42 protein-coding genes (1 of these 42 cut by a window edge) are annotated in these 57,671 nt (G+C 64.1%); 19 read left to right on the forward strand and 23 right to left on the reverse strand.

Annotation, left to right across the window (positions count from 1 at the left end):
* The 5 genes from IE125_RS14170 to IE125_RS14190 form a co-directional block, all read right to left on the reverse strand.
* The coding region (locus IE125_RS14170) for a hypothetical protein (protein WP_189445326.1) at positions 1-1,130 on the reverse strand (1,130 nt) is incomplete at its 3' end.
* Between the two features lie 123 nt (positions 1,131-1,253).
* Positions 1,254-6,089 carry an NAD-glutamate dehydrogenase gene (locus IE125_RS14175; RefSeq protein WP_189445327.1) on the reverse strand — a complete coding sequence of 1,612 codons (4,836 nt, stop codon included), beginning with the start codon at positions 6,087-6,089 and terminating at the stop codon, positions 1,254-1,256.
* A 171-nt stretch (positions 6,090-6,260) separates the two neighbouring features.
* Positions 6,261-7,373, reverse strand: coding sequence for a tRNA (uridine(54)-C5)-methyltransferase TrmA (trmA, locus tag IE125_RS14180; protein WP_189445328.1), 1,113 nt, complete (start codon positions 7,371-7,373; stop codon positions 6,261-6,263).
* Between the two features lie 84 nt (positions 7,374-7,457).
* Complete coding sequence (gene murI, locus IE125_RS14185; protein ID WP_189445329.1) at positions 7,458-8,273, reverse strand: glutamate racemase; 816 nt, start codon at positions 8,271-8,273, stop codon at positions 7,458-7,460.
* A gap of 227 nt (positions 8,274-8,500) precedes the next feature.
* Positions 8,501-9,049: a hemerythrin domain-containing protein gene (locus IE125_RS14190; protein ID WP_229809143.1), complete on the reverse strand. Its 549-nt coding sequence runs from the start codon at positions 9,047-9,049 to the stop codon at positions 8,501-8,503.
* Between the two features lie 352 nt (positions 9,050-9,401).
* Here IE125_RS14190 and IE125_RS14195 point away from each other — a divergent pair, with 352 nt between their 5' ends.
* Positions 9,402-10,739 (forward strand): replication-associated recombination protein A, encoded by a 1,338-nt coding sequence (locus IE125_RS14195; protein WP_189445331.1) that lies wholly within the window; start codon positions 9,402-9,404, stop codon positions 10,737-10,739.
* Between the two features lie 157 nt (positions 10,740-10,896).
* Here IE125_RS14195 and lolA read toward each other — a convergent pair whose 3' ends face one another.
* The 3 genes from lolA to IE125_RS14210 all read right to left on the reverse strand — a co-directional run bounded on the left by lolA (position 10,897) and on the right by IE125_RS14210 (position 17,631).
* Positions 10,897-11,550 (reverse strand): outer membrane lipoprotein periplasmic chaperone LolA, encoded by a 654-nt coding sequence (lolA, locus tag IE125_RS14200; RefSeq protein ID WP_189445332.1) that lies wholly within the window; start codon positions 11,548-11,550, stop codon positions 10,897-10,899.
* Between the two features lie 207 nt (positions 11,551-11,757).
* Complete coding sequence (locus IE125_RS14205) at positions 11,758-15,309, reverse strand: DNA translocase FtsK (RefSeq protein ID WP_229809144.1); 3,552 nt, start codon at positions 15,307-15,309, stop codon at positions 11,758-11,760.
* 297 nt (positions 15,310-15,606) lie between these two features.
* Positions 15,607-17,631 (reverse strand): methyl-accepting chemotaxis protein, encoded by a 2,025-nt coding sequence (locus IE125_RS14210; protein ID WP_189445333.1) that lies wholly within the window; start codon positions 17,629-17,631, stop codon positions 15,607-15,609.
* A gap of 161 nt (positions 17,632-17,792) precedes the next feature.
* Between IE125_RS14210 and aat the strand changes: the two genes are divergently transcribed.
* The 3 genes from aat (at position 17,793) to infA (ending at position 19,811) form a co-directional block, all read left to right on the forward strand.
* Positions 17,793-18,485 carry a leucyl/phenylalanyl-tRNA--protein transferase gene (gene aat / locus IE125_RS14215; protein WP_189445334.1) on the forward strand — a complete coding sequence of 231 codons (693 nt, stop codon included), beginning with the start codon at positions 17,793-17,795 and terminating at the stop codon, positions 18,483-18,485.
* A complete protein-coding gene (locus IE125_RS14220; RefSeq protein ID WP_189445335.1) occupies positions 18,482-19,240 on the forward strand; it encodes an arginyltransferase in 759 nt (252 codons plus the stop codon). The genes aat and IE125_RS14220 overlap by 4 nt, the downstream gene beginning before the upstream one ends.
* A gap of 352 nt (positions 19,241-19,592) precedes the next feature.
* The gene (gene infA / locus IE125_RS14225; RefSeq protein WP_013332816.1) at positions 19,593-19,811 is read left to right on the forward strand and encodes a translation initiation factor IF-1; all 219 of its coding nucleotides are present in this window, start codon (positions 19,593-19,595) and stop codon (positions 19,809-19,811) included.
* A 174-nt stretch (positions 19,812-19,985) separates the two neighbouring features.
* On the opposite strand, the gene clpA is transcribed toward infA, so the two are convergent.
* Positions 19,986-22,250 (reverse strand): ATP-dependent Clp protease ATP-binding subunit ClpA, encoded by a 2,265-nt coding sequence (gene clpA, locus IE125_RS14230; RefSeq protein WP_189445336.1) that lies wholly within the window; start codon positions 22,248-22,250, stop codon positions 19,986-19,988.
* A 197-nt stretch (positions 22,251-22,447) separates the two neighbouring features.
* Positions 22,448-22,816 carry an ATP-dependent Clp protease adapter ClpS gene (gene clpS / locus IE125_RS14235; protein ID WP_189445337.1) on the reverse strand — a complete coding sequence of 123 codons (369 nt, stop codon included), beginning with the start codon at positions 22,814-22,816 and terminating at the stop codon, positions 22,448-22,450.
* Positions 22,817-23,102: 286 nt separating this feature from the next.
* Here clpS and IE125_RS14240 point away from each other — a divergent pair, with 286 nt between their 5' ends.
* From IE125_RS14240 to IE125_RS14275, 8 genes are all read left to right on the forward strand, one after another.
* The gene (locus IE125_RS14240; RefSeq protein ID WP_189445338.1) at positions 23,103-23,717 is read left to right on the forward strand and encodes a pseudouridine synthase; all 615 of its coding nucleotides are present in this window, start codon (positions 23,103-23,105) and stop codon (positions 23,715-23,717) included.
* 147 nt (positions 23,718-23,864) lie between these two features.
* Positions 23,865-24,314 carry an NUDIX domain-containing protein gene (locus IE125_RS14245; RefSeq protein WP_189445339.1) on the forward strand — a complete coding sequence of 150 codons (450 nt, stop codon included), beginning with the start codon at positions 23,865-23,867 and terminating at the stop codon, positions 24,312-24,314.
* A 143-nt stretch (positions 24,315-24,457) separates the two neighbouring features.
* Positions 24,458-25,660, forward strand: coding sequence for a tRNA 2-thiouridine(34) synthase MnmA (gene mnmA, locus IE125_RS14250; protein WP_189445340.1), 1,203 nt, complete (start codon positions 24,458-24,460; stop codon positions 25,658-25,660).
* On the forward strand, positions 25,657-26,301 hold the full coding sequence (gene hflD, locus IE125_RS14255) for a high frequency lysogenization protein HflD (protein ID WP_189445341.1): 645 nt from the start codon (positions 25,657-25,659) through the stop codon (positions 26,299-26,301). Before mnmA ends, hflD begins: the two co-directional genes overlap by 4 nt.
* Positions 26,302-26,364: 63 nt before the next feature.
* On the forward strand, positions 26,365-27,735 hold the full coding sequence (purB, locus tag IE125_RS14260) for an adenylosuccinate lyase (RefSeq protein ID WP_189445342.1): 1,371 nt from the start codon (positions 26,365-26,367) through the stop codon (positions 27,733-27,735).
* 29 nt (positions 27,736-27,764) lie between these two features.
* Positions 27,765-28,940 (forward strand): cupin domain-containing protein, encoded by a 1,176-nt coding sequence (locus IE125_RS14265; protein ID WP_189445343.1) that lies wholly within the window; start codon positions 27,765-27,767, stop codon positions 28,938-28,940.
* A gap of 168 nt (positions 28,941-29,108) precedes the next feature.
* Positions 29,109-29,576, forward strand: coding sequence for an outer membrane lipoprotein (locus IE125_RS14270; protein ID WP_308430149.1), 468 nt, complete (start codon positions 29,109-29,111; stop codon positions 29,574-29,576).
* A 442-nt stretch (positions 29,577-30,018) separates the two neighbouring features.
* Positions 30,019-31,005 (forward strand): lipid A deacylase LpxR family protein, encoded by a 987-nt coding sequence (locus tag IE125_RS14275; protein WP_229809125.1) that lies wholly within the window; start codon positions 30,019-30,021, stop codon positions 31,003-31,005.
* Positions 31,006-31,122: 117 nt separating this feature from the next.
* On the opposite strand, the gene IE125_RS14280 is transcribed toward IE125_RS14275, so the two are convergent.
* Positions 31,123-31,410, reverse strand: coding sequence for a hypothetical protein (locus tag IE125_RS14280; RefSeq protein WP_189445344.1), 288 nt, complete (start codon positions 31,408-31,410; stop codon positions 31,123-31,125).
* 201 nt (positions 31,411-31,611) lie between these two features.
* Between IE125_RS14280 and slyD the strand changes: the two genes are divergently transcribed.
* On the forward strand, positions 31,612-32,094 hold the full coding sequence (gene slyD, locus IE125_RS14285) for a peptidylprolyl isomerase (RefSeq protein WP_189445512.1): 483 nt from the start codon (positions 31,612-31,614) through the stop codon (positions 32,092-32,094).
* A gap of 337 nt (positions 32,095-32,431) precedes the next feature.
* Here the strand turns inward: slyD and IE125_RS14290 are convergent, their stop codons facing one another.
* The 6 genes from IE125_RS14290 to IE125_RS14315 form a co-directional block, all read right to left on the reverse strand.
* A complete protein-coding gene (locus IE125_RS14290) occupies positions 32,432-33,040 on the reverse strand; it encodes a C40 family peptidase (RefSeq protein WP_189445345.1) in 609 nt (202 codons plus the stop codon).
* Positions 33,041-33,380: 340 nt separating this feature from the next.
* The gene (locus tag IE125_RS14295; protein ID WP_189445346.1) at positions 33,381-35,777 is read right to left on the reverse strand and encodes a DUF1266 domain-containing protein; all 2,397 of its coding nucleotides are present in this window, start codon (positions 35,775-35,777) and stop codon (positions 33,381-33,383) included.
* A gap of 143 nt (positions 35,778-35,920) precedes the next feature.
* Positions 35,921-37,219, reverse strand: a complete 1,299-nt coding sequence (locus tag IE125_RS14300; protein ID WP_189445347.1) for an acyltransferase family protein — start codon at positions 37,217-37,219, stop codon at positions 35,921-35,923.
* A gap of 126 nt (positions 37,220-37,345) precedes the next feature.
* Positions 37,346-37,588 carry a GlsB/YeaQ/YmgE family stress response membrane protein gene (locus IE125_RS14305; RefSeq protein ID WP_189445348.1) on the reverse strand — a complete coding sequence of 81 codons (243 nt, stop codon included), beginning with the start codon at positions 37,586-37,588 and terminating at the stop codon, positions 37,346-37,348.
* A gap of 152 nt (positions 37,589-37,740) precedes the next feature.
* Entirely contained in the window at positions 37,741-40,230 is a 2,490-nt protein-coding gene (mdoH, locus tag IE125_RS14310) for a glucans biosynthesis glucosyltransferase MdoH (RefSeq protein ID WP_229809126.1), read from the reverse strand.
* 4 nt (positions 40,231-40,234) lie between these two features.
* Positions 40,235-41,767: a glucan biosynthesis protein G gene (locus IE125_RS14315; protein ID WP_229809127.1), complete on the reverse strand. Its 1,533-nt coding sequence runs from the start codon at positions 41,765-41,767 to the stop codon at positions 40,235-40,237.
* 333 nt (positions 41,768-42,100) lie between these two features.
* Between IE125_RS14315 and IE125_RS14320 the strand changes: the two genes are divergently transcribed.
* The 4 genes from IE125_RS14320 (at position 42,101) to IE125_RS14335 (ending at position 48,046) form a co-directional block, all read left to right on the forward strand.
* Positions 42,101-43,711, forward strand: a complete 1,611-nt coding sequence (locus IE125_RS14320) for a glucosyltransferase domain-containing protein (protein WP_189445351.1) — start codon at positions 42,101-42,103, stop codon at positions 43,709-43,711.
* 167 nt (positions 43,712-43,878) lie between these two features.
* Positions 43,879-45,474 carry a solute:sodium symporter family transporter gene (locus IE125_RS14325; RefSeq protein WP_189445352.1) on the forward strand — a complete coding sequence of 532 codons (1,596 nt, stop codon included), beginning with the start codon at positions 43,879-43,881 and terminating at the stop codon, positions 45,472-45,474.
* A gap of 143 nt (positions 45,475-45,617) precedes the next feature.
* Positions 45,618-47,009 (forward strand): YcjX family GTP-binding protein, encoded by a 1,392-nt coding sequence (locus tag IE125_RS14330; RefSeq protein ID WP_189445353.1) that lies wholly within the window; start codon positions 45,618-45,620, stop codon positions 47,007-47,009.
* Positions 47,006-48,046 (forward strand): YcjF family protein, encoded by a 1,041-nt coding sequence (locus IE125_RS14335; RefSeq protein ID WP_189445354.1) that lies wholly within the window; start codon positions 47,006-47,008, stop codon positions 48,044-48,046. Before IE125_RS14330 ends, IE125_RS14335 begins: the two co-directional genes overlap by 4 nt.
* Positions 48,047-48,095: 49 nt before the next feature.
* Here IE125_RS14335 and IE125_RS14340 read toward each other — a convergent pair whose 3' ends face one another.
* From IE125_RS14340 to IE125_RS14365, 6 genes are all read right to left on the reverse strand, one after another.
* Positions 48,096-48,896: a Cof-type HAD-IIB family hydrolase gene (locus tag IE125_RS14340; protein WP_189445355.1), complete on the reverse strand. Its 801-nt coding sequence runs from the start codon at positions 48,894-48,896 to the stop codon at positions 48,096-48,098.
* A 155-nt stretch (positions 48,897-49,051) separates the two neighbouring features.
* The gene (gene nagE / locus IE125_RS14345; protein WP_189445356.1) at positions 49,052-50,743 is read right to left on the reverse strand and encodes an N-acetylglucosamine-specific PTS transporter subunit IIBC; all 1,692 of its coding nucleotides are present in this window, start codon (positions 50,741-50,743) and stop codon (positions 49,052-49,054) included.
* Between the two features lie 11 nt (positions 50,744-50,754).
* Positions 50,755-53,385, reverse strand: coding sequence for a phosphoenolpyruvate--protein phosphotransferase (gene ptsP, locus IE125_RS14350; RefSeq protein WP_189445357.1), 2,631 nt, complete (start codon positions 53,383-53,385; stop codon positions 50,755-50,757).
* 134 nt (positions 53,386-53,519) lie between these two features.
* Positions 53,520-54,539 (reverse strand): SIS domain-containing protein, encoded by a 1,020-nt coding sequence (locus IE125_RS14355; RefSeq protein ID WP_189445358.1) that lies wholly within the window; start codon positions 54,537-54,539, stop codon positions 53,520-53,522.
* Between the two features lie 41 nt (positions 54,540-54,580).
* Positions 54,581-55,759 carry an N-acetylglucosamine-6-phosphate deacetylase gene (gene nagA / locus IE125_RS14360; protein ID WP_229809128.1) on the reverse strand — a complete coding sequence of 393 codons (1,179 nt, stop codon included), beginning with the start codon at positions 55,757-55,759 and terminating at the stop codon, positions 54,581-54,583.
* Complete coding sequence (locus IE125_RS14365; protein WP_189445359.1) at positions 55,756-56,490, reverse strand: GntR family transcriptional regulator; 735 nt, start codon at positions 56,488-56,490, stop codon at positions 55,756-55,758. Before IE125_RS14365 ends, nagA begins: the two co-directional genes overlap by 4 nt.
* Positions 56,491-56,750: 260 nt before the next feature.
* Here IE125_RS14365 and IE125_RS14370 point away from each other — a divergent pair, with 260 nt between their 5' ends.
* Positions 56,751-57,392, forward strand: a complete 642-nt coding sequence (locus tag IE125_RS14370) for an NAD(P)H-binding protein (protein ID WP_189445360.1) — start codon at positions 56,751-56,753, stop codon at positions 57,390-57,392.
* Positions 57,393-57,531: 139 nt separating this feature from the next.
* Positions 57,532-57,671, forward strand: the 5' end (the start) of a protein-coding gene (locus tag IE125_RS14375) for an exoribonuclease II (protein WP_189445514.1). The gene runs 1,801 nt beyond the window's last position; 140 of the gene's 1,941 nt are visible here — the first part of the coding sequence; its start codon is at positions 57,532-57,534; its stop codon lies beyond the right edge, outside the window.

Below are 57,671 nucleotides of genomic sequence, written 5' to 3' on the forward strand. Positions count from 1 at the left end.
TGAACTCGGAGGGTGTAACGGTTCGCGGCGTTCATGGCCGACCCGAACCGCTGACCCTTGACCCATACCGAGTACTGACCCGGCTGCAGCACGGTCTCGATGTCGAAATCGCCCACCGCCAACGAACCCTCGTCGCTGGCCACGGCGTTGCCGTTCTCGTCGAGAATCTTCGCCTGCAGGCGATACGTCCCTTCGTTGCCGGGGAACGTCGAGCTCTTGACCGAGACGGTCCCGGCATCGGCTACCTTGAAGGTCAACACCTTGCCTTCCTGCAGAACGCGGATATCGGCAACGATCTCGTCGAAGCCATCCGGCATCTGCGGCTCCGGCGGGCGGCCCATGCGTGGCGAATCGCCGGTGGCATCGTCGACGGCGGCGGCAGCCGAGGCCACGCCGTTATCGGGTGAACCTTGAGCGCCATTTGGCGTGGCCGGCGGCGTGGAGGCACTGCCTGTATTACCGCTACCGAAATCCGGCCCCTGGTCTGGCGCGCGGGTCGTGCCCGCGGCGGCGACCTCGCTGGCCGACTCGCGACCCGGCGCGCTCAGCGTCGCCACTTCGTCGCTCTCGTCGACGAACGCCGTCGTGCGACCATTGGTGCCCGGACCACCGAACATGATACCGCCACCGTTGTCGACGCCCCCCTCGTCGCTGTCGACCACGTTGCCGCTGGCGTCGAGTTCCGCCACCGTAACGTTGAAGCTGTTGCCGCCGGTCTTGGTGCTGCCGAACTTCTGTCCGGAGACCTGCAGGACATAATCGCCCGGCTCGAGCTTTCGCTCCATCTCCAGCCCACCGGTATTGCCGAGGCCGGAATCCCGTGCCAGCACGTTGCCGTTGGCATCGATCAGCTTGGCGGTGATCTTGTAATCTTCGGATTCACCGGGAAGCGTGGAGCTCGCGAAGCGGTAGCGTCCTGCCCGGTCGACCGTGAATGGATGCTGGTCGACGCCGCCAAAAAAGAAGCTCTGGCTGCGCGCGTCCGAGCTGGATTTGAAGAAGCGGGTCAGATCGACCTTGCTCGCCGCTTCCTGAGCGTCCTTGAGCGCCTCGCTCTGCGCCAGCGCCTGACTGGAGGCACCTGCCAGGCTCAACGCGACGAATAGAGTGGAAAACACACGATACTTCATGGAGCCTCTCTGCGTTAGCTGCGACCGGAATCGGGCCACAGCATAACAGAGACGCCCACCGGGATACCTTATTCGTGCCCGATGAGCGTCATGTCCGATTGACAGGCCGTTAGCGCGCGGTACTCAGCCCTCGTTATCGCTTTCGGCCAGATCGACCAGTTCGCGGATGGCCACCGCGACCAGCGGGAAGCTGACCTGGGTCCCGGCGTCGATCTCGGCGCGCAAGGCATTCCAGCGCTCGAATAGTGGCGCGTGATCCTCCTGCCAGCTCGTCACTCTCGCCTCGACTTCCCGCGGCGCGTCGGCCATGCCGAGCACCTTGACCGTGAGCGCCAGCTGCTGGCGGTCGAGGTCGTCGCGGAACGTCTCTCTCGCCTGCGCTTGCCAACCGTCGCGCACCTCCAGCGTGTTGATCTGCTGCATCATCCACGGCAGGTCGAGACTCTCGCCGATCGCATAATAGACCTCGGCGACGCGCTGAATCTTCTCGCCACTGGTGCGCGCGGCCTGAATGATGCCAAGCCCTGCGTAGAGACTCGGTGCCGCCGCGACGATCGACGCCAGAGCCTCCGGCACACCCGCACCGATGAGTTCATCGCGCCGCTGCGCCCAGGCTTCTCGCTCGTCGCCCTGCAGGCGCCCGCCGATGTCCTCCTGAAGCTGGGCGAGCTGCGGGCCGTACTGCTCGACACACTCCTTGACGCTGAGCGAGCCGCGCTGGCGCAGGAACCAGCGCGTCGCGCGGCGCAGCAGGCGCATCAGATCGAGCATCATGGTGTACTGCATCTGACTGTCGACGCGATAGTCGAGTGCCTCGATCTGCTCCCACAGGCGTTGAAAGCCGAAGCTGTCACGGGCAATGACGTAGGCCTGGGCGATCTCGATGCGCGAAGCGCCGGTCGAATCGCGCAACTGACGCACGAAGGGAATTCCCATGTGATCGACCAGATCGTTGGCGAGCTGCGTCGCCACGATCTCGCGCTTGAGCCGATGGTGATTCATGTCGTCCGGATAGCGCTCGGCGAGCGTGGCCGGAAAGGCCTTCGTCACGTGGCTCTGAAGCTGCGGATCGGCAGGCAGCTCGGCGGCGATCAGGTCGCTCTTGAGCGTGCTCTTGGCGTAGGAGATCAGCACGCAGAGCTCAGGCAGCGTCATCCCGCCACCGGCGTTGTTGCGTTCGCTCAACGCCTCGTCGCTGGGCAGAAACTCCAGCTCGCGATCCAGACTACCGGCAGCCTCCAGCTCGTTGATGAAGCGACGATACGGCCCCAGCCCCTCCTTGGCCTGCAGCTCGGAGAGCGACAGCGCCTGGGTCTGACGGTAGTTGTCGCGCACCACCAGCTCGCCGACCTCTTCGGTCATCTCGACCATCAGCGCGTTACGCTGTTTCTCGGTCATGTCGCCACGCTGAACGATGCCGTCGAGCAGAATCTTGATGTTCACTTCATGATCGGAGCAGTTCACGCCCCCGGCGTTATCGATGAAGTCGGTATTGACGCGGACGCCCTTCTCCGCCGCTTCCATGCGACCGCGCTGCGTCAGCCCCAGATTGCCGCCTTCACCCACCACGCGGCAGTTGAGTTCCGCGCCGTCGATGCGCAGACCGTCATTGGCCTTGTCGCCGACATCGGCGTGGCTCTCGCTCGCCGCCTTGACGTAGGTACCGATACCGCCGTTCCAGATCAGATCGACCGTCGACTTCAGCATGGCGTTGATCAGATCATTGGGCGAGAGCTTGTCCGCCCGGATACCGAACGCCTTCTTCATCGGGTCGGAAACGGAAATCGACTTCGCATCGCGGGAAAAGACGCCACCGCCTTCGGAAATACACGTCTCGTCGTAGTCGGACCAGCTGGAGCGCGGCTGCTCGAACAGGCGCTTGCGCTCGGCGAACGCACTGGCGGCATCGGGGGTCGGATCGACGAAGATATGGCGGTGGTTGAAGGCACCGACCAGCAGAATCTTGTCGGAGAGCAGCATGCCGTTGCCGAAGACATCGCCGGCCATGTCGCCGATTCCGAGAACCGTGAACTCGTCCTTCTGCGTATTGAGCCCCATCTCGCGGAAGTGGCGCTTGACCGATTCCCAGGCGCCGCGAGCGGTGATCGCCATGCCCTTGTGGTCGTAGCCCTGGGCGCCACCGGAGGCGAAGGCGTCGCGCAGCCAGAAGTCGTACTCCAGCGAGATGGCGTTGGCGTAATCGGAAAAGGTCGCCGTGCCCTTGTCGGCGGCGACGACCAGATAGGGGTCGTCCGGGTCGTGGCGGACGACATCCCGCGGCGCCACGATGGTGGTCCCGTCGAGGTTGTCGGTCACGTCGAGCAGACCGCGGATCAGAATGCGATAGCACTCGACGCCCTCGGCGTGGATGGCATCACGGTCGGCGTTTTCCGGCATCCGCTTGCAGATGAAACCGCCCTTCGCGCCCACCGGCACGATGACCGAGTTCTTGACCTGCTGCGCTTTCATCAACCCGAGAATCTCGGTGCGGAAATCTTCGTTGCGATCGGACCAGCGCAGTCCCCCGCGCGCCACCTTGCCGCCGCGCAGGTGCACCCCCTCCATTCGCGGCGAATAGACGAAGATCTCGAACAACGGCTTGGGCTTGGGCATGCCCGGCACCTTGCTCGGCTCGAGCTTGAACGAGATGTAGGACTTGTCGCTGCCGTCGGCCATCGGCTGGAAGAAATTGGTTCGCACCGTCGCCTGAATCAGGTCGACATAGCGCCGCAGCAGCAGATCGTCGTTGAGGCTCGCCACCTGATCGAGCCGGCCGTTGAGGGCTTCGATGCACGCCTTGCAGTCACTGTCCCGGCGCTTGTCGGCATCCGAGGCCGGCGAGAAACGCAGCTCGAACAGCTGCGCCAGACCCCGCGTGATCTCGGCATGTGCGGCGAGCGTGTTGGCAATATAGGCCTGAGACAGCCCGATGCGCAGCTGCTTCATGTAGCGTGCATAGGCGCGCAGCACCGCGACCTGGCGCCAGTTCAGCGCCGCACCGATGATCAAGCGATTGTAGGCGTCGTTTTCCGCGTCACCGACCCAGATACGCGTGAACGCGTCGATGAAGTTCTCGCGCATGTCGCGCAGGTCGACCTCGCCCACCAGGCCGCGATATTCGAACGTGAAGTCATGAATCCAGTAGGTCTGCTGCGCCGTCGCGATACGGTAGGGCCGCTCGCTGATGACACGCAGGCCGAGGTTTTCGAGCACCGGCAGCATGTCGGAGAGCGGAATCGGCGTTTCGCGGTGGTAGAGCTTGATGTTGACGCTCTCGGCCGCACTCTCCGCCAGGTGATAGAGGCTGACCCCGATCGGCGCGCCCTGATCGAGTGACTCGAGATGACGAATATCGTTGGCCGCCGTGCGCGCCGAGAAGTCGTCGCGATAGCTGCTGGGGAAGGCATCACGGAAGGTCTGCGCCTGTCGATTGCCGGCTTCCTCGCCCAGCGCCTCGATCAGCGCCCCGTGCAGGTCTTCCCGCCAGTTGCGCGCCAGCTTGATGACACGTTTCTCCAGCGCACGCGGGTCGAAATCGACCGGCTCCTGCCCATTGAAGCGCAGGGTGAACTGGATACGCGCCAGCGTCGACTCCGACAGGTAGGGGTTGAAGTCGGCGAAGGTGGCACCGAGCTCCTCGCAGAGCAGATCCTGGATTCGCAGCCGCAGATCGGTAGAGAAGATGTCGCGCGGCACGAAGACCAGGCAGGAGTAGAACTGACCGGCCCGATCGACGCGGATGAACAGGCGCACCCGGCGACGCTCGCGAATGTTGAGAATCCCGAATGCGGTTTGCGCCAGTTCGTCCGTCGTGCTCTGGAACAGGTCGTCGCGCGGATGCACCTCGAGAATCTGCAGCAGCAGCTTGCCGTTGTGGCCTTTCGGGTTGACGCCGGCCGCGTCGATCACCGCCTGCACCTTGCGCCGCAGAACCGGCACCGTGCGCGGTGACTCGTTGTAGACCAGTGAGGTGAAAAGTCCAAAGAAGCGCCACTCGCCGATCAGCTTGCCCTTGGCATCGAACCGCGAGACCGCGATGTGATCCGGATAGGTCGGCCGATGTACCCGCGCGTGAAAAGCGCTCTTGGCAAACCGCAGTGGCGTCGGAGTCGGACCGTCCTCGACGCCAAAACGCACGGTTTCCTGATAGCGCGGCTGGTCGAGCTTGAGTACGCCGAGCTCGCTGCCTGCCACCCGCTCCTCGTGCGCCTTCTTGCCGCTGCCGGTGCGCCGCGTCTCCGCGAAACCGAGGAAGGTGAAATGTTCGTCAAGCAGCCACTTCAGAAACGCGATCGTCTCCTTCTGATCGGCCGCCGTGACTGCTTCTGGCCGACTGGCTTCGAGCTCGCCGATGACCTCTCGCAACTTGTCGCACATCGGGTCAAAGTCGGCAACGGCCATGCGCACGTCGAGCAGCACCTCCTGAAGGCTCTGCTCGAGATCCTTGAGCGTCTCGGCGTCGGTGTGGCGATCGACTTCGATCAGAATGATCGACTCGCGCGCCGCGGGCGCCTGTTTGGCCCGGGTGCCGGTAATCCGCAGCGCGTGATGGCGCGCGTCGCGCTCGACCGCCAGAACCGCGTTGTGGATGGCGTGCAGCGTCAAGCCACGGCGATTGAGCTCCATGCGCACCGAGTCGACCAGAAACGGCATGTCCCGATGCAGCACAGCCACGACGGTGTGCGGTGACTGCCAGCCGTGCTCCTCGAAGTTGGGATTGAATATCCGGACCTTGGCCTCGTCGGGATCGAAGGTGCGCATGAAGTGCCACGCCGCCAGCGTGGCGCCGTAAACGTCTTCCAGCTGGCGATCCGCCGCCTCCTCGAACGGCGCCGTGGCGTAGAGATCCTCGGCGAATGCCGTGATCCGCTTCACCTTCTCCTCCGGCAGGCGCTGGGAAAGCTTGTCTCTCAGCTGTTCCAGAAATTCCGTTTTTCCCTCGATCGCGACGTGTTGCATTCACTCACCTCGACTGACAGCGGCCACCGATATGGCGGCGACGTAACATGGCGCGAAGCTTACGCCAGCGTTAGCGGACGCCCCACTCAATTGAAGCTTCGTCATGGCGCATGTCGGTTGCGCATCATGGCGGATGTCTGACTCACCGGCCGGCGATTGACAGCGGCTCGCTCAATCCACTCGCCGTTCGAGTAGCACCCCGCACTCACAGTGGTCGGTCCAGGGGAATTGGTCAAACAGCGCCATACGCGTGACCCGGTGGGTACGGGTCAACTGCTCGAGGTTGCCCGCCAGCGTATCCGGATTGCAGGAAATATAGACAATCCGTTCGTAGCGCATCAGCGGCTCGCAACTATCGGCATCCAGTCCGGCGCGGGGCGGGTCGACCAGCACGGTCGAGAAATCGCACGCTTCGAGCGCCATCGCGCTGACCCGTCTGCCCTGCTTCTCGCCGGCGAGGACCTGCGCGAACTCCTCGGCCGACATCCGCGCCACATGAACGTTGTCGATGCCATTGGCCTCGATGTTGGCCTGCGCCGACGCCACCGAGGTGCGCGAGATTTCGGTCGCCACGACGCGCCGGAAGTTTTCGGCAAGCGCGATCGTGAAGTTGCCGTTGCCGCAGTAGAGCTCGACGAGGTCCCGTCGTCGCTCGGTATCACGGGTCACATCACGTGCCCAGGCCAGCATCGCGCGGCAGATCTCGGCGTTGGGCTGGGTGAAGCTATTCTCCACCTGCTGGTAATGCAGTTCGCGCCCTTCCACCTCGAGCCGCTCCCAGACGTGATCGCGATCCAGCACGATCCTCTGCTTGCGTGAACGGCCGATGAGTGAAACGCCAAGCAAGGTCTGTAGCTCGCGCGCCCGTGATTCCCAGTTATCGTCGAGCGCCTTGTGATAGATCAGGGTGACGAGCGCCTCGCCGTCGAGCGTGGTCAGAAATTCGACCTGGAAGAGCTTGCGTCGCATCAGTTCGTCGTCGCGGATGGCGTCGAGAAGTGCCGGCATCAGCGCGTTGATGCGCCGACTCGCGACAGGAAATTGATCGATACGCACCACGCGTTTGCCCTTGGGCGCCTCGGGGTCCGATTCGAACATGGCGTAATAGAGATCATCACCCTCGTGCCAGAGGCGGAACTCGGCGCGCATCCGATAGTGCGTGGGCGGCGAGGCGAAAACCTCGAGCGGGGGCGGCGAGAAGCTGGCGAACTGCTGTTCGATCCTCTCGCGCTTGGCGTCGAGCTGGGCGTCATAGCGGGCGGGATCGATATCGGTGATGACCAAGCGGCACTCCTCAAAGTACGAAATAATCAGCAAGCGGCGTCAATCAGAGGACGAAGTCGCGGCCAGGGCGACATCGAGAGAGCATCAGGTCGGCGTCTGCGCGACCCGTGGCAAGTCGACCGCCGAGACGAGCCCTCGCGGCGCTGGCAGGCCGAAACGCGCGAGTGCGTGGCCGAGCCCTGGCGCATCCGGCCGCGTCGCCCAGCAGCGAGGGGCTATCGGCCCATCTGCCGATAAGCCGTCACCCAGGAGCGTCTCGACGCGGCGGGCTATCGCCTCGCCGGAGTCGATCCACGCAACCGGACGCGGTGCCAGCGCAGCAAAATTCGCCTTCAGCAACGGGAAGTGGGTACATCCGAGAACCACGGTGTCGAGCTCGGCCACGGCCCACAGCGGCGCCAGCACGGCGCGAATGCGTCGCACATCGAGCTGACCATCGGCGATGAAAGTCTCGGCGACTCTGACCAGCGGATCGGCGGCGACCCGGGTCACACGACAGCCGTCAGCGAACTCGGCGACGAGCCGGTCGAGATAGGGTCGATTGACCGTCGCGCTGGTCGCCAGCAGGCCGACGCTGCGAGTACGGCTCTGCGCGACCGCCGGCTTGATCGCCGGCACCGTGCCGACAACCGGAACGGCCAGACGCTCGCGCAGTGCTTCCAGGGCCAGCGTACTGGCGGTGTTGCAGGCCACGACCAGGACCCGCGGCGCACTCAGGCGACAGGCCCGCATGCAGACATCGACGATGCGCGCCACCAGCCACCGATCGGGCTTGGTGCCGTAAGGCAGCGCAGCGTTGTCGCAGACATAGTCGAGCGACGCACCAGGCAGACGACGGGCAATGTCGGTGCGCACCGAGAGCCCGCCGACGCCGGAATCGAACACCAGCACATCGCTCATGAGGGCGCACCCGAAACGCACCCGTGTCGTCGAGCTCCGAGCGGTGCTTCGCACCCCTGCCTGACCTGCAGCCGATCCATCCCGCGCTCTCCGCCTCCAAAGCGATCATTCTACGCGAGCGCGCGGGTTCCCACGACCGCGAAGCCGCCGGATCGCACCAGCGCCGACGAGAATCGGCCCGATGACGTGCCGGCTTACCCGGCCGGCATTCCCGCGGGTGGCGAAGCTCAGGAAGCCAACGGCGAAGGTGCCTCGCGAAACTCGGTGTAGAGCTCCGGGTAAGCCTCCTGCAGTCGCGCCAGTTCGGCCTCGGCTCGCGCCGGCAACTCGCTGGCCAGCCGCGCCAGGTCGGCCTCGTCGAAGTGCTCGCGGATCAGAGGGAACAGCTCTTCGCGTTCCGCCCGCAGGTATGCCCGGTGAGCGTCGAGATAGCGCCTGAGATCTTCCGCGAACTTGTCCATTGGCATGACACCGTCCATCAGAATCATGTCGATATCCTGGGACAGCCGCATCAACTGCTCGTGGAGATGCTGATAGTCATCCGCCAGCCGATTGCTGAGTTCATCGATGTGGGACTGGCGCGCCACCAGCTGTTCGCTGCAGATGCGCTCCAGAGGAATCGTGAAACCGCTCATATAGTCGAGGATGTAATCCACGACCTCCCGGATCAGGCGGAAATTGGGGCGTTCGCCGTCAGCCAGCGTCTTGTGTTTGAGTTGCAACACATGCAGCAGGCGCGCCATGTTGGCATGGTCCTGACGTAACTGGGTCAGCATGGGCATGGTGAGTCTCCTGTCCGTGAAGCGCCGGCGTCGCGGATGCCGCGCGTCGGCCTGGGGGTAGCGTCTGTCGCCAACGACGCAGCGACAGACACGGCAACGGGCACTGCCTGACCAGATCTCCAGCGCTTTCGCCTTTGCGTCGTCACCGACGCCGAGCCGGCACCGAACCGAGACAACGAATTGGGTCGAAGACGAACGACGCGCTAGAATTTCCTACCCTAGCGCCTTTTTCGATAAACGCTCTACGCCTAACGTCTCAATCGGTGTAGCGAAATGTACTTCTGTCGTCGTCGAGACCGGCTCACCCGCCGCGAACCGCAGGACGACCGCCAGCCTGGAACCGGTCATGGATCTTTTCGCCGATAGCGCTTCTCAGGACAATGCGCCTCTTGCCTACCGCATGCGCCCGCGGGCGCTGGACGACTACATCGGGCAGCAGGCGCTGGTCGGCCCCGGCAAGCCACTCAGGCGCATGGCGGAGAGCGCCAGCGTGCGCTCGATGATCCTGTGGGGCCCGCCGGGAGTGGGCAAGACGACACTGGCCGAGATCCTGGCCAACGCCTCCGGCGCGCGCCTGGAGCAGCTCTCTGCGGTCATGGCCGGCGTGAAGGAGATCCGCGCAGCGGTGGAGCGCGCCCAGGAAGCCCGCTCCAGAGAGCGTCAGACGCTGCTGTTTCTCGACGAGATTCATCGCCTCAACAAGAGCCAGCAGGATGCGCTGCTGCCCCACGTCGAGTCCGGCCTGCTGACGCTGATCGGGGCAACGACGGAAAATCCGTCCTTCGAGGTCAACTCCGCGCTGCTCTCTCGTGCTCGCGTCTATGTCCTCAAGTCACTGGACGAAGCCGAGCTGACCACAGTGCTCGAACGGGCGCTGGCGGACGAGCGCCATGGTCTCGGTCAACGTCGTATACGCGCCGATGCCGAGGCGCTGTCGATTCTGGCCCGCGCCGCCAGCGGCGACGCCCGACGGGCGCTGGGCCTGCTCGAGACCGCCTGCGACTTCGCTCGTGCGGACGCCCAGGGCGAGCATCTCGACCGGGACGCCGTCATCGAGGTGATCGGCCATCAGGCAGCCGCTTTCGACAAGCAGGGTGAGCACTACTATGACCTGCTTTCGGCGATTCACAAATCGGTGCGCTCATCGCGCCCCGACGCTGCGCTTCTGTACATGGCGCAGTTCATCAGCGGCGGCGGCGACCCGCTCGACATCGTACGTCGACTGACGGCGATTGCCTCGGAGGATGTCGGCAACGCCGACCCGCGCGCTCTGCCGATGGTCATCGCGGCCTGGGATGCCTACCTGCGCCTGGGCGACTACGAGGGTCAGCGGGCCATCGCACATGCCGCCATCCACCTGGCGAGTGCACCGAAAAGCAACCGAGTGGATCAGGCCTGGCATCAGGCGAAGGCGTTCGTCGCCGAGCATCCGGACGTCGAAGTGCCAATCTATCTGCGCAACGCGCCGACCAAGCTGATGTCGTCGCTAGGGTACGGCGAAGGCTATCGCTACGCGCATGACGAGCCAGAGAGTTATCCCGCCGGCAGTGCGCATGACTGCTGGCCCGCAAGCCTGCCGAAAACGCGCTTTTACGCGCCCACCGACAACGGTCAGGAGAAGCGCTACGGCCAGATACTAGCATGGCGTGCCGAACTCGATCGCCAGGTCGACGAGTCAAGCTGAGCCGGTATCGCGATCCCGCAAGACATCTGCTTCCCGACAACCGACGCCCGGCATGCACAACGCGAGACAACGAACTGCCGCAACGCAATCGACCCCGCCATGGCGGGGTCGATCGTTCAGGGATACAGCGCTCCCTGCGTGACGAGCCAGCAACCTGTCAGGGCGCTGCCGGCGCCTGCTCGCGGACGACGTCTGCCCCTTCGGGGATGTCGAACTGAAACTGGGCCGGATCGATACTGACGTTGGTCTCGGCATTGTCGAAGTCGATCGCGGTACGCTGGCCGGTGCTGTCGGTCATCTGCAGCGCGTCGAGTTTCTCGCTGTAGAAGGTCAGCTTGAGCTGCTCGAACAGCGTGTCGTTCGCCTGGGGCACCAGCGTGAAGGTTTCGGTGGCCCCCTGCTGCTGGCGCGTCACGTCGTAGTTGTCGGCCAGCTGGGAGGCACTGCCCGACAGCAGCAGCGCCGGCGTGTGCGTCACCCGATCATCCAGCGGCTGAATCGTCACCTGCTGTAGATCCGGGTCGTAAAGTGTCACATCGTCGCCGTCCGACACGACGAGCTGACGATAGGGATCGTTGACTTCCCAGCGGAAATGACCGGGTCGCGAAAGCCACATATGGCCACTGGTATCCTGCAGACTGGAACCGGAAGCATCCAGAATCTGCTGTTTGAAATCCGCCGAGTAGGTCTTGAGCGGTTCCAGCAGATGCGTCAGACGATCGACAGAAGCCTGATCGGCCTGCGCGGTCATTGTCACCCACGGTGCCAGCATCAAGGCACCGACGGTCGCCAGCCTCTTCATCATGCGCATGGGCATTCCCTGTCTCGATTGCTCTTCATGTTGCTCTTCATGTCCGATTCGAACGTCTTGATGTCCGAGTGAACGATTCCTTGGACCGCGCGACGGCGCCGGAGTTTAGCGGGACCGTCGCACAACTTGGACGAGCGCTGCGTGGGGCGACAGCGCTGCGCGCGGGGGTGGTGAACGCTGCCAGGAGACAAACGCGTCGCGCGGCGATCAATTGCCCACCGGCGGCGGCGCCAGCACCTCGCGCGAGCCATTGTTGCCCATCGAGGAGACGACCCCGGCCTGCTCCATCGCCTCGACGAGTCGAGCCGCGCGGTTGTAACCGATCTTGAAGCGACGCTGCACTGCCGAGATCGACGCGCGTCGAGTCTCGGTCACGAACTGCACCGCCTCGTCGTAGAGGGCATCCTGCTCGGCATCATCGCCATCGCCACCGCCCTCGGCCTCGAGGCCGGCCAGCGCGTCGGCGGAGACGCCGCCGGAGAGAATCTCTTCGATGTACTCGGGTTCGCCACGTCGCTTCCAGTCTTCGACAATACGATGCACCTCGTCGTCATCGACGAAAGCACCATGAACGCGCTGCGGCATGCCGGCGCCCGCCGGCAGGTACAGCATGTCGCCGTGGCCGAGCAGGTTCTCGGCGCCACCCTGATCGAGAATGGTGCGCGAGTCGATCTTGGAAGAGACCTGGAACGCCATGCGGGTCGGAATGTTGGCCTTGATCAGACCGGTCACCACGTCCACCGAGGGGCGCTGGGTTGCCAGAATGAGGTGAATCCCCGCGGCGCGCGCCTTCTGGGCCAGCCGAGCGATCAGCTCCTCGACCTTCTTGCCGACGATCATGAACATGTCGGCGAACTCATCGATCACCACCACGATGTAGGGCAGCTTGGCGAGCGTGGGCGGCTGCTGATGCATCTCCCACGGCTGCGGTTCCCACAGCGGATCCTGCACCTGGGCACCGTGACGCTCGGCTTCGTCCAGCTTGGCGTTGAAGCCGGCGATATTGCGCACGCCCATGGCGGCCATCAGCTTATAGCGTCGCTCCATTTCGGCCACGCACCAGCGCAGCCCGTTGGCGGCTTCTTTCATGTCGGTCACGACCGGGGCGAGCAGATGCGGGATGCCGTCGTAGACCGAAAGCTCCAGCATCTTGGGATCGACCATGATCATGCGCACTTCGTCGGGCGTTGCCTTGAGCAGCATCGACACCAGCATGGTGTTGATGCCGACCGACTTGCCCGACCCGGTCGTGCCCGCCACCAGCAGATGGGGCATCTTGTTGAGATTGGCGACCACCGGCTTGCCGCCGATATCCTGACCGAGCGCCAGCGTCACCGGCGACTCCGCCTGCTGATAGACGTCCGAATCAAGTACCTGGCGAATACGGATCATCGCCCGATGCGGGTTGGGGATCTCGATCCCGACGGTCGGTTTGCCGGGAATCACTTCGACCACACGCACGCTCTTGACCATCAGCGAGCGGGCAAGATCCTTGGCGAGGTTACTGATCTTGGAGACCTTCACGCCCGCTGCCGGCTTGATCTCGAAACGCGTGATGACGGGGCCGGGCCAGGTCTCGACGACTTCAGCCTTGACGCCGTATTCACGCAGACGCATCTCGAGAAGCTCCGCCATGTCGGCAAGCTGCTCCGGCGTATAGTTGGGTTGCTCGGGGTCGGCCGGCGTCGTCAGACGGATCGAGGGCAGATCGCCGGTCGGTTCCGGTAGATCGTCCATCACCGGGCGTTGGCTCTGCAGGTGCTCGACTGTCCACAGCGCTGGCTGATCCTCGGCGGCTGCCTGGCGCGCCTGCTCCGCGGTCGCCACTGCCGGTGTTTCCGGTATCGAGGGCTGCTGTGCGGGCGGCATCGGCGATGAAGGTTGGAGAGGCGCAGACTGCGGCTGCGGCGGCTGAGGTGGCGAGGTCTGAGATGGCCGGGTCTGAGATAGCAAGCTCTGAGATTGCTCCGCCGAGGCGGGCGACTGATGGGACGCGTCATGTCGCTCGCCACCGGCCGGGGTCGAACCGCCGGCCAACGGCGAGGCCGCACCCGCAACCCCCGACACAGCGGCGTCCAGGCTGTGTTCGCGCCGCACCGAGCCGTTCGACGAACCACTCTCTGACGGCAGTCGATTGCCAGGGTCGCGCTCGAGGCGTGTGTCGCTCGGCAGGGTGCCACCGTCAGCTTCGAACTGGTCCCAGCGCGGTGTGGCGCGAGCGTGCGCCGCTTCGCTCTCGGCATCCCGCCCGTCGATTGACACCTGCGCTTCACCGGGCGCGGCGGGCGCCTCGTCGATTCGAACGCGTTCTTCGGAAGACGCATCCTCACGGCTCGGCGTCCTCTGCCATTGAGCAGACGAGTCATGACGCTCGGCGCGCAGGCCCCACTGCTGAGTCGGCACATCGTCATCGTCCGCCGACAGCGCAGGCCCCGCCGGCGTGGGTTCGCTCGTGCTCTCTGTGTCGCGGCTCGCGGCGGCAGCGTCGGGCGTCGAGCTCTCATCGTCGGCGCTGCTCGCCGGCGGGGCCTGGAAGGCGTCCGGGATACGACGGCGAGTCACATCGGCGCGAAATGGCTGGCGCGCTTCAGCCGTCTCGGCAACCTGCGCGCCGGCATCTTCATTGACCGCCGCGCCGCCAGAATCAGGCAGCGTGTCGTCAGTGGTGGCCGGCGCGCGCTGAGCACCGCTCGAGCCGGCGTCGCCGGAAGCAGGGTTCGAGACAGTCGACGAGGTCTCGATCGCGCGTCCGAGCGTCGGTTCCCGCGCCTCTTCGCGCTGCTGGCGCGCGCTGTAGGCCGCTTCGGGCCGTTTGGCCGACGGCGTCTTCGCGGGAACGTCCCAGGGAATATCGGTGCGCCCGTCATGGCGCCACATCGAGGAGTCATTGACTTCACCGGCCGCCGCCGTTGCATCCCACGCCGGGTCCCGACGCAGGCTCGGCTCGGCGGTAGCGTCATCCCCCCAGGTATCAAGGTCGGGGGCCCGATACCAGGGCAGCCAGCGTGCCCACCACGCCGCCTTGTGGGGCGTCTCTGCGTCCGCTTCGGCGACCTCCGGCTCGGCCTCGACCGGTTCGGCAACATCGTCGTCACGCCGCGATGCGCGGAGTTCTGCACGTTCGGCCCGTTTCTCCGCTTTCGCCTGACGACGAACCTCGCGGCTGTCGCGCCGCGCGCCCATCTGCTCACGCGACCAGCCGAACAGACGCCGCAAGCCGCTGCCCAGCTCGTCCATGACGGTCAGCCAGGACATGCCGGTGAACAGTGTGAAGCCGCACAAAAATGCCGCGATCGCGATCAGCGTGGTGCCGCGGATGCCGACCAGCATCGTCAGGGAGCCGGCGATCCCCTTGCCGAGAATCCCACCGGCCTGATTGGGGAGATCGCTGGCAGCGTTGTAGAAATGCAGGTCGCCCAGCGTCGTCGTGCTCATCAGCAGGAGCAGCAGACCCGCGCTGTGCACGGCGAGGGCGACCGGGTCCCAGACGATCTGTACCTGGGCCTGGCGCATGATTCGCCACGCGCCGAACCCGAACATGCCTGGCCACCAGAGCGCACTGGCGCCGAACAGAGAGTAGAGCACGTCGGATAGCCAGGCGCCGATTCGGCCCATCCAGTTGGCGATCGACTGATCCGGACCGCTGTGGGACCAGCCAGGATCGACAGGCGAGTAGCTGAACAACGCCAGCAGCAGGAACACGCAGATCGCGAGCAGCACGATGGCGACGCCCTCGCGTGTCACCCCGTGCAGGCGCATGATCACGCGGCGTGCCTGCTCCCTGGCTTGCGCTTGCGTAGTTGAACGACGGCTCTTGCGGGCCGAACTCTTGGCGCTCAAACGGTAACCCCCTCGCAACCGCCCGACGTCAGGGCGGCGCAATCAACGGCCACGCTCGATTGCGGCTTTCCATGCCGCAGACGCGCGTGGCGATCAACGGTCGAACCCGCACGGCGGAGTCGACTTCCTCGACCCGCCATCATACCGGGGGCCGCGCCGACATCACAGGGGGCTCGAACGCTGTTTCCGCCGTGTCGCCACGTGATGTCACCGCATTCAGGCCGGTTCCGGCTGCGCTGTCTTGCGCTCCCCGGCCGGGAGCCGCTCGGGCGATGACCGACGAGCGTCACGGTGATCCGCGCCCTCGCGCAGGCGAAACAGCGACACCGTCTCGGCCAGTCGCCGGCTCTGCTCTCCCAGCTGACGCGTCGCAGCATGAGACTGGCGCACCAGGGCCGCATTGCCCTGCGTACTCTCGTCGATCTGGCTGATCGCGGCGTTGATCTGCTCGATGCCGTGAGTCTGCTCCTCCGAGGCGAGACGGATTTCGGACACCAGCGTCGTGATACGACCGATCTGGCCGACGATCTCGGTAACCCGTTCGCCGGCTTCCGCCGCCCGGAGATTGCCGTTCTCGACCTCGACAGCCGTCCGATCGATCAGCGCCTTGATCTCCCGGGCGGAATTCGCGCTGCGCTCGGCGAGCCCGCGAACCTCCTGAGCGACTACCGCAAAGCCCCGCCCCTGCTCCCCCGCTCGCGCGGCCTCGACGGAGGCGTTGAGTGCCAGCAGATTGGTCTGGAAGGCGATGCCATCGATGATCCCGACCACGTCGCCGATCTGACGGGCCATCTCGTCGATACGCTGCATCGCCGCGACGGCAGCTTCGACAGTGTCACGCGCATCGCTGGCAGCCGCCGACGTGTGCCGGGCCTGATCGTCGCTCTCCTGCGCGCGTTGCGTATTCTGGCGGACCGTCGCGCTGATCTCCTCGGTGCTGGCCGCGGTCTGCTCGAGGCCTGCCGCCTGCGAATCGGTGCGCGCGGAAAGATCGGCATTGCCTGCCGCCAGTTCTCGGGTGTGTGCCTCTGTCAGGTCGACGGCGTCGCGAACCTGCCCGACGATCTTCTCCAGCCCGTCACCGATGCCATTCATGGCGATAACCAGTTGGCCGATCTCGTCTTCGCGGCGCGTTTCGATACGCTGGGAGAGATCGCCCTCCGAAAGGGCACGAGCCAACTCGACGGTTCTGGTCAACGGTTGGGTCACCAACCGCCGTGCCAGCCAGTACAGGATCAGGCTGAGCAACACGGCCAGGACAACGGCAATCAGCAGCGTCTGATTGCGGGCACTGACCATCTCGGCTCTGACTTCGTCAAGAGAGATGGATTCGACCACTACCCACTGCCAATTGGGGTAACGGGTAAACGATATGTCTCTCTGGGCGCCGGAGGCATCCATGTAATTCACGCGCCCCGAAGGCTTTTCAAGAATTGGCGCGAAGGTCGACGCCTCATCGAGGGCCATCAATTCACGCCCTTCGTAAGGACCACCCGCCAACACTTTTCCTTCATCGCCCGGCCGAGCCGACACGAGCATGGTATATCCCTGCTCGCCAATCCCCATTTGACGGATGCGGTCCTGGACTTGCGCCATCTCCTCGGTGATATCGACACCCACGAAAAGCGCGCCGACCACCTGACCGTCGGCGTCGGTCACCGGCTGGTACTTGGTGATATAGGGAGTGCCAAACAGCTTGGCCAGCCCTGTGTAGGGCTTACCCTGCAACAATTGGGCGTAGCTTGCGGACTTGCGATCCAGAAGCGTACCCATCGCCCGCTTGCCATCGCCATCCTTCAGCGATGTCGAGACTCTGACGAAGTCGTCACCATCACGCGCGAAGACGGTAGCCGGCATTCCCGTCTGCTTGGTATAGCGATCCAGCTTCCAGGTGTTGTCGTTGACGACTTCAATCCCGTTTTTCAATACCGGTGTCGAGCGCCCCGACACGTCGACTCGCTGGTCCGGATCCAAGGTGAATTTGCCCGAATACTGATCGGCAAAAATATCGAGAAACCGCGTCACCTGTTGCTGCAGGCTGTAATCGAACAGCGAGACCATATCCGTGATGGACTTCTGCTGTGTCTCCACCTCGTGGCGAGTGGACTGCACCAGCTGCGCCGAACTGACGCGAGTCAGGGTGACTGCCATGCCGACCAGGACGACGACGAGCAGCAATGCCGCAATTAGCGCCAATCGGGTACCGACGCTGGCACGCCGGTAATAGCGTTTGATGACCATGGCGAAACGATCTCGTGAATAAGGGGTCGACTCCTTTTATCGGCCGAATTCACGCCACCTTGATCGTTTACTGGTCGATATTGCCTTGTGGGCGCTGCCCCCGGCGATTGATATGCTGCCCACTTCTGGCCCGACCGCCTACGTCACCACCGGATATCGTTATGCTCCCCTGGCTACCGCCTCACCAGGTCATGTTCCCCACCGTCGATCACGCGCTCGATGAGCCGGAAGGTCTGCTCGCCGCCGGCGGCGCGTTGACGCCGACCTGGCTGGTGGAGGCCTACCGCCGTGGCATTTTCCCCTGGTATTCCGAGGAGCAGCCGATTCTTTGGTGGTCGCCCGATCCTCGGATGGTGCTCTTCCCCGCCGAGGTCCGAGTTCGGCGCAGCCTCGCCAAGCGAATGCGCCACGCCGGATTCGAGGTCACGCTCGACCGCGATTTCGATGCCGTCATCGCGGCCTGCGCCGAGACCCGAGCGGGCGCGGAAGGCACCTGGATCAGCGACGAGATGAACGCGGCCTATCGGCATCTACATCGACTCGGGTATGCCCACAGCGTGGAAACCTGGCGCGAGGGCAAGCTCGTCGGTGGCCTCTACGGTATTTCATTGGGCCGAATCTTCTTTGGCGAATCGATGTTCAGCCATCAGCCAGATACGTCCAAGATCGCGCTGGTTCACCTGGCCAGAACACTGGAAACCCACCGGTTCGCACTGATCGACTGCCAGATGCACACCGACCACCTGGCAAGCATGGGCGCGAGAGACATCGCCCGCGAGACGTTCATCGGCTATCTTGAGCAGAACGTCAATGCACCTACGCCGACCGATCTCTGGTCAACGGAGCCCACGTGAGCAGCGACAATGCGAGCAGCCCGCAGCGTCAGGCACGCGATCTTCGTTTCTTCCTGACGGTGCCCCACCCCTGTAGCTATCTGCAGGGTCGAGAAGCCACGACTTTGTTTCTCGACCCCGAGGAAACCGTTGCCGACGAAGTCTACGATGCGCTGACCCTGCTGGGGTTTCGACGCAGCGGGAGCAATCTGTATCGCCCTCATTGCGAGGCCTGCAACGCCTGCGTATCGGTGAGAATTCCGATCGGGGATTTCACGCCGTCGCGCACGCAACGCAAGCTGATGAATCGCAACAGCGACCTGACGACCCGCCTGGTGCCGACCGAGTTCAATGAGCAGCACTATGCGCTCTACGCTCGCTACATCCGCGCCCGTCATGCCGATGGCGACATGTACCCGCCCAGCCGGGATCAATACCGCATGTTCCTCACCCAGGCGCACCCGTTTTCCAAATTGCTCGAGTTTCGCCTCGGCGGCCACCTGATGGCGGTCGCGGCGACCGACCTGCTCGGACACGGCCTGTCAGCGATCTACACCTTCTTCGACCCGGACCCGATCTTCGAACGCCGCTCGCTGGGCGCTTTCGCGATTCTGAGTCAGATCGAGCTGGCGCGGAAACGACAGTTGCCGCACCTCTACCTGGGCTACTGGATTCGCGACTGCCAGAAAATGCGCTACAAGCAGGACTATCAGCCACTCGAATATCTCAATGGCGGGCGCTGGCAACGGCTCGTGCCGGCCAGTGCGCTGACCTAGGCCCTGCCTACATCACAGGTCCTGGCGGGGTCGGCCAGAGCTCTGCGTGACGCGACCCCAGCCTGCGGCCCTTTGCTCTCTGTCGGGCTTGCGCGAAATATCGCCCCCGGCGATATGTTGTTCGGCGCGTCCCTGCGCCTCCCCCTTCGGGGCTTGCGCGAAATATCGCTCCCGGCGATATTTTGCCTCGAGCGTCAAGATGGCCCATAATACGGCGCACTCTGAGGCCCGAGCCGGGCTCTTGTGCTGTAGACCGTGGATGGCACCGACGCCGTTCGCGGTGAGCTACGTTGTTCACACCGGCTGAGCGGGCCCCACCGCTACGTCCAAACGTTCAAGAGGGACCGCCTATATGGCACGAGAAGATCATATCGAAATGGAAGGCGTCGTCGTCGACACGCTGCCCAACACCATGTTCCGCGTCGAGCTGGAAAACGGCCACGTCGTGACCGCGCATATCTCGGGCAAGATGCGCAAGAACTACATCCGCATCCTGACAGGCGACAAGGTCAAGGTAGAGCTCACTCCCTACGACCTCTCGAAGGGCCGTATCGTCTATCGCTCCCGCTGAGACCGGAACTTCCCCGCCCGGCGCCACACCCGCCAGTGCCCCGCCTCGCAATACGCTCTCCGCAAGCGGCTCGGCCGACACGAATTGAAAACGCCTCGCCATGTTGCCATGGCGAGGCGTTGTCGTACGTGGCGCAGCCGTCAGGCTACCGAGGTGCGGCAGCCTGACTGAGACTCAGGCGACTTCCGCCTCCGTCTCGATCTGCAGCTCGTCGTTCTCGACACGCACGTGGACGAGACCGCCGTTCTCCGCCAGATCGCCGAACAGAATCATTTCGGCCAGCGGTTTCTTGAGCTTCTCCTGGATGACACGGGCCATCGGCCTTGCCCCCATCTCCGGGTCATATCCGCGCTCGGCCAGCCAGGCACGCGCTTCGTCATCGACATCCAGCTGCACTCGCTTCTCGTCGAGCTGCGCCTGGAGTTCGACCAGGAACTTGTCGACCACGTTGCGCACGATGGATGGCTCGAGACCGTGGAACTGAATGATGCCGTCGAGTCGATTGCGGAATTCCGGCGTGAAGGTTCGGCGAATGACCTCCATCCCGTCCGTCGAGTGGTCCTGAGTCTGGAAACCAATCGAGCGGCGCGAGATCTGCTCCGCCCCCGCATTCGATGTCATGATCAGGATGACGTGACGGAAATCCGCCTCGCGCCCGTTGTTGTCGGTCAGGCGGCCGTGATCCATGACCTGCAGCAACAGGTTGAAGACTTCCGGATGCGCCTTCTCGATCTCGTCGAGCAGCAGAACGCAGTGCGGCTGCTTGTTGATTGCCTCGGTGAGCAACCCACCCTGGTCATAGCCGACGTAACCGGGCGGCGCCCCGATCAAGCGCGACACCGTGTGTCGCTCCATGTACTCCGACATGTCGAAGCGCACGAGATCGATGCCCATGAGATGCGACAGCTGTTTCGCCACCTCGGTCTTGCCCACGCCGGTCGGGCCGGCGAACAGGAAACTGCCGACCGGCTTGTCCGGCGATTTCAACCCGGCTCGCGAGAGCTTGATCGCCGCCGACAGACTGGTGATCGCTTCGTCCTGACCGAACACCAGCATCTTGAGGTCGCGCTCCAGGTTGGAGAGCAGCTTGCGATCGGAGCTGGAGACACTCTTCGGCGGAATACGCGCGATGGATGCCACGACGGCTTCGACCTGGTCGACATCGATGGTAGAGATGCGCGCTTCCGGTGGCAGCAGTCGCTGATGCGCACCGGCTTCGTCGATGACGTCGATCGCCTTGTCAGGCAGATGGCGATCATTGATGTAACGGTCCGCCAGGCGCGCCGCGCTCTCCAGCGCACTGTCGGTGTACTTGAGCTGATGATGCTCTTCGAAACGACCGCGCAGCCCTTTCAGGATGCGGATCGTGTCGTCGACGGTCGGTTCAGGCACGTCCACTTTCTGGAAGCGCCGCGCCAGGGCGCGATCCTTCTCGAAGATGCCACGGAATTCCTGAAACGTGGTCGAGCCGATGCAACGTAGCTCCCCGGAAGAGAGCAACGGCTTGAGCAGGTTGGAGGCATCCATGACACCGCCGGAAGCCGCCCCGGCACCGATGACGGTGTGGATCTCGTCGATGAACAGGATCGAATTGTCCTGCTTGCGCAGTTCGGCAAGCAGGCCCTTCAGGCGCTTCTCGAAGTCACCGCGGTACTTGGTGCCCGCCAGCAGCGCGCCCATGTCCAGCGAGTAGACCACCGCGTCGGAGATGACGTCGGGCACGTCCTCCTCGACGATCCGCTTGGCCAAGCCTTCCGCGATCGCCGTCTTGCCGACACCGGCTTCCCCCACGAGAAGCGGATTGTTCTTGCGCCGCCGCGCGAGGATCTGAACCACTCGCTCGAGCTCATGGTCGCGCCCGATCAGCGGGTCGATCTTGCCCAGTCGCGCCTGCTCATTGAGATTGGTGGCGTAGCTCGTCAGCGGGTTCTGCCCACCTTCCGGTGCGGCCTCCTCGCCCTCCTCGGCTTCCTGGGACGGCTGCTGCGCCTGACCATGCCCCGCCACCTTGGATATGCCGTGGGCGATGTAGTTGACGGCGTCGACGCGAGCGACGCTCTGCTGCTTGAGGAAATAGACCGCCTGACTCTCCTGCTCGGAGAAGATAGCCACCAGCACGTTGGCACCGGTCACTTCACTCTTGCCGGACGATTGGACGTGGAAGACGGCACGTTGCAGTACCCGCTGGAATCCCAGCGTCGGCTGCGTCTCCCGGTCCTCCTGGTCCTCCGGAATCAGAGGCGTGGTCGAATTGATGAAGTCCTGCAGATCGGCACGAAGCTTTTCCAGATTCGCCCCGCAGGCATTGAGCACATCGGCTGCCGAAGCGTTATCGAGAAGCGCCAGCAGCAGGTGCTCCACGGTCATGAACTCGTGTCGCTTGGAACGCGCCACGGTGAAGGCCGTGTTCAGGGTGAGTTCAAGTTCTTTACTCAACATGGCAGTCCCCTTGTAGCCGCTTAGGGCGTCGGTCGGCACTTTCACAATCGGGCACAACTGGCGGTTTCGCAAGTCCCCGGCGGACAATCCGCCGAAGATCGTTCACCGCCCCCTACTTCCTGCTATGACTGATAGCCGGTTATGGGCGACAATCGCCGCGCCGGCCGCAACAGCCATCTTGTACTGCGATGACGGCATCAATCGGCCGCATCGACATCACACATCAGTGGGTGCTCGCACTCTCTCGCGTATTCATTCACCTGATGACACTTGGTCTCGGCGATATCGCGAGTGAAGATGCCACAGGTCGCTTTCCCCTGGGTGTGGACGGCCAGCATGATCTGCACCGCTTTTTCACTATCCATCGCGAAGAATCGCTGGAGCACTTCGACGACGAACTCCATCGGCGTGTAGTCATCGTTATACAGCACGACCTTGTACATCGGTGGCGGCGCCAGCTCGGGCTCCGAGACCTGTTCGGCCACGTCTCCCTGCTCTTCATGATCAGGGTCGGGCGGATGCGTCATTCCCAGACGCATCGGCTCCTCGGTGGAACAGGATGACATTCTATCTACGATCTCTGACATACAGTTTCGGACACAGTAGGGGTGAGCCCCGAGACAGGACGACTTGCATCGATCATGTCAGACGGTGCTCGGTGAGATGTTGGATACCGTTGAGCACCCGAGGTTCCTTGAAGATGCGGCCGATGTCGCCGGTATGCAAGCGTTGTCGGAAAATACTCTTTGTGGCGACGACGCCGTTCCTCCCGAGGCATCAGCCCCCGGCTCGCGATGCCGGTCGACCGCCGATAAGCTAATGCCTCTATCTACCGGGGCCCGCGTTTCACTCATGAGCCAAATCTATCTGCTAAACAAACCCTACCAGGTGCTGTGCCAGTTCACGGATGATCGAGGCCGCGCTACCCTCGCGGACTACCTGCCGGTGCCGAACGTCTACGCGGCCGGCCGCCTCGACTATGACTCCGAGGGCCTGCTACTGCTCACCGACGACGGCGCCCTGATCCATCGCATCAGCGACCCCGCCCACAAGCTGGCCAAACGTTACTGGGTGCAGGTCGAGGGCATTCCCGAGGAGCGCGCACTGCAGGCGCTGCGCACGGGGGTCCAGCTGAAGGATGGACCGACGCGGCCAGCACGGGTCGACCGCCTTGGTGCGCCTTACCCGGCTGCACGCCACCCGCCGGTGAGATATCGGGAGTCGATCCCTACGACCTGGCTCGAGATCGAGCTGCGTGAGGGCCGCAATCGCCAGGTTCGCCGCATGACCGCTCATATCGGCCATCCGACGCTGCGTCTGATTCGTGCAGCGATCGGACCCTGGACGCTCGACGGGCTCGAACCTGGCCGGTGGCGTCGCGAGACGCTCAACGCGCCGAATGCAGGCCAGCGCCAGCGGCCGGGAATCGACGCGCGACGACCCCGAACGCGGTCGCGACGCCGCTAGACTCTCAGCCCGCCGCGAATCGCGTTCTGATCCCTATGGCATCGTTCGCGCCGGGCAGAGACTTTCGCATCGGCAAAGACCGAGTATGATCGGGCTTGAACTCGTCCCGCGGGGCGAGCGCCGATTCGAGTACGGAGTAGAAACGCAATGAACCGCTGGACACCTCGCGTGACAGTCGCCGTCGTGATCGAACGCGCCGGCCGTTATCTGATGGTCGAGGAGGATCGCGGCGGCCCATTCAGTCTCTTCAATCAGCCGGCAGGCCACCTGGAGCGCGGCGAGCGACTGGTCGCCGCGGCCGAGCGGGAAGTTCGCGAAGAGTCAGCCTGGCAGGTCGCCATCACCGATTACCTCGGCCTTTATATCCACCAGACGACCGATGGACTGACGTTCCACAGCCACGCCTTCGTCGGCCTGCCGCTCGCCCATCTGGGGACACCCCTCGACAAGGGCATCGTCGCCACTCACTGGCTGACGCTGGACGAGATCGACGATCTCGCACGCGAACGCCGGCTGCGCAGTCCGGTCGTCATGCAGCGGTTGCGCGATACGCGAGACGGCCGGCTCCACCCGCTCGATATCATTCGCGAGCGCTGACAGGCCCCCGTGTTCGGCGAGGCTCGATGCCGACCCGCCAATTCGGCTATAATCCTCGGCCATTTTGAAGTCCTGCTGCCAAGATAGGGGGCAGGAGCGGCGCGTGCATCGCGCCTGATTGCGACCATCGCCCGGAAAACGCCATGACGCACCCCAGCCCCTCTCGAGAAAAGGCTACTGCCGGCCGAGAAACGGCCACCGCTGCTAGCCGAGAAACGGTCATCGTCGGCATGTCCGGCGGCGTCGACTCTTCGGTGACGGCCCTGCTTCTACTGGAACAGGGCTATCACGTCGAAGGCCTGTTCATGAAGAACTGGGACGAGGATGACGGCACCGACTATTGTACTGCCATGGCCGACCTGGCGGATGCCGAGGCCGTCTGCGCCACGCTCGGGATCAAGCTCCACACGGCCAATTTCGCCGCCGAGTACTGGGATAACGTCTTCGAGCATTTCCTGGCCGAGTATCAGGCGGGGCGAACCCCGAATCCGGACATCCTTTGCAACCGCGAGATCAAGTTCAAGGTCTTTCTCGACTACGCAGAGATGCTGGGTGCCGACCTGATCGCCACGGGCCATTACGTGCGCCGTCGACTCTCCGATAGTGGTCAGGCCGAGCTGCTCAAGGGGCTCGATGGCAACAAGGATCAGAGCTATTTCCTGCACGCCGTGCCTGGCGCCGCTATCGCTCGCACCCTGTTCCCCGTCGGTGAGCTGGAAAAGCCCGAGGTCAGGGCGCTCGCCGAACGCCACGGTCTGGCAACCGCGCGCAAGAAAGACTCGACCGGCATCTGTTTCATCGGTGAACGCCGGTTCAGCGACTTTCTCAAGCAGTATCTGCCGGCGCAGCCGGGGCGCATCGAGACGGCCGACGGCGAAGACGTCGGTGAGCACATGGGGCTGATGTACTACACCCTGGGACAGCGGCGCGGTCTGGGCATCGGCGGCCTCAAGACACACGGTGAAGATCCGTGGTTCGTTGCGGCCAAGGACCTGGAGCGCAACGTCCTCATCGTGGTGCAGGGCGAACATCCGCTGCTCTACACCACCACGGCCTATTGCGAGCCACCGGCTTGGGTCGCCGGCGAGCCTCCGCAGAAGGAGCGCCTGCGCGCCAAGACGCGCTATCGCCAGCAGGACGTGCCGTGCCGGGTCGAACCGATCGCGGACGGCGGACTGAAGGTCGAGTTCGACGATCCTCAGCGCGCCGTGACGCCCGGACAGTCGCTGGTGCTTTACGATGGCGATGTCTGCCTGGGCGGAGCGGTCATCCGCGCCCCGGAGCTTTCGGACGCCACCACGCCCACGACCCTCGATCACTCGTCCAGGAGTCTTCGCTCCGCATGAATCCGACGCCCATTCAATCGGCGCCGCTTGACGGCAACGCGCGCCAGGCGCTGGCGCTGGCCGGCGTCTTCCAAGCGGCAGCCGTGGTCGACCAGCTCGCCCGCACGGGGCAGTGCGACGAGCGTGCCTGGAGCACGCTGGTCCGCGCCACGTTGGACACGGACCCGCCCAGTTTCGAGGCGATCTACGGCGGTCACCATAACAACCTGCGCCTGGGAATCGACACGCTGCAGGCGGTCATGTCTCGCCAGCCGACAGAGCCCGCCGTCATGCGCTACGGCTTTTCGATGGTGCTGTTGATGCAGAAGCTGCGCAAGGACAGCGCGATGATGCAGACACTGGGCGAGCGCCTGCAGCGCGTGCAGTCCCAGGCTGCGCATTTTGGCGATACTCACGAAAATGTCGTGGCCAGTCTCGGCGAGCTGTACCAGGAAACCCTGTCGACGTTCCGCTACCGCATCGTCGTGCAGGGCGAACCGAGCCTGCTGCAAAGCAGCATGATGCCAGAACGCATCCGCACGGCGCTGCTCGGCGGCGTGCGCTTCGCGCTGCTGTGGCATCAGCAAGGTGGACGTCGCTGGCGCCTGGTCTTTCAGCGCAGCGCGATCAAGCGCGCGCTGCGCGAGCTCGACTCGCACTGACGCCTAACCCTTTTCTCTCCCAGGACGAGCCCATGAGCTCGTCTTGCAACGTTCCGGGAACCCATGATGACCGAACTTTCCGCCCTGACTGCCCTCTCCCCCGTCGATGGGCGCTACGCCGCCAAGGCCGCGCCACTGCGAGAACACTTCAGCGAATTCGGCCTGATTCGAGCGCGCGTCACGGTCGAGGTCCGCTGGCTGGAGCGGTTGGCGGCGCACCCTGGCGTTACCGAGGTACCACCGCTATCGGCCGAGGCCCAGACGTTTCTCGATACGCTGGTCAAATCGTTTTCCGTGACCGATGCCGAGCGCATCAAGACCATCGAGCGCACCACCAATCACGACGTCAAGGCAGTCGAGTACTTCCTCAAGGAAGCGATCGCCGATCAGCCCGAGCTCCACGCCGTCACCGAATTCGTGCATTTCGCCTGCACCAGCGAGGACATCAACAACCTCTCCTATGCGCTGATGATGCGGGACGGCCTGGAGACGCTGCTGCCGACCATGCGCCAGGTCGAGGCATCGATCGCCAAGCTGGCAGAAGAACACGCCACGCAGCCGATGCTCTCGCGCACGCACGGCCAGACCGCCAGCCCCACTACGCTTGGCAAGGAGATGGCCAACGTCGCTTACCGGCTGCGCCGCCAGCTCAAGCAGATCGAGTCGGTGGAGCTCCTCGGCAAGATCAACGGCGCCGTCGGCAACTACAATGCCCACCTGGCGACCTATCCCGAAATCGACTGGGCGGAGAATGCGCGCGCTTTCGTCGAGTCCCTGGGCCTTACCTTCAATCCCTACACGACGCAGATCGAGCCGCACGATTACATCGCCGAGCTGTTCGATGCGATCAGCCGCTTCAATACGATCCTGATCGATTTCGACCGCGACGTCTGGGGCTATATCTCGCTCGGCTATTTCAAGCAGAAGACGGTGGCCGGCGAAATCGGCTCATCGACCATGCCGCACAAGGTCAACCCGATCGACTTCGAGAATTCCGAGGGCAATCTCGGCCTCTCCAACGCACTGCTCGACCACCTCGCGCGCAAGCTGCCGATCTCGCGCTGGCAGCGGGACCTCACCGATTCCACCGTGCTGCGCAACCTTGGGGTCGGTCTGGCCTACGGTCTGATCGCCTATGAGGCGGCGCTCAAGGGCATCGGCAAGCTCGAAGCCAACCCTGCCCGCCTGGACGATGATCTCGATCATAGCTGGGAGGTCCTCGCCGAGCCGATCCAGACGGTCATGCGCCGCTACGGTATCGAGAAGCCCTACGAAAAGCTCAAGGAGCTGACCCGCGGCAAGCGTATCGATCAGGCCGGATTTGCCGCCTTCATCGAGACGCTCGCGCTGCCCGACGAGGTCAAGGCCGAGCTCAAGGCGATGACGCCTGCTACCTACATCGGCAACGCCGTCGAGCAGGCCAAGGCGCTCTGACAATCCGCTAAAGGCTTAAGGAGGACAGGATGACCGCAGCCAATACGCCACGCACCTTGCTCGGTGGTCTCACGCCGGCGCAGTTCCTGAGCCGCCACTGGCAGAAATCGCCGCTGTTGATCCGCGGTGCGCTGCCGGATTTCACGTCGCCGCTCGAACCGGACGACCTCGCAGGACTCGCCTGCGAGGAGGGCATCGAGGCCAGGCTGGTGGAGGAACGAGGCCCTGACAAGGCGTGGCAGGTCAGCCACGGGCCGTTCGATGACGCCACGTTCTCTCGCCTGCCGGAGAGCGGCTGGTCGCTGCTGGTACAAGCGGTCGATCATTATGTCCCGGAAGTCTCCGAGCTTCTCGAGCAGTTCGACTTCCTACCACGCTGGCGTCTCGATGACGTCATGGTCAGCTATGCACCGCCAGGCGGCAGTGTCGGCGCCCATGTCGATCAGTACGATGTCTTTCTGCTGCAGGCGAGCGGCCAACGGCACTGGCAGCTGGGCGGCAACCCCGGCGCCGAGGCACCGCTCATTCCAGGCATCGACCTGCGAATCCTGGAGACATTTACCGTGGAACCGGGGCAGGACTGGGTACTGGAGCCGGGAGACATGCTCTACCTGCCACCGGGCGTTGCGCATCACGGCGTGAGCCAATCCGATGACTGCCTCACCTTTTCGATCGGTTTCCGTGCCCCCTCGGCCGACGAGATCGTCACCGCCTTTGCCGACTATGTCGGTGAACAGCTCGGCGACAGTCAGCGCTACGGCGATCCGGATCTTCAGCCTTCGCTGCGGGCCGGCGAGATCGACGACATGGCCGTGGCGCGCGTTCGCGCGCTCCTGCTGGAAGCGATCGACCGGCCAGACCAGATCGCCCAGTGGTTCGGCCGTGCCATGACTCAGCCCAAGTACCTCGACCAGCTCGTGCCCAACGAAACGCCGACCCGCCCTGCCGATCTGCGGGCAGCGCTGGAGCGCGGGACCACGCTCGTCCACAGCCTCGGCTCTCGATTTGCCTGGCGTCAGCTCGACGGCGAGCGGGCAACGCTTTTCGCCGACGGGGACGCGGTGGCCTGCACACCGGCACTGGCGAGCTTCATCGCCGCCAATCCCGTCATCGGTCGTGACCTGCTGTCCTTCCCCGACGGCGAGCGCGTTGCCGCTACCCTGCTTGACAGCGGCAGCCTCGGCGAAGAGGACGTACCAGGCTGACGACGTACGGCGAAACTCATCAATGCGTCCTACACTGACGTGGCGACCGCTACTCGGCTGCCCCGACAGCAGTTGCTGGACTCGTTAAGAAACACTGTTTTACCATGCATGGCATCGTTTGTCGGTGCGTCACTCGACGCCATTGCTGGATGTTCAGGAGAATCGATCATGAAACGACTCATCGCTCCCGCTCTCGTCATGAGCTTGCTGGCCCTGGCCGGGTGTACCAACACCTCCACCTACTCCGGAGACGTCTACCGCGGCGATCAGGCTGGCACCGCGCAGTCGGTCAGCTACGGCACCATCCAGTCGGTCCGGCCGGTACAGATTCAGGGCGGCAACGGGGAAAGCGTGCTGGGTAGCCTGGGCGGTGCGGTCATCGGCGGCCTGCTGGGCAACCAGGTCGGCGGCGGCTCCGGGCGAACGTTGGCGACGGCGGCCGGCGCCATCGGCGGCACCGTGGCGGGCAGCAAGATTCAGCAAGCCACCGACCGCGTCGATGGTTACGAGCTGGAAATTCGCCAGGACAGCGGCCAGAGCGTCGTCGTGGTCCAGAAGGCGGACCGCAACTGGCAGGTCGGTCAGCGCGTCAAGCTGGTGGCCAGCGGCTCCAGTGTCAGCGTGGCGCCCTACTGAGACAACCGATCCGTCTCCAGCCATGGCGGCGCCTTCGGGCGCCGTCGTGGGTTCTGACGCTAGCCTCCCGGTTCGCGGCACGGAAGCGACGACCCTCTTGCGCAAAGCGGACAGCGCTTCGGGTACGAGCGTGGTCTCTTTGCCTACGTTGTTGCGTTCGACTCCCTCCACTTTCATCCTTCGCCCCAGCACGATCGAATATCGTGCTCCCGCGTTTTTCGATATCTCTTGCCGAGCCGCCTGAGTGTTCGGCCTTCCAGCCGATTTGAGCAGCGCCGATGCCACTGCGGTCAAGTGCCCTATCCTTCGGCTCGTCACGCCCGCCCTCGACAGTTGATGAAACCGATTAGCCTGATACTAATTTACGCTGTCGGGCGCGATTTACATACGCTATTGTATGTGATGGATCTTCTTACACGCGTGAAAGGGAACAACACGAGACATGAAGGGACTCATACTCGCTCGCTCCGGCGTCGTCATGGCGCTGACTGCCATCTCCACGAGCGTGTGGGCTAATGGCATCTTGACCTTGAAGTCGGAAAACGACCTGTTTGCCAGCGGTGGTGACGGCCACTATACCAACGGCGTCGAGCTCGACTGGTCATTCGAACCGTCAGCCGACCACTGGACGCGCGCCCTCGCCGATCGTCTCCCCGGCTGGAGCGCCTCGTCGCTGGACGGCGCCGCCTACCGGCTGGGTCAGCAGATCTACACCCCGGAAGACATCGACGAGCGTCGGCTGATCGAAGACGACCGACCCTATGCCGGCGTCCTCTATGCGGGGCTCTCGCTGTTCGACGACGAACGGCTGCCCGGATGGCGTCGCACCACCGGGCTCTATCTGGATGTTGGCCTCGTGGGCCCCGGCGCCGGTGGCCACACGGTCCAGAACAACTTTCACCACCTGATCGGCAGCGACGAGCCGGAAGGTTGGCACAATCAGCTGCATAACGAGCCCTTCGCCAACGTGGCCTACGAAACCGCGTGGTGGAAGCCAGGCCAGATCGGCGCGCTGGAGGCGGAATATGGTCCATCCGTGGGCGTCGCCGTCGGCAATCTCTATACCTACGCTTCTTCTGGCCTGGGCCTGAGAGTGGGTCAGGGGCTGGACAAGAGCTTCGGTATCCCCGCGGTGGCGCCGGCCCAGGGCAGCCGCGTGTTCTTCACCGAAAACAGCGGCTTCAACTGGTATCTGTTCGCCAATCTCGAGGGCCGCTTCATCGCACATAACATGCTGCTCGACGGCAACACCTTCGAGGACAGCCATTCGGTCGACCGGCGCCCCTGGGTAGGCGACGGTCAACTCGGGGCCGCGTTTTCGTGGGATCGCTGGCAGCTGACGTTCAGTACGGTATGGCGCACCCACGAATTCGAAGAGCAGGACGACAGCGACCAGTTCGGCTCGATCACGGTCTCGACCTGGCTGTAAGCCCGATTGTTCCGGGATCGCTACCCCGCTTTGAACGTATCGCAAAAAAGGGATGCCAATCGGCATCCCCTGACTCTCTTGAATCACGTCACCACCCTCTCGGTGGCGTGATCGTATTCAGTGCAGCTTGACCTTGCGCATGGCCCAGCAGGTTAGGCGCGTTCCCACCCAGATCACGATCGCCAGCAGTATCAGAGTCATCAGCATCGACACCGGCTTGACGATGAACGTTGCCGCCAGCACCGCAAGAGCCACCGACACCACCCAACGATCCTGCGACGGATCTCCCTGCAACTGAGTCGGTAGACGGCGCTGGGCAAATCGCCCGAGACTTCCTTCCCACGCCTTCAAGGACAGCAGAAGGACGACAGCGAAGGCAATGAGCCAAACGATAAAAACGGTCATGACGAACTTCTCCTCACCCTCGGATCACGGTTTCTTCATCGGCAGGGTAACCAGCCCCCGGTAGCGGCGCAACCAGCCAGACGCCGGCTGTCACTCGCGCATCGACGCTTCGGACAGCCCGAGCCTAGACGATCTCGACCTGACAGAAAGGCTACATCACGTTAGGATATGGGTGACATGCACAAACGCAAAGGTTTCAAGATGCAGATTGCCCAGAACTCCGTGGTCGCGTTCCACTATAAACTGACCAATGATGCAGGAGAGGTGCTGGACAGCTCGGAAGGTCGCGATCCGCTGACCTACCTACACGGCGCGGGCAACATCATCCCGGGGCTCGAGAAAGAGCTCGAGGGCCGTGGCAGCGGTGAGAAGCTGCAGGTAGCGGTCGAACCGGGCGAAGGCTACGGTGAAGTTCAGCCAGCGCTTGTCCAGGAAGTACCGCGCGACGCTTTCCAGGGTGTCGATGAAGTCCAGCCGGGCATGCAGTTCCAGGCCCAGACCCAGGAAGGCCCGCTGATGGTCACGGTGACCAAGGTCGAAGGTGACACGGTTACCGTCGACGGCAATCACCCGCTGGCCGGTGAGAAGCTGAACTTCGATGTCGAGATCACCGAAGTGCGTGAAGCGACCGAAGAAGAAGTGTCTCATGGTCACGTGCATGGTGAAGGTGGTCATCAGCACTGATCCGTCAGTACTGATCCACTCTGCACTGGTCCACTCAGTATCGCCTCGTTCGGCCTTGGTCAAATCACATGACACAACGGCCGGCTCGGATTCGCGCAATGCGAGTCCGAGCTCGAGATACTCGGATCAGCGGTTGCTCGACAGTGCTCCTGGCCAGAGCTGACCGCCGTCAGTGATTGTGCCGACTCATCCTCGGGTGAGATCAACGAAAAAGGGCAACCCCGTCAGGGTTGCCCTTATTCGTTGCCGAACGGTTCACGCGCTCAAGCACCAGCGATTCGAAAAGCACCAGCGATACCGGAAGCGTAGCGACAGCGCGTGTCTCGACGCGTGACGATTACCCTTCGCTTGCCAGCATCACCCGCTGAGCCAACTGCGTCTGCGCGACGGGGCGACGCGCCTGCCAGTAGTAGCGCTTCCAGTAGACGTTATCGAGCCGCGATAGCTTGACGCCTCGCGACGACGACGCGTGGAGGAAGTACCCGTCGCCGACGTAGACGCCAACGTGATTGTAGGGACCCGGCGGACGGAAGAAGACGAGATCGCCGGCTTTCAGATCCGACTCCTTGACTCGACTGCCCTCCTGCACCTGCTGCTCCGTGGTGCGTGGCAGATGCAGCGCGAACGCCTCACCGAAGATGTGCTGCATCAACGCCGAACAGTCGATGCCATGGTGAGTCGTGCCGCCCAGCACGTAGGGCGTACCCACCCAGCGGTCATGCTCGTCGAGCAGCGCTTCCCGGATCACGGCAGGCGAAACGAGGTGGGGCTTGAAGTCCTGGAAAGACTGAGTCGCCGACTGGCTGCGCGTCGAGGTTCGAGCGACAGCGGGAGCGTTGACCAGCGGGAGCGCATACTGCGCGTTGACTTGTTGTTGTTTTACGGGGGCTGAGCAACCGGTAATGACCAACGCCAGCGCCATCCCCACGGCAGTGCGTTTCAGCATGCAGCGCAACCTCGTTCGCCTGCGAGCCGCCACGGGTACGTTGCCTCTCTTCGACCAGAACGCGTCTGTTCGCCGGGCAAATCGAGTCGCTGTGGTGGTGACACCTCGGCAGCGGTTGCCGCGTATCACCGCCAAAACGGCCTGCTGGATTCGGCTCGAATCATCAGTAATGGAACATAAAAAAGCCACGCCGCGAATCGATGGGCGTAGCACAGCGAGGATCATATGTCATCACGATTGACTTGGCGATACCTTTCACGTTAACGAACAGCGTTTCGTGATATTCGGCTGCTGCCAGACGACGAACAGCGGTCAACTAGCTCCTGCCCGCACCACGCCATCAGTGCAGATGTTCTGGCTCGCCGGGAAGAATGTCGATGTGTAGCGGCGTCCAATGAGACCCGGCGCTGGCAGGAAAATCGAGGCTCGCCCAGGCGCCGGCGAGCAGGGGTTCGGCATTGAGCCAGGCATTTAGAGCCTCGCGAAAACGTACCAGAAATGCCCCACGTTCCGGCGTATTGTCCATGAAGAAGGCGAAGCCGCTGAAGAGCCCCTCCGCGTAGTCTCGCCAGCCGCTGTAGCGGCTGCCGGCGAGGCGAGAGGCGCTATCGAGATAGTGCCCGAGCCGGGACTCATCGAGCCAGCCAAGCTGCCGACCGGCTAGTGCCAGATCGACCAGTTGCGCCGCATCCCAGGCCGTCATGTCCACGTCGTTGCAGTGCGCATCGTTGTCCCGAACCCGTTGCAGACGGGCCAGATGAACTCGCTCCTCGTCCCCGCATTCCCCCGATTCGAGGATCGCGATTTCCGCCTCGAGGCGCGCACGATTCAGCGTGTAAGGCGCATAGTTGATCTGATATTCCTGCCGATCACCGGCTTCGACCAGGAAATCGAGAAAGTTCGCCAACCCCTCGGCGCCCTGGAGCCCGTACTGCATATCCAGCCAGTCGGCGAGCGCCTGACGCTCCTGGAATGACACGGGACGCGGCGTCTGCCAGAGCGCTTCGTTGAGCGGCCCGGCCAGCGCGATCGCCGTGAAGCGCGATAGCGTCGGGCGGGGCCCGGGCTCTTGCCAGATCAACGCAGCAGACGGCGTCAGCGCGACGAATCTCGAGCCGGGGTCCGCAAGATGCCACGCCAGGTCATCGGCCAGCGGTGCCTCGTCCATCGGCTCTTCGCCCGACAGGGCGGCTTCCCACGCCTGCCAGGCCTTCAGCATCTGCTCGGGCGATACGTAGAACCGGCTAAGCACATCACGAAACGCTCGGGCCAGCGACTCGATCTGCCCTGCCGCATAACGGCCGCTGTCGGCGGCCATCAGCAGATAGAACGCGTATTTCTCCGCCATGACGATGGTAGCGGCATGTTCGGCACAGGCGGCGAGGGCTCGCTGGCGCCCCCCTCTCGCTCTGGCATCCGCGGCCAGCTGGTTCAGGTGATGCGCCTGCGCCGGCATCCAGAATCGGCTGAGCCCGTCGATGCCCTCGTCTTCGCGTAGTCCCAGCACGTCGTCCAGGTAGCGGCACGCCTCTTCGCGGCGCTGGGGAACGACCGCGTCATCCAACCCTCTTCGGTGAACGAGATCGGGCTCTCTCACGGCGGCGATCGCCAGCACCCAGGCATCGGCGGAATCTTCTCGTTGACGGACGCGGGCCCGCGCCGCCTCACGCCGAGAGACGCTCAGCACCTCGCCAAGCGGCTTCTGCCAGGGACTGACCGGGGAGATCAACAGGCGCTCCCAGTCGGCATCGAACTGCGCTCGCTGATCGCGGCCCTCGAACAGGCTGCGCCCGCGCTGATAGGCTTTCGCAACCTCTCGCCAGTCAGCATAGCGCTGCTGCAGCAAATCAAGCGCATGCGCGGCAAATGCCGCCGCCTCGTCCTCGCCGAGCCAGCCTGCCGCGTGCCCCCAGTAGGCCTGATCGATCAGACGAAGCCAGTCCCAGGCCGCCCAGTCCAGTGGTTCTCCATCGGCGAGAAACGCCAGCAGCACGCGGCCGTAATCACGCTGCTCGCCCAGCGTGGAAAGCCAGGTGAGGGCCTCGGACTGACCCTCCCGGGCCAGTCGCCTGGCATCCATGTCCCAGCCATAGCGGTCACCCTGAGCAGACAGCCACCAAAGCGAGGCCATCAACCCCGCGCGATCACTCACCTCCCCCTCTTCACGCAACAGCCGTTGACGCAGCCGCTGCTCGTCGGCCGAGAAGCTCATTGGCCAGTCAAGAACGGGAGCGAATGCCGCTCGCGCACGCCACAGATCACTCTGCCAAAGCGAGATATCTGTCTCGGAACACTCATTTAGCCGTACGGTCAGCGTCGACCAGTCGACGCCTCGTCCCTGACGCTCGGCCAGCCGCAGATCCTGAGCCGCCTCACCCAGGATCGGGTCGCGATGTACCGTCAACGCCTCGAGCCAGCGCCCCAGGCTGGCGTATCGCCGGGTGATCTCCGTGGCCAGATACTGCAGCCAGGCCGTTTCGGCGGCTGCCGAAATCCACCCCAGAGTCGCACCGAGTGCCAGCAGTTCCAGGGCCGCCAGCCGGGCCAGCGCGGGATCATGATCATCAGCCACGCTCTCCCACAATCGCCAGGTCAACTCATCGCGATCGCCGATCCCCGCCGCCATGAGACGCTCGAAGGCAGCGTCCCGCGATAGGGCCCGGCGCGGATCGCCGACAGCCGGCCAGCCGCAGAGAGTCAGCTGACGAGCCCACCAGCGAGAGAGAAGTTCGCGCAAAGGACAACCTCATGAAAGCGAGTGACATCGCGCCCAGCGCTCGGGCGCATAAAGATGGCGGCACAGTATAGCGAAAACCGGAGCAGCGAAAACCACGGCAGCGAGAACCGGTACACTCGCCTGCACCACGACTCTGCACTTCGTCAGCGCTGCGACCGGCTCAAATTCGCGACATGATCGTCGGGAGATCGCCGAAGCAGGTGCCTTAACAGGAACTTGCGCACACGCACGACGAACTGCTCCTGGAACAGCACACAGAACGCCACCGTCAGCAGCAGAAAGACAGGATAGAGCCAGAGATGCAGCTCCCCGGCGGCCGCGAGACACCCACTGAAGTCAGTAGCGCAGAGCCCCGGGTTGCCGGATAGGACCCGCTCCACACGAGAGAACACCGCGTAAAGCGGAACATGCAGCGCAAACATCGGCAGCGAGGCACCCCCGAGCCTGGCCGCCCAGCGTTTCAGTTTCTGGCTACGCGGCTCTCCCCACTGCGCCGCGACGTAGACGAGCGCCAGCTGAAACGGCAGCAGAAGCCCGTTGTGGAGCGCGTAATACCAGGCATGACCGAGCCCCAGCAACTTGACGGCGATCACCACGGCCACGGCAATGATCGCCAGCGCCACATAGCGCTGGCCGCGGGACATCATGCGCCCCTGCGACTTGCGTAGCGCATAGAAGGTGTAAAGCAGAATGCCGGCTGCAAACTCCGGTAACCGAATCAGCGGATTACGGTGCAGGATACCGGTCTCCGGCACCCCGTAGTCGGTGGTCAGGATGACGTAGAGCGGTGGCACAAGGTAGATCAAATTCACCAGCAGGATGGCTCGCCTTGGATGCAGCACGCGACGAAGGCGTGGAGCCAACCAGGGAAAGGTCAGATAAAAGAAAAATAGCGCCGATATCGACCACGATGGTGGATTGAACGTCAGGTAAAGCGGATTCCACGCGTGCAGCAGTGTCAGGTTCAACAGCACATTGATGCCGGTTTCCAGCGGCGACATCGTGTGATTGAGACTCTGCCAATTCAGCTGGCCTACGTCGTTATTGACGTCGTAGACGACGAAACGCAACGAAATATCGCTGTCACCAGGCGCGATGGCCAGATAGCCGACCAGCGCCGAGACGGCCATGGCCAGCACCAGAGAACCGATATGGATCGGGTAAAGGTTCGAGAATCGCTTCAGCCAGAAACTCTTTGGCGACTCCCGAAGTCGATACTGCTCGTCGAGGTAGACATGGGTCAGCAGAAAACCGGAAAGCACGAAGAAGGCGCTGGTGGAGAAAAAACCGATATCCGTGACGTAGTGAGACCACTCGCGAATGGACGGGTAATTGTGCAGCGTGTGGAAAATGACGATGTAGAGACCCAGCAGAAACCGAAGCCACTCCAGTCCGATGAATCGCTCTTTTGCCACCTTCGGGGTCGCGGTCGTCTCCGGCATGCCTTCGAGTCTCTGGCCATCAAAAGGCGCCTAGTGTACCTGATTCGGCGCCCGGAGAAGCGACTTCCGCAGCGCGGTGGCGGCTGCGCTATCTGGTCCCTCTTCGCAGCCGTCACGCGCCGGCCACTACGCCTTCTTGATCTTGGCCACAACCCACAAAAGGATGATGGCGCCGATGGTAGCTACCACCAGCGAGCCGATGAACCCGTTGGAAGAGAGCCCCAGCAGGCTGAACAGAAAGCCCCCGATGACGGCACCGACGATGCCCACGCCGATATTGCCAAGGATGCCGAAACCACCACCACGCATCACTTTACCGGCAATCCAGCCGGCGATCCCGCCAATGATCAACCACAGAATGAATCCCATTGCGTCACTCCTTGAAGCGTTACCTTAATACGATCGCGGGCTAATGCACCGCCCGTTAAGCGTAGTCAGAATCCGTGACGGATTCGATGCCTCAACGAAAAACGGGCCAGCAGATCGCTGGCCCGTCCTCCGGTCGAAGATCGATTGGTGCTTCAGCCGAACCCGGGCACTCTGAGAGATTCGCGCGAGGGCAAACCGTGACGGTGCCAGGCATCATGCGCATCGGTGTCGTTCCAGACGCGGAAATGCAGCTGAGACATCATGACCGGATCATCAAGGAAAGCCAGTCGCTCGAGATTCCCCATCGTCTCGGGCCCGCCGGTCACCGCCCGACTCACACGCTCCTCGCGGCGCCGTCGCAACGGTTCGGCCTTGCCGTGACGCGAGACACCGAGCGCCGTCGCCAGCGCATTGGAGACCGGATCGACTACCACCTGAACGAAGTGCGGCGTCGGGGCGGCGGCATTCATCCGCCCGAGATGACGAACCATGCGTCGCAGCACTCGCGGCGGGTGCGTCTCTTCCGGAATACGGAATAGTCTTCCCCGAAAGCAGGCGCTGCCCAGAGACACGCGACTGGAGAGCGTGGACACCGGGATCGACAGCATCATCGCGCCGACGATGGGCGACAGCCACCACAGGAAAGTCGGTTCCATGAAATAGACCCCAACCGCCCAGACCGCGCCGATGACCGTCTGACTCCAGTGGTTGCGAATGGCGTCACCCCAGGTCGTGTCGCTATTCTCCCGCGACGGCGAGCGCCACTGGATTGCCCAGCCAAGGACGGAAGTGAGCACGAACCGGGTATGGAACAGCATCCGGACCGGCGCCAACGCCATCGAGAAGAGGGACTCCAGCACCATACTGAGGAAAACCTTGAACGGACCACCGAACTGCCGACTTCCCTGAACCCAGACCACCACGACGCTCAAAACCTTGGGCAGGAACAGCAGCGTGGCGGTAGCCCCGAACAGCCCGACTGCCAGCGTCGGATTCCACTGCGGCCAGACTGGAAACATCATGCCGGGTTCGGGGAAATAGTTCGGCGTACTCAACGTGTGAACGGCCAGTAGCGCCGTCGACAGCACCAGGAAGAGAAACCACAGCGGCGCCGAGATGTAGGACATCAGCCCGGTCAGGAACACGGCGCGGTGCACCGGATGAATACCCTTGGACAAGAACAGCCGGAAATTCATCAGATTACCGTGGCACCACCGACGGTCGCGGTTGAGCTCGTCGAGCAGATTGGGCGGCATCTCTTCATAGCTACCCTCCAGCTCGTAGGCGATCCATACGCCCCAACCCGCGCGGCGCATCAAGGCTGCCTCGACGAAGTCGTGCGAGAGAATCTCCCCCGACATCGAGCCCTTGCCCGGCAGCGGCGCCAGCATGCAATGGCGCATGAATGGCGCCATGCGGATGATCGCGTTGTGCCCCCAGTAGTGGGATTCACCCAGCTGCCAGAAATGGAGCCCCGCCGTGAACAGCGGACCATAGACTCGTGTCGCGAACTGCTGCATCCGCGCATAGAGGTTCAGACGCCCGGAAGCACGCGGCGCCGTCTGCACGATACCGGCATCGGGATGGGCTTCCATCATCTGCACCAGGCGCGTGAGACAGGCCCCACTCATGACACTGTCGGCGTCGAGCACCAGCATGTAACGATAGAGCGCGCCCCACCGACGGCAGAAATCGTCGAGGTTGCCGCTCTTGCGCTTCACCCGGCGCTGACGTCGCCGATAGAAAACCTGACCGAACGCCTCCAGATCGCGGCACAGCGCCAGCCAGGCATGTGTTTCCTGGATGGCGATGTCAGGATCGAAGGTGTCGCTGAGAATGAAGATATCGAAGTGCCGATCGTTGCCGCTCTGGCGCAGCGACTCCAGCGTCGCTCTGACGCCGGCGAACACACGGGGCACGTCCTCGTTGCAGATCGGCACCAGCAGCGCGGTTCGCGCCTCGTCGGGGATCGGCTCGTCGCCGACCTCGGAGTCGATCGCGTAACGATCGCGGCCACGCAGAATCTGGAAGAACCCCATCAGTGCCGTCCAGAAACCGGCAGAGACCCAGGCGAACAGCAGCACGAACAGCGCCAGAATCGCCACCTCGAGCCACTGCTGACCCTGATAGGGCAGCACGGTGCGCATCTGGTTGGCGGCAATGATGCTCTGGCCGAAGATCAGTACCAGCAGCACCCAGCGACGCGCCGTCGCGATCATCTGCCAGCGCGGCGTCGGGCGAGCCTCGCGCTCGCGCCGCCGGAACCCTCGGCCGACCCAGTTCTTGAAACGCTGACCGAAGCGGACAAAGGGGTTAGTGGACCACTGCTCCGGTGCCAGCGCCGTACGCTTCATCGGCGGTGCGGTCTGCAGTCTGGTGATACCCGACGCATCGGTAGACAGGACATCGGGTGGCGCCAGCGGAGGCTCGGCATAGGCAAGGGCCAGCCGACGTCCCACGGACTGCGCCGCAGGATCGTCGGGGTCTGGCTCGTATCCACCCAGCGCCGCGTGCAGCGACGCCATGTCGTGAGTATCAAGATCACTGGCCAGCAGCTGCCGGCGCGTCTCGCGATCCTGAGCCTCCAGCGCCAGCCGCTCGAGATAGTGCTCGGCCGAGGCTGCTACGTTGTGTGAAGACATCGCTTCACCCATTGGCCGGGAGGCGGTAGTACCAGGTCTCGGAGATCGGCTGATCTCCCTGGTTCAGGTGCGCGCGGATGTCCAGCGGCTGGCTGTTGTCGCTGCGCTTCACCTTGACGAACAGCCTCCAGCCACCGGTTGCCGGATTGGGCACGGCGTGGCTGTCGACCAGTTCGCCATTGTCACCGACGCTTGCCTGGGCAGTGATGTTGGCATTGGCATCGAGACCGGAAAGCGCCGGGCCGTTGAAGTCGATCACGAAAGCCAACGAGCCGTCCGCCTCCCGAACCAGGTTATCTTTCTGCACCTCGCCTCGCGACCGGCGGGTCTGGTCGACCCAGGCCAGCGACGGGTCGGCGTAGCGACTTTCGTCCTTGGTCACGGTGAAGCGGTAGTTGTAGTCCAGCGGCGTACCGGGCTGCGGTGCCGTATCCGGTAGCCACATCGAGACGATATTGTCGTTGGTCTCGTTCGGCGTCGGAATCTGGATCAACTCGACCTTGCCCGCACCCCACTCGTTCTGCGGCTCGATCCAGGCGCTCGGGCGCTGGTCGTAACGCGCGTCCAGGTCCTGGTAGCTGGAGAACTTGTGATCGCGCTGCATGAGACCGTAGCCACGCAGGCGCGGCGTTTCCTGCTCGTTGATCATCAGCTTCGCCGGATTGGCGAGCGGGCGCCAGGTCCAGCCGCTCTGCGAATCGCTGATCAGCAGGCCATTGGAATCATGAATCGCCGGGCGATAGTTGAGCGTCGAGGATGGCTGCTCGGGACCGTAGAGATACATGCTGGTCAGCGGTGCCACACCGAGCTTCTCGACGGCACGTCGCAGGAAAAGACGCGATTTGACGTCGACTACCGTGTCCGAACCCGGCCGCAGCACGAAACGATACGCGCCGGTCAGACTCGGCGAGTCGAGCAGCGCGAAGATGGTCAGATACTGGCTGCTCTTGGTCGGTTTGACGATCCAGAACTCCTTGAAGCGCGGAAACTCCTCGCCGGAAGGGAGTCCAGTATCCACCGCCAGTCCTCGGCCGGAAACACCGTAAACCTGGTTGGCACCCACCACGCGGAAATAGCTCGCCCCGAGGAAGACCATGGTCTCGTCCTTGAGGCTGTTGCCGTTCAGCGAATAGTTGATCTTGAAGCCCGCGATCCCGAGATCGGCGTCGTTCTTGACATCATCTGACAGGTCGAGATTGCCGTAGGAGAAATCATCCGGGTTATAGGCGAAGTCGTGAACGCTACCCTGGTCGTCGACGCTATGTAGCTGGATCGCGCTGTCGTAGTGCATCCCTTCATGGAAGAAACTCATGGTGAAGGGGACACCATCGCCGCTCCAGACGTCGCGATCACGCTTGTACTGGATCTGTTGATACTGACCGTAATCCAGGTTACGCAAGGCGTCGGGGAGGTTCTGCTCCGGCTCGCTGTAGCCCTGCTGGGAGAGGTCTTCGGCCTTTTTCGCGACGTCGTCGAAGCCGAAAGCCAACACATTCTGGGCGATACCGCTGAGTAGCAGTCCGGTCAGGACTGCCACCGGAAGAAGCGCCTTGCGTTTTTCAAGGTTACTTCGCCGGATCGATGCACTCACACTCATACTCCTGTCATAACTATCTTGGCCGATGTCAACGCGCTGGTGGACGTTAGCGCCGCGCCGGTTCACGACGGCAGCTTTCGCGACAATGCCTGCCGTAATGCCGGCATCGGTCTGCGCAGGCAGGTCGCGATGAAGGACGACGGATAGCGAAGCCTCCATGCTTCGTACTGCGGCAGTCTAGCATACGCTACACTGCGGGCGCGGAAAGCCCGTGTCGCCACACGGCGTCTCGCGCCGCCGGCTCGCCAGGAGCGAGCCTAATATGGAGACGGCATGCGTAGCGATTCGTTCCCACTGCAGACAAAGATGACACCACGGTTGCGCCGCTGGCTCGGCATAATGGCGTATCTCGTCTTGTTCAGCTACCCCCTGATCCAGGCTGACCGCCTCTATAGAGACGATATCTGGCGCAGTTTTCATGGCGAAATGGGCTGGGTCTCTAATGGTCGGCCGCTGGCAAGCTTCGTCATGGCGTGCCTCAACGGCGGACCACGACTCGCCGACCTCGCGCCGCTACCCCTTTGGCTGGGGCTTGCCACTCTCGCCGCAGCGATTCTTGCCTGGCGAGAGCGTCTTAAGGAGTTTGACCCCGGCACGGCCTGGCTGGCAATGCTGATTCTCGTCATACAGCCGTTCTTCCTGCAAAACCTCTCCTACCACTTCGATGCGCTACCGATGGCGCTGTCTCTTGCCGGCGCCATCCTCGCGGCTGCCTGGGCGCTCCATCCCCGCCCGGACTGCTGCTGGCAAGCCAGGTTCCGCTGGCTTTGCGGCGGCGGCGCCCTACTCGCCTCGCTGCTGCTCTATCAACCGGCTGCCAATGTCTTCTTCGTGCTGCTCGCCTGGCACGCTCTACTGACCATCGCCCAGTTCGGCCGCCCCGACTGGGCCAGGCACGGAACCGCTTTCGCGATCGGAGTCCTGGCGCTGTTCATCGCCAAACTGGTCGCCGACTGGCTGGTTCGCGGTAGCTATAGCGTCGCGCACGCTGCCATGGTGCCCTGGGCACAGCTTCCCTCGCACCTCGTCGAGCAGAACTGGCGATTCTGGCGCTATGCCATGCGACAATTGGACACGCCGATATTCTGGCTATTTTTGGGCTGCGCCGGCGTTGGTACCGTACTGCTGATCGTCGAGACAGCCCGGCACCGCCGCTGGCCCGCGCTGATACCCCTGCTGGTCGTGATGGCCTGCCTGCCGCTGGGCGGGCTAGGCTTCATCGGAGCGCTGGCTGACCCGATCTGGCGTCCGCGCATCATGATCGGCTTCGGCGCGCTCTACGCGGGCAGCCTGTTCTGCGTGCTGCGTGGGCTGCAACAAATACACGGGCTGCAACGACCAGCCGTGCCGCAACGAGTACGCGAGCGGCGACGAATACGCTGGCCCGGCGGAAACGCTATCTGGCTAAGTCGCGGGATCACGCTGCTGGCACTGGCAACGCCGCTGACGCTCTCCTTCGCCTACGGCAATGCGCAGCGCCAGCAGTCGCTGTTCGCCGATCACGTGGCTTCCACCCTCATCGATGATCTGACCACACAGCCCGAGGCTCGACCGCTGGTCATCGATGGGACGCTGCCCTACACACGCACCACGCGCAATGCCATCGCCGTGCATCCGATCGTCGGCGAGCTGATCTTTCCCTATCTCAGCGGTGACTACTGGTGGGGCTATCAGGATCTCTATCGACGAGGCCTGCCGGCCACCTTCGCGTTCACCGACGACATGGGCCTGCGCCACCGATTCGAGGCGCACTGCCTCTCGCTGCCCCCTCTCTCCCGTCGCGCCTGGTACACCCTGTACCGTTTCGAGAGCCACTACGTCGTCGCTCTCGACGGAGATTGCCACCGCGCGCTGACCGCCACCGAGTTGCCCGTCGATGACTGAGTTGTAGCGTCCCTCCTGACCCTGCCATAAACGCCTACACATTCACGGAGCTATGTCAGACAAATGGCGAATGGCGGTTTTTGACCACTTGCCCAACACTGCGCAGGTAAAGGTATCGGTGCCAAGAAATGTGCCGGTATCGGGATGCATTCCAAAAGGACACCTCTATGCATGCATGGACTCTGATCTCGTTTCTATTCTTCACGGGACTCGTCGCTCTCGTGACGTGGCGCATCACGCATCGGGACGATCTCAGCAACACCAGTGGCTATTTTCTCGCGGGCCGCAGTCTCAGCTTTCCGCTGATCGCCGGTTCGTTGCTGATGACCAATCTCTCCACCGAGCAGATGGTCGGCCTGAACGGCTCCGCCTTCGCCGACGGCCTCAGCGTCATGGCCTGGGAAGTCGTGGCCGTCGTCGCGCTGGTACTGCTGGCGCTCTTCTTTCTGCCGCGTTTTCTGCGCAGCGGCATCGCCACGGTGCCACAGCTGCTGCAGGAGCGGTTCGGCCCTACGACCCAACTGATCTGCAACGTCATATTTCTCGTCGCCTATGCGGTCATTCTGCTGCCGATCATTCTCTACTCCGGCGCTGTCGGATTACAGGGCATGCTCGATCTGCCGGTGCTGACCGGCATCGACTCCAGCACCACGCTACTATGGCTGACGGTCTGGGGTGTCGGCATCATCGGGGCGGTCTATGCCCTGTTCGGTGGCCTGCGCACCGTCGCCGTCTCCGACACGATCAACGCCATCGGCCTGCTCGTCGGCGGTTTTCTGATCGTCTACCTCGGCCTGAACGCTGCCGGCGACGGTAACGGCGTGGCCGCCGGCTGGCACGCCATCCAGCAGAGCCAGCCCGAGCGACTCAACTCGCTGGGGCGCCCCGATCAGCAGGTCCCCTGGCCGACGCTGTTCACCGGTGTCTTCCTGATCAACCTGTTTTACTGGGCGACCAATCAGCAGATCATTCAGCGTACCTTCGCGGCCAAAAGCCTCTCCGAGGGGCAGAAAGGCGTGCTGCTGACCGGCTTCCTCAAGCTTCTCGGTCCGCTCTATCTGGTACTGCCCGGTATCATTGCCTACCAGCTCTACGCCGACGAGGGCATTGCCGCCGACCAGGCCTACGGCTACCTGGTCTTCCACCTGTTGCCGCCGTGGCTGACCGGCTTCTTTGCCGCCGTCATGGTCGGTGCCATCCTGTCGTCGTTCAACTCCGCGCTCAACAGCACCACGACGCTGTTCAGCCTCGGCATCTACAAGGGTGTGTTCAAGAAGGAAGCGACCGAGCAACAGGTGGTCAACTCGGGCAAGGTCTTCGGCTGGATCATGGCTGTGGCGTCCATGGCCATCGCGCCAATGCTGGCCGGCCAGGACAGTCTGTTCGACTATTTGCAGACGATGAACGCGATCTACTTCATCCCGATTCTCGCCGTGGTGATCGTCGGCCTGCTGACCAAACGGGTGCCGGAGTCGGCGGCCATCTTCGGTCTGATCGGCGGCATCGTGCTGATCGCCGCCGGCTATTTCGTGCCGCCTTTCAACGGCATTCTCGAGATCACCAATCAGTACCATTTCGTGGCTGGCGTCTTCGTGATTCTGGTCCTCGGCATGCTGCTGATCGGCAAGATCGCCCCGCGCCGCGAAGCCTGGGTGCACGAAGACGTCAAGGCGGTCGACCTGACGCCCTGGAAAGGCGCCGTCCCCGTGGGCATCGTGCTGCTGATTCTCGTCTTTCTGATCTACTTCTCCTTCGCCGGCTGATCGCGCTCGAGATCGACGGCAATCCGCCGAAGCCCCGCCGCCAGACGCGGGGCTTCGGCATATCAGGGGGCCTCGTTATCGCCCAGCCCTTGCCTCCTGCCCCATTTGCCCGCACATTTCTCCTGTACACGCAGGGGTTTATGATGCGCCGACAACTGACTCACGACATTCACAATCTGATCGATCGCGGCCGCGACCGCCAGCTTCGGCTCGCCGTGACCGGTCTTTCGCGCGCTGGCAAGACGGCGTTTCTCACCTCGCTGGTCAACCAGCTTCGACACGCCGGTATCGATGCCCGCCTGGACCTGCTCAAATCCGCACGCGAGGGCAGGCTGCTCGGCGCCCAGCGCGTGTCACAGCCCGATCTCGGTATTGCGCGCTTTCCCTACGATGAAGCCATGGCCTCGCTGCAATCCTCGCCGCCGCAATGGCCGGAACCCACCCGTGGCATCAGCGAGCTGCGGCTGCAACTCAGGCATCGCACGCGCCGCGCGCATGGGCTTCTCGGCAGCACGGGCACGCTGACCCTCGATCTGATCGATTACCCGGGCGAATGGTTGCTCGATTTGCCGCTGCTCGAGCATGATTTCCTGAGCTGGAGCGAATCCCAGCTCGCCGCAATGGGCGAGGCCCGCCAGCAGTTCGCCGCGCCATGGCGCCAGGCAGTCCAGGCTCACGCGCCCGAGGACGCGGTCGATGAAGCTCGCCTCGCCGCTATCGCCGAGCACTACGCGAGCTCGCTGCGAGACGCCCGCGAAGCCGGCTTTTCGCATCTGCAGCCGGGCAGATTTCTCCTGCCTGGCGATCTTCAGGGCGCGCCGGTCCTGCAGTTCTTCCCGCTACCCGGCGTTGGCGAGGCAGACCGCCAGCGGCTGGAAACCTTGCCGGACACCAGTCTCTATCAGACATTGGCCAAGCGCTTTCGCTACTATCAGCAGCACGTCGTCAAACCGTTCTACCGCGATCATTTTCGCCGCTTCGATCGACAGATCGTGCTGGTCGACGTGCTCGGCGCGCTCAATGCAGGCCCCGAGCGCTTCGAGGATCTGTCACTGGCGCTCTCGACGCTGATGAAAAGCTTCGATTACGGCAAGCGCAGCCTGCTGAATCGCCTGTTTGCGCCACGCATCGATCGCCTGGCGATTGCCGCCACCAAGGCCGATCACGTCACCGCCGATCAGCATGGCCACCTGGTCACGCTGCTCGAGTCTCTGCTCGCCGAACCGATCAAGGATCTGCGCTATGCCGACGTGCCGGTTCGTGCGTTTTCGCTGGCATCGATCCGAGCCACCGACGCGCGCGAGATCGAGGAGAACGGAAAGCGCCAGCCGGTGCTCAGAGGACACGGACTGAAAGACGAGCCGCTGCTGATCTACCCCGGCGATGTACCGTCTCGGCTGCCTGCCCCCGGTTTCTGGGAACGCCAGGGCTTCAGCTTTACCGCCTTCCGCCCGCTGGCACCGGCGGACGGCGCCCTGCCTCACATTCGCATGGACGCCGCGCTGGAGTGGCTGATAGGAGACAAGCTGCGATGAGCGACCCACGCCCGGGCCGGCGCTATACGCTCGACGACGCGAGCGAGCCGGCGGCCGAATCATTGAAAAGCGCCCAGACCTACCTGCCGACCCAGGCCTCGCAGCCGGCGCCAGAGCCGGATGATTCCGCCACGGCTGCGCTCGATGCGGCACTCGTCCCGCCGCGCAAGCGCCGCTGGGGTCTGATCGCCGTGCTTGGCGCTTCGCTCGGCCTCGGCACCCTCGAGGCCGGAGAAGCTCTCTATACCTCCGCGCTCGGCGGCGACTGGCTATCCGGCGCCTGGAGCGCCGTCGGTCTGTTGGCGATCGGGCTCGGCGGTCGCGCCGTGCTGAAGGAGCTGTGGCGCCTGCGCAAGTTGAAGCGCCACACTCACCTGCGCTGGCAGCTGGACGATGCGTGGAACGACACGCCGGACGACGGTCAGCCACAGGACACCCTGAAACTCGCCGACGCGCTGCGCCAGCAGATGGGGCTTTCCCGCGAGCATCCGCAGTGGCAGTCGTTTCGGCAGGCGCACCAGGCACACCACAGCCCCCGAGAGACCCGTGAACTGATCGCCTATCACCTGTTGCGCCCCAGAGATCTGGCGGCACGCCGGCTGGTCACGCGGATGTCGGGAGAGACCGCGGTGATGGTCGCGGTCAGTCCTTTGACGCTGGTCGACATGTCGCTGATGGCATGGCGCAATCTTGCCATGCTCGATCGCATCGCCGCGCTCTACGGGCTCGAACTCGGCTACGCGAGCCGCCTGCGGCTGTTTCGTGAGGTGCTGCGCAACATGGCATTCGCCGGCGCCAGCGAGATGGTCTCCGACGCCGGCATGGATCTGCTGTCGATGAACCTCGCTGCCAAACTCTCGACCCGCACCAGCCAGGGGCTGGGGGCAGGCCTGTTGACCGCGAGGCTGGGCCTTCGCGCCATGCGCACCACACGCCCGATCGCATTCGCCCGCGAGGAGCAGCCGAAGCTCGCCGACCTTCGCCGAGAGGTGTGGCAGCAGCTACGCCGGCTGGATGATTCGGCAAAAGGCGATTGAGCGTCACAGACTCCCGAAGCGTCCGAGGCACCGCTTCTGGCGTCGAGGTTCACGTCAGATCGAAGAACGCCCTCAGGGTATGGGCAACCGCCGACTCGTGATGCGCGCCGATGCGTGTCGCCCGCGGCAGCTGGTCGACCACGTCGGGATGGGCATTGGCGACCACGTAGGCATTGCCGACCAGCGTCAGCATTTCGATATCGTTGAAGTTGTCACCGAAAGCGAGCGCCCGCTCGGTCGACAGATCCAGCGCCTTGAGCGCACGACTCAGCGCCGTCGCCTTGTTGACACCGCGCTGCATGATCTCCAGCGAGTTGGCTGCCGAATAGGTCACGTGAAGCGCGTCGCCGTGGCGCTTTCGAATGATCGCCTCTAGGGGCGCCAGCAGTGCAGGCTCGCCGATGTAGAGCACCTTGCCGATCGACTCCTGCTCGACCGTCTGCATATCGTCGACCTGATAGGTGAACCCCGTCATGGCATGCAGCGGCAGCAACTCGGGCGCCTCGGCATCGATCAGCCAGCGATCACGGGTGTAGAGATTGAGCCTGACCGCCGCCGGTCGCGGCAGATCGACCAGCTCGCGCACCCGCTCGGGGGGCACCAGCGTCTCGCTGACGACCGTGTCTTCGGGGTCGTGGACATACGCACCGTTGCTGCTGATGATCCACGCGGGAATCTCCAGCTGGCGACGAATCGCGGCGATATCCTGGTAGTGACGACCGGAAGCCAGCGCAATCCTGTGCCCCCGCGCGGCTAGTGTCCGTAGCGTCTCGCGGGTCAGCCCATCGACGCGGTGCTCGGCGTCGAGCAGCGTACTGTCGAGATCGCTGGCGATCAGATGCGGGTCCATGAAAACTCCTTTCGTGAGCTTGACCAGGCCCCTTCAAACGCGGGTGCCGGGCCGCTAACCATAGCAGCTTCGAGCAGGGCAGTGTCGGAGCCGGCGCGACGGGCGTCAATCACTCGCGGCTAGCGGCTCGTAGCTCGTAGCTCGTAGCTCGCAGCTCAAGCCCTGAGACTCTCGGCCACCGCCCCGGCGTGCGGACCGACGACGACGTGAACGATATCGCCTTCCAGTCGCTGCAGACCTGCCACGCCCAGCGCGCTGAGCGCCGACTCGTCGAGCCGGCGGCGATCGACGAGCTCGAGCCGCAGCCGCGTGGTCGCGACGGCGGCTATTTCGCGGAGGTTATCGATGCCGCCGAGCGCCGTCAGCCACGCGCGCCGAGTCTCGTCATCGAGCCTGGCATCGATCAGCGTCGCCGCCTCGGATTCCATGCCCCGTATGGCGACCTCCGGCGACGCCAGCGTCTCGCCGCGATGGCGCACGGCCTGGCGAATCTCGTCGGCGACACCATCGGCGATCGGCCCCAGGATCACCTGAAGTCCGCCGCCGCGCAGATGCAGGATGCCACGCGCGCCCAGCGCCTTCAGCGCCGGCTCGTCGATCACCGTGTCGTCGTTCATCACCAGGCGCAAGCGCGTGGTGCAGGCGCCGACGCTGACCAGGTTGGCCGCCCCGCCGAGCGCGTCGACGAAGGCCGGGCCTCGCTCGCCATCTCCCGTAGCGCTGATGGTTGCCGCCACCTCCGGCTCACGTCCCGGCGTCGGCAGATCGAAGCGCACGATCGCCCAGCGGAAGATGCCGTAATAGAGCACGAAATAGACCAGCCCGACGGGGATCATCATCCAGCCGTTGGTCGAGAGCCCGTAGGAGAGTGCGTAGTCGAAGGCACCGGCGGAGAAGGTGAAGCCGAGCTTCACATCCAGCATATTCATGACGGCCATCGAGATGCCGGTCAACACGGCGTGCAGTGCATAGAGCACCGGCGCCAGGAACATGAACGAGAACTCGATCGGCTCCGTGACGCCGGTCAGAAACGCCGTCAATGCCAGTGACAGCAAGAGACCGCCGACCTGGGCCCGACGCGTTCTGGGAGCGGCGTGATACATCGCCAGCGCGGCCGCCGGCAGGCCGAACATCATGACCGGAAAGAAGCCGGCCATGAAGCTGCCGGCCGTCGGGTCGCCGGCGAAGAAGCGATTGAGATCCCCCGTGGCGCCGTCGTAGGTGCCGAAGACGAACCAGACGAAGCTGTTGAGCACGTGGTGCAGGCCGGTCACGATCAGAATGCGGTTGAGCACACCATAGACGAAGAGACCGAGGTCGCCGGCATCGATCAGCCACTGACCGAGCTGATCGATACCCTGCTGGATCGGTGGCCAGATGACGCCGAACAGGCCGCCGAGCACGACGGCCGAGAGGCCGGTGGCGATGGGAATGAAGCGTCGACCACCGAAGAACGCGAGATAGTCCGGCAGCTTGATCGTCTTGTAGCGATTGTAGAGCAGCCCCGCGACGACGCCGATGATGATGCCGCCGAGCACGCCCATGTTGATCTCGTCGTTGAGCGTCCCGAGAACCGCGTCGAGCACCAGATAGCCGATCACGCCGGCCAGGCCCGCAGCACCGTTGTCGTCGTCGGCGAGACCGACCGCCACGCCGATGGCGAAGATCAGCGCCAGATTGGCGAAGATCGCGTTGCCGGCGTTGGCGACGAAGCCGATATCCAGCAGATCGGGCTGGCCGAGCCGCAGCAGCAGCCCGGCAACCGGCAGCACCGCGATCGGCAGCATCAGCGAGCGCCCGAGTTTCTGCAGACCGGCCATCAGCCGGGAACCCCAAGTCCTGGTCATGATGCGTTACCTCACGGAGTCATTGTGCTTGTGGGTGAGTGAGTCGAATCGGCCGCCGCCGGCAGCGCTTGAACCAAGCGCGCCCGCACGGCACTGGCGTCGTCGAGCGTCAGCATCGAAGGCAGCAACGCTCTGACTGCCGCCAGATCCCGATCCCGCAACGCTGCTTTGGTCGTGGCGACCCGAGACGGCTCGACCGACAGCTCGTCGGCGCCCAGAGCGGCGAGCACGACGGCGGCCAGCGGATCCCCCGCGGCCGCGCCACAGACGCCGACCGGACAGCGCCCCGCCGCCCCCTCGAGGCACAGTTGAATCAGCCGGATCACCGCCGGGTGCAGCATGTCGCTGCGCGCGGCCAGCGAGGCGACCTCGCGATCCATGGCGAGCGTGTACTGGGTGAGATCGTTGGTCCCGATGGAGAGAAAGTCTGCTTCGGCAGCGAGGGTGGCGGCAGCCAGCGCCGCCGACGGTACCTCGATCATCACGCCGAGCGCGGGAAGCTCTTCCACCCCCAGCGCCTCGGCTCTCGCCGCCAGACGCGCCTTCACCCAGCGCAGCTCGACGACATCCGTGACCATCGGCAGCATGATGCGCAGCGCCGGCCGCCCCGCCGCGTCCTTCGGGGCTTGGCGGCAGGCGCCAATCAGCGCATCGAGCTGAGTGTCGAACAGCTCAGGCAGATTCGACCATAGCCTGATGCCGCGCTCGCCGAGTGCCGGGTTGGGCGCGTCGGGCAAGCTGACGTAGGGCAACTGCTTGTCCGCGCCGATATCGAGAAGACGCACGACGACCGGCTTGCCTTCCATGGCTCGCGCCGCCGCCAGGTACTCTCGCTGCTGGCGCTCGAGATCGGGGGCCACGGCACTTTCCAGGAACAGGAATTCACTGCGCATCAGGCCGACACCGTCCGCTCCCGCCTCTGCCGCCTGTTCTGCCTCCCGCGCCGAGGCGACATTGGCGGCGACATGCAGCCGATGCCCGTCCCGCGTGATCACCGGCTCGTCGACAGCCGCCTGCGCCGCGCGCAGGTGAGCTCGCTGCTGCTCGAGCTGCCCCTCGATCTCGGCAAGTCGAGCCTCGCTCGGCGCGAATTCCAGCACGCCACGGTCGGCATCCAGGCAGGCGCGATCGCTGGCAATCTCGAGCAGCGCCTCTCCCATGGCAACGACGCAGGGCACGCCACGCGCTCTCGCCAGGATCGAGACATGCGAGGTCAGGCCGCCATTTGCCAGGCAGAGACCGGCGATGCGATCCGCCACCTCGACGAACGCCGATGGCGTCAGCGTAGGCGCCATCAGGATGGCCCCATCGATGTCATCTGACGTTGTGGAAACACTCTCCGCGAACTGGGCCATGACGCGACGCTGCAGATCGCGCAGATCGTCGGCGCGCGCCGCCAGCAGCGCATTGGCGCTATCGCGAAGTCTGATGATTTCGACCTCGAGCGCCTCGAACCACGCCTGCCCTGCGCTCTTGCCCGAGGCAATGGCACCGTCGGCGGCCGCGCGAAGGTCGGGGTCCATCAGCCAGGCCCGATGCGCCTCGAATATCTCCGCTTCCGACGCTTCGCCTTGCTGCTGCGCGCGCTCGTGCGCCGAAGCCAGCCAGTCATCCACGGCTGCGATGGCCGCGTCGAGTGCGCGTCCCTCTTCGGCGCTGCCCGCGCCAGACTCAGGCACCTCCGGCAGCAGCAACTCGAAGCGCCTCAGCGGTCCGACCGCGAGACCTGGGCTGGCACCGAGACCGCTCAGCAAGCCCGGCAGGCTCTCCTCGCCGGAGAGCGACCGCGCGTCGGGTGTCGTCTGTGCAAAGGCGTTGGCTTCAGCTGACGCTTCAACTGACGCTTCGGCTGTCGAGAGGAGCGAGGCAGCGGCGTCCAGCGCCTGGGCCGCGCGCTCACCGGTGGCCGTGAGCGTCACCTGGTCTCCACGTCCCAGCGCCAGATTGAGCAGCGCGCTGAGACTCTGGACATCGGCCTCGCGACCCTCATCGGTCACGATCCGCAGCGCCACGTCATATGAACCGGCGATGGCACGCAGCTTCGCCGCCGGTCGCGCGTGCAAGCCGCTGGCAGAGGCGATGACGACCGAGCGCTCTTGCCGATTGGCGACCACACCGGCTGGCGCGGCGGTCGCGCCCTTGCCCTCCTCACCTTCCCAGGTACAGATTTCCTCTCCCCGCTCGACGACGGTGCCTGCCGCTACCCGCAGCGTCGGCGAGCGGGAGAGTGCGAGCGTATCGCCATTCGTCAGCACGATGGGTGAGATCAAGGCGGTGGCGCGCCGGGCCAGCAGGTCAGTGTCGAACTTGCACAGCGGGTCCCCCGCCGAGATCCGCTCGCCCTGGGCGACCAGCACCTCGAATCCCTGCCCCCCGAGGTCGACGGTATCCAGGCCGATGTGAAGAAGCCACTCAGCCCCGCTATCGTCGCGCAGCGTGATGGCATGTGCCGTTCTGGCGACCTGGATGACTTCCCCGTTGCAGGGGGCGTGGAGGGTATCTTCCAGCGGGTCGATGGCGAAGCCGGGGCCCATGGTGCCTCCGGCAAACACCGGGTCGGGCACGTCATCAAGGGAGAGCACGACGCCCTTGAGTGGAGACCGCAGCGAGTGAAGCGCGGCGGATTTGGCGGAAGAGGACATGAAAGCGCTTCCTTGTTGTTGTCAGCTCTCGAGCCGCCCGCGAGCGGTCGGGAATCTAGGATGGTGAAGCCGTCTCGCTACCGGGCGCGAGCGCGGCCGTTGGAGCGACGGGCCGGCGTCGCTATCGCAGCGGTCTAGACGGTGCGCGTTACCTTCTGTAGATGGCGCGGCCGATCCGGGTCCTCGCCCCGCGCGATAGCCAGTCGAGCCGCCATCATGTAGAAGCTCTGGATCACGCTGAGCGGCTGCAGGTCATCATGCCCGGCATCGATGAGCGGCAGCCGACGCTTGGCGACGCTATCGTCGGCCGCCAGCAACACAGTGGCGCCCACGCTCTCGAGCCACTCGGCCAGCTCGAGCAACCCCGCCTGGTCTGGTCCAGGCGGCGCGAACACCAGCACCGGATAGCCGGGCCCGATCAGCGCCATCGGCCCGTGCTTGACCTCGGCTGCGCTGAACGGTTCGGCCTGGATCGCGCACGTCTCCTTGAACTTGAGCGCGGCTTCCTGGGCGATGGAAAGTCCCACGCCGCGCCCGATCACCATGAGTCGATCGACACCGGCAAGCGCCTCGATAGCCGGCTGCCAGCCGCATTCGGCGGCAAGTGCCAGACGCTCGGGCAGGCGTTCGAGCGCGGACAGCAGCGCGGCATCGTCATGCCAGGCACCGATCAGATGCGCGCAGGCAGCGAGCGTGGCGAGATAGCTCTTGGTGGCGGCCACGCTCCGCTCGACACCGGCATGTAGCGACAGCTCGTCGCCGGAAACCGCGGCCAACGGGGAGTCTGCGGTATTGACCAGCGCCAGCGTTCGCGCCCCACCCTCGGCAAGGGCCCGCTGGGTTGCGACCAGGTCAGGACTGGCGCCGGATTGCGAGATGGCCACCGCGAGCTGGCCGCGGACCCGCCAGGGGGCATTCGCCAGCGTGGTCAATGAAGGCGGAAGCGAAGCGATCGGCAAGCCCAGACGCTTCATGCCCAGGTATGCGAAATAGGCGGCGGCGTGATCGGAGCTGCCGCGGGCCACCGTGACGGCCCCGTGCAGATCCGCTTCACGAAGCCCCCGCCCCAGGACGGCAACCGCGCCCGCATTGGCCTGCCATTGCGCACGCAAGCTCTCGGCGGCGCTTCTGGCTTCCTCCAGCATCAGCGACATCAGACGTTCTCCCGCGGCGCGCCAGGCGCCGTCGCATCGAGTTATTGAGAGACAGAGGAGGTGCCGACCGGCGACGCATCCGCCGCTCGGGCAGCGTGAGCGAGCTGGCCGCCGACGTAGACTGCCTCCAGCTCGAGGTCCGGATTCAGCACCAGCACATCGGCGTGACAGCCGGGTGCCAGACGACCGATCTCCTGCTCACCGATGAACTCCGCCGGATACTGCGACAGCCGACGCGAGGCATCGGCCAGATCGAGCCCGATCTCGATCAGGTTACGCAGCGCCTGATCCATGGTCAGCGTGCTGCCGGCGAGCGTGCCGTCCGCCAGGCGCACGCCGCCCAGACATTTGGTGACGCGCTGCTCGCCCAGCCGGTAATCGCCGTCCGGCATCCCGGCCGCGGCGGTGGAATCCGTCACGCCGTAGAGCCTCGGAATCGCCCGCAGCGCGGTCAGAATCGCACCGGGGTGTACGTGGAGCAGATCGGGAATGATCTCGGCGTGCTCGGCGTGCGCCAGTGCCGCGCCAACCATGCCGGGCTCGCGGTGATGCAGGCCGGTCATGGCGTTGAACAGGTGAGTGAAACCGTGAGCACCACTGGCAAGGCCCGCGACGCCTTCTTCGTAACTGCCCAGGGTGTGCCCCATCAGCACGCGGACGCCGCGATCACATAGATGGCGTATGAGCTCGGCGTGTCCGCCAAGTTCCGGGGCGAGCGTCAGCACGCGAATGGGTGCCAGCGCGAGCAGCGCATCCACCGCCTCGACCGTGCCGGGGTGTGCGTAGGGCGGCTGCGCGCCCAGCTTGCCGGGATTGAGAAACGGGCCTTCCAGATGCACGCCCAGCAGGCGAGCAGCCCGCAGCGGCGGGGTTGCCATCAGCCGGGCGATGTCGGTCAGCGCGCGCTGGATATCCTCGCTCGGTGCGGTCATCGTCGTGACCAGCAGCGATGTGGTACCGAAACGAACGTGGGTGCGAGCCATCGTGGCCGCCGCCTCACCGCCCTCCATGGCATCGGCACCGCCACCACCGTGAACGTGAAGATCGACGAATCCCGGCAGTAGCCGCGGATAGTCGTTAGTCATCGGGTCGACCGGCTCACCCTCCAGGGAGACGATCCTGCCGTCCTGCCAGTCCAGCCGGCCCAGACGCCACCCTTGCGGCGTCAGTATGTTGCCGTCGAGGCAGTCGCCATCGCGCTTGGCATCGCTTGAGATCACTGAGTCAGCTCCACCATGAAATCGTAGTAATCGGTGCGGCAGTAAGTCACCGTCAGCTCGCCGGGGCGGCCATCGGCCAGAAAGCCGAGCCGCGTCATCATCAGCAGCGCCTGCGATTCCGGCACTTCGGCCAGCCTCGCCAGCTCGGCATCGGCATTGACCGCGGAGACGTGCTGCAGGGCCCGGACGATCGGCGTGCCGAGATTGTCGAGATGCCGATAGAGCGAGTGCGTCACACTGTCGGGATCTGCCAGCACGTGACTCGGCAGGCAGCTCTCCTCGACCGCGACCACCACGTCGTCGGCCAGGCGCAGTCGCTTCAAGCGCGACACGCGGTGATCCGCGCCGAGGCCGAGCCGCAGACTCTCTTCCGCACTCGGCGTGCTCAGCGCGCGTGACAGCCAGCGCGAACTGGGCCGATGCCCACGCTGCACCAGCAGCTCGGTAAAGCTGGTCAGCCGGGTCAGCGACTGATTGAGTCGCGGCGCGATGAACGTGCCGGACCCCCGCGTGCGCTGGATCAGCCCCTGAGCCACCAGCCCGTCCAGCGCCTTGCGAGCGGTGATTCGCGAAACATTGAGCCTCTCTGCCAGCACGCGCTCCGATGGCAGCGCTTCGCCGGCCTCCCAGTCGCCGGCCTCGATCGCCTCGACGAGCTGCTGCGCCAGCTGCCGGTAGAGCGGCGTGGGCTGATCCGCGTCGAGCTTCAAACGCGCAAGTGTCGATTCCATTCACGCCTCTTCATTTCATGTACGCCCCTGTCGCACGTCACTGTCCACACGCCCCTATCCATACGCGCCTGTCCACACGTTCCTGTTCACATATTCCTATCCATACGCGCCTGCCGAATGATCACACCGGCAATGCCACTTCAATACCACCAACATAACCAGTTGCATACCAATTCGCTATCACTGATGTTTGCGACTTTGGTCTACGACGTCGGGTCTGCCATGCTTAACGCTCTTTCCCTGCATCTGGAGTCACTGCAATGGCCAAGACACTGGTATTGGGTGCCAATGGGCAGATCGGTCGCCAGTTCTGCGCGCTGGCTGCCGACAAGGGCATGCCGATCAAGGCGATGATCCGCGATACCGCGCAGCAATCCTGGTTCGCCGACCGGGGCATCGAGACCGTCATCGGCGATCTCGAGGGGCGACTTCGCCACGCGTTCTACGGCTGCGACCAGATCGTGTTCGCGGCCGGCTCCGGGCCGCACACCGGCGCGGACAAGACCCTCATGATCGATCTACATGGAGCCGTTCGCGCCATCGATATCGCACGCGGGATGGGCCTGCCTCGCTTCATCATGGTGAGCGCCCTGCGCGCCGACCGCGTGCTCGAGGCGCCGGTCAAGCTCAGACCTTACTGCGCGGCCAAGGCTGCCGCAGATGCCCATCTTCGCGCTTCCGGCCTGCCCTATGTCGTGCTCAAGCCAGGAAAACTGACCGATGAGCCGGCCTCGCGGCAGATCAGCACGGACGAAACGCGCCCGGGTGATGCGGTCTCGCGGGCCAACGTGGCCGAGGTGCTGTGTCACCTGATCCAGCATCGCGGCATCCGCCGCTGCGATATCGCCCTGCTCGATGGCGAGCGCCCGATCGAGGAAGCACTGACGCCTTTCGCCAGCTAGCGATTCATGCGCCCGGCGACGGCCGTGACGAGATCACGGCCGCGTCCCACGCCTGCACGTCGCCACGACACTCGGCAGTTGGCGCCGTGCGCACGGAATCCGTATAGTGGCGCATTCGTCCACCGACCGATTCGATCCGATGCTGCAGAACAACGCTCTTCTGGCCCAGCTGAAGCAAGACATTCGTGCCAACACGCCCCGCGTCCAAGGCACGATCAAGGCCACCGACAAGGGATTCGGCTTCCTCGAAGCCGAGGATGGCGCCTCCTATTTCATTCC

The organism is Salinicola rhizosphaerae (assembly GCF_014652715.1).
Classification (GTDB): Bacteria; Pseudomonadota; Gammaproteobacteria; order Pseudomonadales; family Halomonadaceae; genus Salinicola; species Salinicola rhizosphaerae.

Bases quoted from the DNA above. Each gene is read 5' to 3' on its own strand.
- IE125_RS14190 (WP_229809143.1), bottom strand. From the start codon at position 9,049: ATGCTGACCCAGTTACGTCAGGACCATGCCAACATGGCGCGCCTGCTG.
- purB (WP_189445342.1), top strand. From the start codon at position 26,365: ATGATGACCGAACTTTCCGCCCTGACTGCCCTCTCCCCCGTCGATGGG.
- IE125_RS14195 (WP_189445331.1), top strand. From the start codon at position 9,402: ATGGATCTTTTCGCCGATAGCGCTTCTCAGGACAATGCGCCTCTTGCC.
- IE125_RS14245 (WP_189445339.1), top strand. From the start codon at position 23,865: ATGAACCGCTGGACACCTCGCGTGACAGTCGCCGTCGTGATCGAACGC.
- IE125_RS14275 (WP_229809125.1), top strand. From the start codon at position 30,019: ATGAAGGGACTCATACTCGCTCGCTCCGGCGTCGTCATGGCGCTGACT.
- IE125_RS14265 (WP_189445343.1), top strand. From the start codon at position 27,765: ATGACCGCAGCCAATACGCCACGCACCTTGCTCGGTGGTCTCACGCCG.
- IE125_RS14210 (WP_189445333.1), bottom strand. From the start codon at position 17,631: ATGGTCATCAAACGCTATTACCGGCGTGCCAGCGTCGGTACCCGATTG.
- clpA (WP_189445336.1), bottom strand. From the start codon at position 22,250: ATGTTGAGTAAAGAACTTGAACTCACCCTGAACACGGCCTTCACCGTG.
- IE125_RS14205 (WP_229809144.1), bottom strand. From the start codon at position 15,309: ATGCGCCTGCACGGGGTGACACGCGAGGGCGTCGCCATCGTGCTGCTC.
- IE125_RS14270 (WP_308430149.1), top strand. From the start codon at position 29,109: ATGAAACGACTCATCGCTCCCGCTCTCGTCATGAGCTTGCTGGCCCTG.
- aat (WP_189445334.1), top strand. From the start codon at position 17,793: ATGCTCCCCTGGCTACCGCCTCACCAGGTCATGTTCCCCACCGTCGAT.
- hflD (WP_189445341.1), top strand. From the start codon at position 25,657: ATGAATCCGACGCCCATTCAATCGGCGCCGCTTGACGGCAACGCGCGC.
- clpS (WP_189445337.1), bottom strand. From the start codon at position 22,816: ATGTCATCCTGTTCCACCGAGGAGCCGATGCGTCTGGGAATGACGCAT.
- IE125_RS14320 (WP_189445351.1), top strand. From the start codon at position 42,101: ATGCGTAGCGATTCGTTCCCACTGCAGACAAAGATGACACCACGGTTG.
- IE125_RS14290 (WP_189445345.1), bottom strand. From the start codon at position 33,040: ATGCTGAAACGCACTGCCGTGGGGATGGCGCTGGCGTTGGTCATTACC.
- IE125_RS14355 (WP_189445358.1), bottom strand. From the start codon at position 54,539: ATGTCGCTGATGCTGGAGGAAGCCAGAAGCGCCGCCGAGAGCTTGCGT.
- IE125_RS14240 (WP_189445338.1), top strand. From the start codon at position 23,103: ATGAGCCAAATCTATCTGCTAAACAAACCCTACCAGGTGCTGTGCCAG.
- IE125_RS14370 (WP_189445360.1), top strand. From the start codon at position 56,751: ATGGCCAAGACACTGGTATTGGGTGCCAATGGGCAGATCGGTCGCCAG.
- IE125_RS14340 (WP_189445355.1), bottom strand. From the start codon at position 48,896: ATGGACCCGCATCTGATCGCCAGCGATCTCGACAGTACGCTGCTCGAC.
- ptsP (WP_189445357.1), bottom strand. From the start codon at position 53,385: ATGTCCTCTTCCGCCAAATCCGCCGCGCTTCACTCGCTGCGGTCTCCA.
- IE125_RS14300 (WP_189445347.1), bottom strand. From the start codon at position 37,219: ATGCCGGAGACGACCGCGACCCCGAAGGTGGCAAAAGAGCGATTCATC.
- mdoH (WP_229809126.1), bottom strand. From the start codon at position 40,230: ATGTCTTCACACAACGTAGCAGCCTCGGCCGAGCACTATCTCGAGCGG.
- murI (WP_189445329.1), bottom strand. From the start codon at position 8,273: ATGAGCGATGTGCTGGTGTTCGATTCCGGCGTCGGCGGGCTCTCGGTG.
- slyD (WP_189445512.1), top strand. From the start codon at position 31,612: ATGCAGATTGCCCAGAACTCCGTGGTCGCGTTCCACTATAAACTGACC.
- mnmA (WP_189445340.1), top strand. From the start codon at position 24,458: ATGACGCACCCCAGCCCCTCTCGAGAAAAGGCTACTGCCGGCCGAGAA.
- IE125_RS14330 (WP_189445353.1), top strand. From the start codon at position 45,618: ATGCGCCGACAACTGACTCACGACATTCACAATCTGATCGATCGCGGC.
- nagE (WP_189445356.1), bottom strand. From the start codon at position 50,743: ATGACCAGGACTTGGGGTTCCCGGCTGATGGCCGGTCTGCAGAAACTC.
- lolA (WP_189445332.1), bottom strand. From the start codon at position 11,550: ATGCGCATGATGAAGAGGCTGGCGACCGTCGGTGCCTTGATGCTGGCA.
- IE125_RS14335 (WP_189445354.1), top strand. From the start codon at position 47,006: ATGAGCGACCCACGCCCGGGCCGGCGCTATACGCTCGACGACGCGAGC.
- IE125_RS14175 (WP_189445327.1), bottom strand. From the start codon at position 6,089: ATGCAACACGTCGCGATCGAGGGAAAAACGGAATTTCTGGAACAGCTG.
- IE125_RS14365 (WP_189445359.1), bottom strand. From the start codon at position 56,490: ATGGAATCGACACTTGCGCGTTTGAAGCTCGACGCGGATCAGCCCACG.
- IE125_RS14280 (WP_189445344.1), bottom strand. From the start codon at position 31,410: ATGACCGTTTTTATCGTTTGGCTCATTGCCTTCGCTGTCGTCCTTCTG.
- infA (WP_013332816.1), top strand. From the start codon at position 19,593: ATGGCACGAGAAGATCATATCGAAATGGAAGGCGTCGTCGTCGACACG.
- IE125_RS14305 (WP_189445348.1), bottom strand. From the start codon at position 37,588: ATGGGATTCATTCTGTGGTTGATCATTGGCGGGATCGCCGGCTGGATT.
- IE125_RS14325 (WP_189445352.1), top strand. From the start codon at position 43,879: ATGCATGCATGGACTCTGATCTCGTTTCTATTCTTCACGGGACTCGTC.